Annotated in this window: 57 protein-coding genes and 1 tRNA gene (2 of these 58 cut by a window edge); 37 read left to right on the top strand and 21 right to left on the bottom strand. The window is 63.6% G+C overall.

Features of this window, described 5'->3' with window-relative positions; genetic code table 11:
* On the bottom strand, positions 1–910 hold the 5' portion of the coding sequence (locus LPW30_RS00790; RefSeq protein WP_238623999.1) for a Zn-dependent hydrolase. Its footprint begins 347 nt before the window's first position; only the first 910 of its 1,257 coding nucleotides appear in the window; it begins with the start codon at positions 908–910; its stop codon lies beyond the left edge, outside the window.
* A 92-nt stretch (positions 911–1,002) separates the two neighbouring features.
* Positions 1,003–1,533 (bottom strand): MarR family winged helix-turn-helix transcriptional regulator, encoded by a 531-nt coding sequence (locus tag LPW30_RS00785; RefSeq protein WP_025280249.1) that lies wholly within the window; start codon positions 1,531–1,533, stop codon positions 1,003–1,005.
* A 139-nt stretch (positions 1,534–1,672) separates the two neighbouring features.
* Here LPW30_RS00785 and LPW30_RS00780 point away from each other — a divergent pair, with 139 nt between their 5' ends.
* Positions 1,673–4,057 carry a sucrose synthase gene (locus tag LPW30_RS00780; protein ID WP_239679830.1) on the top strand — a complete coding sequence of 795 codons (2,385 nt, stop codon included), beginning with the start codon at positions 1,673–1,675 and terminating at the stop codon, positions 4,055–4,057.
* Positions 4,058–4,177: 120 nt separating this feature from the next.
* On the opposite strand, the gene LPW30_RS00775 is transcribed toward LPW30_RS00780, so the two are convergent.
* Together LPW30_RS00775 and LPW30_RS00770 are read right to left on the bottom strand one after the other, a co-directional pair.
* The gene (locus LPW30_RS00775) at positions 4,178–4,477 is read right to left on the bottom strand and encodes a DUF2845 domain-containing protein (RefSeq protein ID WP_025280251.1); all 300 of its coding nucleotides are present in this window, start codon (positions 4,475–4,477) and stop codon (positions 4,178–4,180) included.
* A gap of 120 nt (positions 4,478–4,597) precedes the next feature.
* Complete coding sequence (locus LPW30_RS00770) at positions 4,598–5,905, bottom strand: MFS transporter (RefSeq protein WP_025280252.1); 1,308 nt, start codon at positions 5,903–5,905, stop codon at positions 4,598–4,600.
* Between the two features lie 148 nt (positions 5,906–6,053).
* Here LPW30_RS00770 and coaBC point away from each other — a divergent pair, with 148 nt between their 5' ends.
* The 4 genes from coaBC to argB all read left to right on the top strand — a co-directional run bounded on the left by coaBC (position 6,054) and on the right by argB (position 10,195).
* On the top strand, positions 6,054–7,259 hold the full coding sequence (gene coaBC / locus LPW30_RS00765; RefSeq protein WP_239679829.1) for a bifunctional phosphopantothenoylcysteine decarboxylase/phosphopantothenate--cysteine ligase CoaBC: 1,206 nt from the start codon (positions 6,054–6,056) through the stop codon (positions 7,257–7,259).
* Positions 7,260–7,266: 7 nt separating this feature from the next.
* The gene (gene dut, locus LPW30_RS00760; RefSeq protein ID WP_025280254.1) at positions 7,267–7,722 is read left to right on the top strand and encodes a dUTP diphosphatase; all 456 of its coding nucleotides are present in this window, start codon (positions 7,267–7,269) and stop codon (positions 7,720–7,722) included.
* Between the two features lie 98 nt (positions 7,723–7,820).
* Positions 7,821–9,221, top strand: a complete 1,401-nt coding sequence (locus tag LPW30_RS00755; protein ID WP_239679828.1) for a phosphomannomutase/phosphoglucomutase — start codon at positions 7,821–7,823, stop codon at positions 9,219–9,221.
* 86 nt (positions 9,222–9,307) lie between these two features.
* On the top strand, positions 9,308–10,195 hold the full coding sequence (argB, locus tag LPW30_RS00750; protein WP_025280256.1) for an acetylglutamate kinase: 888 nt from the start codon (positions 9,308–9,310) through the stop codon (positions 10,193–10,195).
* 56 nt (positions 10,196–10,251) lie between these two features.
* Here argB and LPW30_RS00745 read toward each other — a convergent pair whose 3' ends face one another.
* Both LPW30_RS00745 and pyrE read right to left on the bottom strand, forming a co-directional pair.
* Positions 10,252–10,896: a DUF4124 domain-containing protein gene (locus LPW30_RS00745; protein ID WP_025280257.1), complete on the bottom strand. Its 645-nt coding sequence runs from the start codon at positions 10,894–10,896 to the stop codon at positions 10,252–10,254.
* 14 nt (positions 10,897–10,910) lie between these two features.
* Positions 10,911–11,558, bottom strand: coding sequence for an orotate phosphoribosyltransferase (pyrE, locus tag LPW30_RS00740; RefSeq protein ID WP_025280258.1), 648 nt, complete (start codon positions 11,556–11,558; stop codon positions 10,911–10,913).
* A 104-nt stretch (positions 11,559–11,662) separates the two neighbouring features.
* Here pyrE and LPW30_RS00735 point away from each other — a divergent pair, with 104 nt between their 5' ends.
* The 22 genes from LPW30_RS00735 to glmS all read left to right on the top strand — a co-directional run bounded on the left by LPW30_RS00735 (position 11,663) and on the right by glmS (position 35,743).
* Positions 11,663–12,442 (top strand): exodeoxyribonuclease III, encoded by a 780-nt coding sequence (locus LPW30_RS00735; protein WP_239679827.1) that lies wholly within the window; start codon positions 11,663–11,665, stop codon positions 12,440–12,442.
* 338 nt (positions 12,443–12,780) lie between these two features.
* Positions 12,781–14,769, top strand: a complete 1,989-nt coding sequence (locus LPW30_RS00730; RefSeq protein WP_238623992.1) for a BCCT family transporter — start codon at positions 12,781–12,783, stop codon at positions 14,767–14,769.
* Positions 14,770–14,920: 151 nt separating this feature from the next.
* Positions 14,921–16,195 (top strand): quaternary amine ABC transporter ATP-binding protein, encoded by a 1,275-nt coding sequence (locus tag LPW30_RS00725; RefSeq protein WP_238623991.1) that lies wholly within the window; start codon positions 14,921–14,923, stop codon positions 16,193–16,195.
* 93 nt (positions 16,196–16,288) lie between these two features.
* Positions 16,289–17,143, top strand: coding sequence for an ABC transporter permease (locus LPW30_RS00720; protein WP_025283084.1), 855 nt, complete (start codon positions 16,289–16,291; stop codon positions 17,141–17,143).
* A 74-nt stretch (positions 17,144–17,217) separates the two neighbouring features.
* Entirely contained in the window at positions 17,218–18,033 is an 816-nt protein-coding gene (locus LPW30_RS00715; RefSeq protein ID WP_026623850.1) for a glycine betaine ABC transporter substrate-binding protein, read from the top strand.
* 174 nt (positions 18,034–18,207) lie between these two features.
* Positions 18,208–19,212: a porin gene (locus LPW30_RS00710; RefSeq protein ID WP_239679826.1), complete on the top strand. Its 1,005-nt coding sequence runs from the start codon at positions 18,208–18,210 to the stop codon at positions 19,210–19,212.
* Between the two features lie 404 nt (positions 19,213–19,616).
* Positions 19,617–20,513, top strand: a complete 897-nt coding sequence (locus tag LPW30_RS00705) for a PfkB family carbohydrate kinase (RefSeq protein WP_239679825.1) — start codon at positions 19,617–19,619, stop codon at positions 20,511–20,513.
* A 397-nt stretch (positions 20,514–20,910) separates the two neighbouring features.
* Positions 20,911–22,803 (top strand): tRNA uridine-5-carboxymethylaminomethyl(34) synthesis enzyme MnmG, encoded by a 1,893-nt coding sequence (mnmG, locus tag LPW30_RS00700; RefSeq protein ID WP_239679824.1) that lies wholly within the window; start codon positions 20,911–20,913, stop codon positions 22,801–22,803.
* On the top strand, positions 22,796–23,464 hold the full coding sequence (gene rsmG / locus LPW30_RS00695) for a 16S rRNA (guanine(527)-N(7))-methyltransferase RsmG (protein WP_420797703.1): 669 nt from the start codon (positions 22,796–22,798) through the stop codon (positions 23,462–23,464). Before mnmG ends, rsmG begins: the two co-directional genes overlap by 8 nt.
* 3 nt (positions 23,465–23,467) lie before the next feature.
* Positions 23,468–24,268, top strand: a complete 801-nt coding sequence (locus LPW30_RS00690) for a ParA family protein (protein ID WP_025283078.1) — start codon at positions 23,468–23,470, stop codon at positions 24,266–24,268.
* Positions 24,269–24,354: 86 nt separating this feature from the next.
* Positions 24,355–25,218: a ParB/RepB/Spo0J family partition protein gene (locus tag LPW30_RS00685; RefSeq protein WP_238623987.1), complete on the top strand. Its 864-nt coding sequence runs from the start codon at positions 24,355–24,357 to the stop codon at positions 25,216–25,218.
* 135 nt (positions 25,219–25,353) lie between these two features.
* A complete protein-coding gene (locus tag LPW30_RS00680; protein WP_025283076.1) occupies positions 25,354–25,755 on the top strand; it encodes an ATP synthase subunit I in 402 nt (133 codons plus the stop codon).
* Between the two features lie 15 nt (positions 25,756–25,770).
* A complete protein-coding gene (gene atpB, locus LPW30_RS00675) occupies positions 25,771–26,544 on the top strand; it encodes a F0F1 ATP synthase subunit A (RefSeq protein WP_025283075.1) in 774 nt (257 codons plus the stop codon).
* A 95-nt stretch (positions 26,545–26,639) separates the two neighbouring features.
* Positions 26,640–26,909 carry a F0F1 ATP synthase subunit C gene (gene atpE, locus LPW30_RS00670; RefSeq protein WP_025283074.1) on the top strand — a complete coding sequence of 90 codons (270 nt, stop codon included), beginning with the start codon at positions 26,640–26,642 and terminating at the stop codon, positions 26,907–26,909.
* 60 nt (positions 26,910–26,969) lie between these two features.
* Positions 26,970–27,440 (top strand): F0F1 ATP synthase subunit B, encoded by a 471-nt coding sequence (locus tag LPW30_RS00665; protein ID WP_025283073.1) that lies wholly within the window; start codon positions 26,970–26,972, stop codon positions 27,438–27,440.
* Positions 27,441–27,450: 10 nt separating this feature from the next.
* Positions 27,451–27,987 (top strand): F0F1 ATP synthase subunit delta, encoded by a 537-nt coding sequence (locus tag LPW30_RS00660; protein WP_025283072.1) that lies wholly within the window; start codon positions 27,451–27,453, stop codon positions 27,985–27,987.
* A gap of 29 nt (positions 27,988–28,016) precedes the next feature.
* Positions 28,017–29,558 (top strand): F0F1 ATP synthase subunit alpha, encoded by a 1,542-nt coding sequence (gene atpA / locus LPW30_RS00655; protein WP_239679823.1) that lies wholly within the window; start codon positions 28,017–28,019, stop codon positions 29,556–29,558.
* Positions 29,559–29,572: 14 nt separating this feature from the next.
* Positions 29,573–30,433 carry a F0F1 ATP synthase subunit gamma gene (gene atpG / locus LPW30_RS00650; RefSeq protein ID WP_025283070.1) on the top strand — a complete coding sequence of 287 codons (861 nt, stop codon included), beginning with the start codon at positions 29,573–29,575 and terminating at the stop codon, positions 30,431–30,433.
* Between the two features lie 44 nt (positions 30,434–30,477).
* Positions 30,478–31,860 carry a F0F1 ATP synthase subunit beta gene (gene atpD, locus LPW30_RS00645; RefSeq protein WP_025283069.1) on the top strand — a complete coding sequence of 461 codons (1,383 nt, stop codon included), beginning with the start codon at positions 30,478–30,480 and terminating at the stop codon, positions 31,858–31,860.
* A gap of 12 nt (positions 31,861–31,872) precedes the next feature.
* The gene (locus LPW30_RS00640) at positions 31,873–32,304 is read left to right on the top strand and encodes a F0F1 ATP synthase subunit epsilon (protein ID WP_025283068.1); all 432 of its coding nucleotides are present in this window, start codon (positions 31,873–31,875) and stop codon (positions 32,302–32,304) included.
* A 175-nt stretch (positions 32,305–32,479) separates the two neighbouring features.
* Positions 32,480–33,853: a bifunctional UDP-N-acetylglucosamine diphosphorylase/glucosamine-1-phosphate N-acetyltransferase GlmU gene (gene glmU / locus LPW30_RS00635; RefSeq protein ID WP_239679822.1), complete on the top strand. Its 1,374-nt coding sequence runs from the start codon at positions 32,480–32,482 to the stop codon at positions 33,851–33,853.
* A 57-nt stretch (positions 33,854–33,910) separates the two neighbouring features.
* A complete protein-coding gene (gene glmS / locus LPW30_RS00630; protein ID WP_239679821.1) occupies positions 33,911–35,743 on the top strand; it encodes a glutamine--fructose-6-phosphate transaminase (isomerizing) in 1,833 nt (610 codons plus the stop codon).
* A gap of 90 nt (positions 35,744–35,833) precedes the next feature.
* On the opposite strand, the gene LPW30_RS00625 is transcribed toward glmS, so the two are convergent.
* From LPW30_RS00625 to LPW30_RS00600, 6 genes are all read right to left on the bottom strand, one after another.
* Complete coding sequence (locus LPW30_RS00625) at positions 35,834–36,280, bottom strand: cytochrome c (RefSeq protein ID WP_025283066.1); 447 nt, start codon at positions 36,278–36,280, stop codon at positions 35,834–35,836.
* Positions 36,281–36,398: 118 nt separating this feature from the next.
* Positions 36,399–36,848 (bottom strand): ligand-binding protein SH3, encoded by a 450-nt coding sequence (locus tag LPW30_RS00620; protein ID WP_238623984.1) that lies wholly within the window; start codon positions 36,846–36,848, stop codon positions 36,399–36,401.
* Positions 36,849–36,966: 118 nt separating this feature from the next.
* Positions 36,967–37,521 carry a DJ-1 family glyoxalase III gene (locus LPW30_RS00615; RefSeq protein ID WP_025283064.1) on the bottom strand — a complete coding sequence of 185 codons (555 nt, stop codon included), beginning with the start codon at positions 37,519–37,521 and terminating at the stop codon, positions 36,967–36,969.
* Complete coding sequence (locus LPW30_RS00610) at positions 37,461–38,270, bottom strand: divergent polysaccharide deacetylase family protein (RefSeq protein WP_025283063.1); 810 nt, start codon at positions 38,268–38,270, stop codon at positions 37,461–37,463. Before LPW30_RS00610 ends, LPW30_RS00615 begins: the two co-directional genes overlap by 61 nt.
* Before the next feature lie 25 nt (positions 38,271–38,295).
* Positions 38,296–39,597 (bottom strand): S41 family peptidase, encoded by a 1,302-nt coding sequence (locus LPW30_RS00605; RefSeq protein WP_025283062.1) that lies wholly within the window; start codon positions 39,595–39,597, stop codon positions 38,296–38,298.
* Positions 39,598–39,692: 95 nt separating this feature from the next.
* The gene (locus tag LPW30_RS00600) at positions 39,693–40,907 is read right to left on the bottom strand and encodes a murein hydrolase activator EnvC family protein (RefSeq protein ID WP_239679820.1); all 1,215 of its coding nucleotides are present in this window, start codon (positions 40,905–40,907) and stop codon (positions 39,693–39,695) included.
* A 93-nt stretch (positions 40,908–41,000) separates the two neighbouring features.
* Here LPW30_RS00600 and LPW30_RS00595 point away from each other — a divergent pair, with 93 nt between their 5' ends.
* The 5 genes from LPW30_RS00595 to LPW30_RS00575 all read left to right on the top strand — a co-directional run bounded on the left by LPW30_RS00595 (position 41,001) and on the right by LPW30_RS00575 (position 43,750).
* Entirely contained in the window at positions 41,001–41,315 is a 315-nt protein-coding gene (locus LPW30_RS00595; RefSeq protein WP_025283060.1) for an ArsR/SmtB family transcription factor, read from the top strand.
* Positions 41,316–41,391: 76 nt separating this feature from the next.
* A complete protein-coding gene (locus tag LPW30_RS00590) occupies positions 41,392–41,820 on the top strand; it encodes a rhodanese-like domain-containing protein (RefSeq protein WP_025283059.1) in 429 nt (142 codons plus the stop codon).
* Positions 41,821–41,849: 29 nt separating this feature from the next.
* Positions 41,850–42,125: a glutaredoxin 3 gene (gene grxC / locus LPW30_RS00585; RefSeq protein ID WP_338018802.1), complete on the top strand. Its 276-nt coding sequence runs from the start codon at positions 41,850–41,852 to the stop codon at positions 42,123–42,125.
* 81 nt (positions 42,126–42,206) lie between these two features.
* Positions 42,207–42,734, top strand: a complete 528-nt coding sequence (gene secB / locus LPW30_RS00580) for a protein-export chaperone SecB (protein ID WP_025283057.1) — start codon at positions 42,207–42,209, stop codon at positions 42,732–42,734.
* 14 nt (positions 42,735–42,748) lie between these two features.
* Positions 42,749–43,750, top strand: coding sequence for an NAD(P)H-dependent glycerol-3-phosphate dehydrogenase (locus LPW30_RS00575; RefSeq protein ID WP_238623981.1), 1,002 nt, complete (start codon positions 42,749–42,751; stop codon positions 43,748–43,750).
* On the opposite strand, the gene LPW30_RS00570 is transcribed toward LPW30_RS00575, so the two are convergent.
* Positions 43,747–44,211 (bottom strand): tRNA (cytidine(34)-2'-O)-methyltransferase, encoded by a 465-nt coding sequence (locus tag LPW30_RS00570; RefSeq protein ID WP_025283055.1) that lies wholly within the window; start codon positions 44,209–44,211, stop codon positions 43,747–43,749. The two genes, LPW30_RS00575 and LPW30_RS00570, sit on opposite strands and share 4 nt — an antisense overlap.
* Between LPW30_RS00570 and LPW30_RS00565 the strand changes: the two genes are divergently transcribed.
* Positions 44,210–45,157: a dihydroorotate dehydrogenase gene (locus LPW30_RS00565; protein WP_025283054.1), complete on the top strand. Its 948-nt coding sequence runs from the start codon at positions 44,210–44,212 to the stop codon at positions 45,155–45,157. The genes LPW30_RS00570 and LPW30_RS00565 overlap by 2 nt on opposite strands.
* Before the next feature lie 83 nt (positions 45,158–45,240).
* Here LPW30_RS00565 and LPW30_RS00560 read toward each other — a convergent pair.
* Positions 45,241–45,316, bottom strand: a tRNA-Thr gene (locus LPW30_RS00560).
* Between the two features lie 141 nt (positions 45,317–45,457).
* Here LPW30_RS00560 and LPW30_RS00555 point away from each other — a divergent pair.
* The 3 genes from LPW30_RS00555 (at position 45,458) to LPW30_RS00545 (ending at position 48,940) form a co-directional block, all read left to right on the top strand.
* Positions 45,458–47,515: a TonB-dependent receptor family protein gene (locus tag LPW30_RS00555; RefSeq protein ID WP_238623980.1), complete on the top strand. Its 2,058-nt coding sequence runs from the start codon at positions 45,458–45,460 to the stop codon at positions 47,513–47,515.
* A 140-nt stretch (positions 47,516–47,655) separates the two neighbouring features.
* On the top strand, positions 47,656–48,420 hold the full coding sequence (locus LPW30_RS00550; RefSeq protein WP_239679819.1) for an SDR family NAD(P)-dependent oxidoreductase: 765 nt from the start codon (positions 47,656–47,658) through the stop codon (positions 48,418–48,420).
* Between the two features lie 31 nt (positions 48,421–48,451).
* Entirely contained in the window at positions 48,452–48,940 is a 489-nt protein-coding gene (locus tag LPW30_RS00545) for a hypothetical protein (RefSeq protein ID WP_239679818.1), read from the top strand.
* Positions 48,941–48,952: 12 nt separating this feature from the next.
* Here LPW30_RS00545 and fnr read toward each other — a convergent pair whose 3' ends face one another.
* From fnr to LPW30_RS00510, 7 genes are all read right to left on the bottom strand, one after another.
* A complete protein-coding gene (fnr, locus tag LPW30_RS00540) occupies positions 48,953–49,741 on the bottom strand; it encodes a fumarate/nitrate reduction transcriptional regulator Fnr (RefSeq protein ID WP_239679817.1) in 789 nt (262 codons plus the stop codon).
* Positions 49,742–49,886: 145 nt separating this feature from the next.
* Entirely contained in the window at positions 49,887–50,294 is a 408-nt protein-coding gene (locus LPW30_RS00535) for a fluoride efflux transporter FluC (protein ID WP_239679816.1), read from the bottom strand.
* Positions 50,291–50,686, bottom strand: a complete 396-nt coding sequence (locus LPW30_RS00530; protein ID WP_239679815.1) for a fluoride efflux transporter FluC — start codon at positions 50,684–50,686, stop codon at positions 50,291–50,293. Before LPW30_RS00530 ends, LPW30_RS00535 begins: the two co-directional genes overlap by 4 nt.
* A gap of 2 nt (positions 50,687–50,688) precedes the next feature.
* Positions 50,689–51,654 carry an alpha-L-glutamate ligase-like protein gene (locus LPW30_RS00525; protein ID WP_025282758.1) on the bottom strand — a complete coding sequence of 322 codons (966 nt, stop codon included), beginning with the start codon at positions 51,652–51,654 and terminating at the stop codon, positions 50,689–50,691.
* Positions 51,651–53,180: an inactive transglutaminase family protein gene (locus LPW30_RS00520; protein WP_025282757.1), complete on the bottom strand. Its 1,530-nt coding sequence runs from the start codon at positions 53,178–53,180 to the stop codon at positions 51,651–51,653. Before LPW30_RS00520 ends, LPW30_RS00525 begins: the two co-directional genes overlap by 4 nt.
* 32 nt (positions 53,181–53,212) lie before the next feature.
* Positions 53,213–53,752: an ATP-dependent zinc protease family protein gene (locus LPW30_RS00515; protein WP_476588310.1), complete on the bottom strand. Its 540-nt coding sequence runs from the start codon at positions 53,750–53,752 to the stop codon at positions 53,213–53,215.
* A gap of 80 nt (positions 53,753–53,832) precedes the next feature.
* Complete coding sequence (locus LPW30_RS00510) at positions 53,833–54,783, bottom strand: LysR family transcriptional regulator (RefSeq protein ID WP_238623974.1); 951 nt, start codon at positions 54,781–54,783, stop codon at positions 53,833–53,835.
* 135 nt (positions 54,784–54,918) lie between these two features.
* Between LPW30_RS00510 and ppsA the strand changes: the two genes are divergently transcribed.
* Positions 54,919–55,418 carry the 5' portion of a phosphoenolpyruvate synthase gene (ppsA, locus tag LPW30_RS00505; RefSeq protein WP_239679814.1) on the top strand. It continues 1,885 nt past the right edge of the window, so the window shows 500 of its 2,385 coding nt (coding positions 1–500); the start codon lies at positions 54,919–54,921; its stop codon lies off the right edge, out of view.

Raw genomic sequence — 55,418 nt, 5'->3', positions numbered from 1 at the left:
AGGCGTCCGCCAGGTTGGTCAGGGTGTCCGGGTCCGTATCCCTCACGTCCAGGGAAAAGCTGGTGTAGCCGGGCACGGTATTGGCGGCACCGGGCTTGAGTTCCACGCGGCCGATGGTGGCGCGGCTGTGGGGGCTGCCGTGTTCTTCCAGAATGCGTTCGATCTCGCCGGCAAATTCCGCCAGCCCCTGGAAGGTGTCGTTGCGCATGTCCATGGGGGTGGTGCCGGCGTGATTGGTCTGTCCCTTGAGTTGCACATCCCACTTGAACAGGCCGGTGATGGCTTCCACCACGCCGACGCTGGTCTTGCCGCGATCCAGTACCGGGCCCTGCTCGATGTGCAGCTCCAGATAGGCGTGGATGGAGTCCCTGGGTCGGCGGGCGAACAGGGCGGCATTGGCGTCCAGCCCCCAGGCGGCCATGGCCTCGGTAAGGGTGATGCCATCCAGGTCCCGGGCCGCATGGATCATGGCCGGGGTCAGTTGACCGGCCATCGCCTGGGAACCAAACAGGCCACCGAATCGTCCTTCTTCGTCAGTGAAGTTCACCACTTCCAGGGGGTGGCGCAGGGGCAGGCCCGACTCCTTCACGGTACGCAGCACCTCCAGGCCGACGAGCACGCCCAGGGCGCCATCCAGGGGGCCTCCACCCGGTACGGTGTCCAGATGGGAGCCCATCATCACGCTGGGGCGCTGACCATCCCAGTCCAGGCGACCATGCAGATTGGCGGCGCCGTCCTCGTAGAAGTCCAGGTCCGCCTCCAGAATGCGCTCCCGAAACCACTGACGCCCGGCGAGATCCCCTTCGCTGAAGGCCATGCGGTGAATGCCGCGGTCGGCATCCCGGCCAATGGCTGAAAGGGCCTCGATGTCGTGCTGCAGGCGTTGGAAATTGATTCGGATGGGCGTCATTCAGTCCCCTCTCTGCTATGCATATGACCCTTGGATAGTACTAGGCCGGGTGGCTGCAAGGCCAGCGATGCCCCGGGTCGAGAATGGCACCGTCAATCGTCGGCGATAGGCTTGAGTGCTGCCTTTTCGTCCGGGGTTTCCATGATCTCCAGCAGATCCCCCAGACCCGCCTCCAGGGCGGCAAGGCTTTCGGCGGGCAGCGCCTGCAGGGCCCGGTTGAGTTCACCCTGGGCCGGAGCCGGGGCGTTGTCCAGCAGGCCTTGCCCTGCGGGCGTGGTGAACAGCCGGACCACCCGTTGATCGCGGCCGGCCCTGCGGCGCTCCAGCAGGCCCTTGCGTTCCAGCTTGTCCAGCATGTTGGAGGCCGTCGACACGTGTATGGAGAGTCGCTGGGACAGATCCCCCACGCTCAGGCCCGGTTCCAGTTGAACCTCCCAAAGGGCCCACAGCTGCGCGGCGCTGACGCCGCAGTCTTCCTGGATGCGCCGGGAGTGACCCTGCAACGAACGGAACAGCACCCGCAGACGCTGGATGACCGCCTGCACGCGCATCTCTTCGGCGCGACCGCCGCTGCCATGCGGTTCGGCAGGTGGGGAGTGGGCTCGTGACGGAAGGCTGGCCATGGCATGTTCTTTTTGCACAAATCCTTTTTGTACAATAGCATTAAGCTGAACGGGTCACAAACGGGCTTGCCGGTCGGCCTTGCTGCACTGGCCAGGCCACGTATCACCTGCCATCCGATGCGCATCAGGGGGACACAGCATGTTGGAAATCTTGCGGGAAAACATTACCCAACACCGGGAATTCACCTACCTGCTGCTACGTCGTTACCAGAATCTCGGGCGCGCCTTCGTGCTGCGCTCGGACCTGCAGGATGCCTTCCGGGAACTGGAGGCGGAGCATGACGCTCCACCCCCGGACACCTCGACCCTGACACAGATGGTGGAGGATGTGCAGGAGGCGGTGATCACTCCACCCTGGGTCGCCTTCTCCATGCGCCCTCGCGTGGGCCGCTGGGTCTACCTGCGCATCCATGCCGATGAACTGGCGGTGGAGCCGCTCAGCGTGAGCGAGTTTCTGGGCTCGAAGGAGCGCATGGTGGCCCCGCACCTGGAGGAAGACCGCCCCCTGGAGTTCGACATCGGAGCCTTTCAGCGCAACTTCCCCAATATGCGCGAGTCCCGATCCATCGGGCAGGGGGTGGAATTCCTCAACCGCAAGCTCTCCAGCCAGTTGTTCGACGGCCAGGGCCAGGGTTTCGACAAACTTTTCCAGTTCCTGCGGGAGCATCGCTGCAACGGCCAGCAGCTGATGATCAATGATCGGGTGCGGGATGTGGATGGCCTGCGCAGGGCCATTCGCTCCGCCGAGAAGGCGCTCGCCCGCAAGGACCGTCAGACCCCCTGGGTCGAGGTGGCCCACGCGCTGCAGGACCTGGGTCTCGAGGCTGGATGGGGCAAGGACGTGGGCCGGGTGATCGAGAGCCTGCAACTGCTCTCGGAGTTGCTTGAGGCCCCCTCGCCCAAGACCCTGGAGCACTTCCTGGCGCGTATCCCCATGATCTTCAGCATGCTGATCCTCTCGCCCCATGGATTCTTCGGGCAGTCCAATGTGCTGGGGCTGCCTGATACCGGCGGACAGGTGGTTTACATCCTGGATCAGGTGCGGGCCCTGGAGCGGGAGATGCACGACCGATTGGCCGAGCAGGGCCTGGACATTCAGCCACGCATCCTGGTGGTGACCCGCCTCATCCCCGAGGCCCGGGGCACCACCTGCGACCAGCCCGAGGAGATGATCTCCGGCACCCAGAACGCCAAGATCCTGCGCGTGCCCTTCCGGGGGCGCGATGGCGAAGTGGTGCCCCAGTGGACTTCCCGTTTCGAGATCTGGCCCTATCTGGAGCGTTTCACCAATGATGTGGAGACCCGGGTGCGCGCCGAACTGGGAGGGCGTCCCGATCTGATCGTGGGCAACTATTCCGATGGCAATCTGGTGGCCACCCTGCTGTCGGCGCGCATGCACGTCACCCAATGCAACATCGCCCATGCCCTGGAGAAGACCAAGTACCTGTACTCGGATCTCTACTGGAAGGAAAACGAGGAGCACTATCATTTTTCCTGCCAGTTCACCGCCGACCTCATCGCCATGAATGCGGCGGATTTCATCATTACCAGTACCTACCAGGAGATTGCTGGCACCGATCACGCCATCGGCCAGTACGAGAGTTATGGCTCGTTCACCATGCCGGACATGTATCGGGTGGTGAACGGGATTGATGTGTTCGATCCCCGATTCAACATCGTCTCACCGGGGGCGGATTCCGAGGTGTATTTCTCCCATCAAAAAGGTGAGCGGCGCATGAAGGGGCTGCATGAGGAGCTGCACGAGATGGTCTTCGGCGGCCCGCATCCGGAGGGGCGCGGCGTGCTGGCAGAACCGGACAAGCCCGTCATCTTCACCATGGCACGTCTGGATCGCATCAAGAACATCACCGGTCTGGTGTCCTGGTATGCGGCCAATCCGGAACTGCGCAAGCGGGCCAACCTGGTGGTGGTGGCCGGTTACACCGATGCTTCCCGTTCCTCCGATCGTGAGGAGCAGGAGCAGATCGCGCACATGCATCATCTGTTCGATGAATATGGTCTGGAGGATCAGGTGCGCTGGTTGGGGGTGCGCCTGGACAAGGTGCTCTGCGGCGAACTCTACCGCTATATCGCCGATCACCGCGGCGTGTTCGTGCAGCCGGCCCTGTTCGAGGCCTTTGGTCTGACGGTGATCGAGGCCATGGTCTCGGGGCTGCCCACGTTTGCCACCCTCTACGGGGGGCCGCTGGAGATCATCGAGCATGGCCATTCGGGTTATCACATCGACCCGAACCATGGGGACGAGGCAGCCGAAATCCTGGTGGAATTCTTTACCCGCTGCGAGAGTGATCCAGGCCACTGGAACCGCATCTCCCAGGCCGGCATGGACCGGGTGGAGGCCCGTTACACCTGGAAACTCTATGCCGAACGCATGATGACACTGTCCCGTATCTACGGGTTCTGGAAGTACGTCACCAACCTGGAGCGGGCCGAGACCCGGCGCTACCTGGAGATGTTCTACGCCCTCCAGTACCGGCCCCTGGCGGCGCGGCTGGAGCATTGATCGGGTGACGATGCCCGCCTGGAAAGTCTCATGGACTTCAGGCGGGTCCTCCATTGCCGTCCACAGCCCGCCAGGTGACGGATTGGCCCGATGGGGCGATCCGGGCCAGGCCAAGGCGCCTTAGAACCGGCTCCACTCGATCTTGAGGATCTTTCCGTCACCCACCTTGATGGTGTAGTTCAGGTCATTGTGCCTGTAGAACCAGGTCTCCGTGGTCCGCCATTCCACGCAGTCACGTCGTTCCCGACGTACGCAGGCGTCCCGGCTGCTGCGCTGGATGGGCTCGCCCATGTGTTCCAGCAGCAGCCAGGCCGGACTGCCCTCGCGGATGAGCACGCCATCGAAACGTAGGCTGGAGGCCTGGGATGTGGTGCTCACCAGGAGCACCAGCAAGAGGAGCCATCTGTACTGTTTGATCATGTGCGCTCTGGCCCTTTCATGGGGGGATTCTGTGATCATAACAGGGGGCAGCACGAGCCAGCTGCCCGGGGCGACCAGTTCGGCCGTGGGTCGCACTTTTGTGGGGATGGCCGGGGGTTATCAGTCCTCCACAATATTTTTTCCCCGAGTCTCCACCAGTAGCCACGACGCCACCGTGGCCAGCGCCGCAAAGCCGGTGAGCAGCCAAAGCCCACGCTGATAATCCCCTGCGTCATAGACCGGGGCGCCGGTGGCACTGAGCGTGCCATCCCAGCCCAGGTCCATCACCCAGCCAAACAAAGGCTGGAACAGGGCAGCGCCCAGGAACAGTCCGGTGTTCACCAGGGCGATGGCCATGCCCGAAAAGGCAGGTGGCGCCACTTCCTTGGCGTGGGCGTACGCCACCACGAAACAGCCGGCGCTCAGGCCCAGCAGGATGAACAGGGTAAGCCCCAGGGCTCCCGGTCCCCAAGGCAGTAATAACAGACCCAGGCACATGCCCAGATAGGCCAGGGCACCAGCCTGCAGCACCGGGCGGCGCCGACCCAGGCGGTCCGAGACATTGCCTGCCACCAGGCAGCCGATGGCGAAGGCTACGGTGGCCAGGGTCGTGTAAAGGGAGGCATCTCCCCGGCTGAGCCCATGAACATCCCGCAGCAGGGGGATGGCCCACAGTCCCAGCATGCCGAACAGACTGCCGGTGATGCCGAAGTCGTAGATGAAACCAGGCCACAGGCGGCGGTTGCTCACCACTGACTTGAGATCCCGTATCCAATGCTGCTGGCGCGGCGTTGCCGGCGGCAGGCCTTCCATCTCACGTACCGATGGGAAACCCATCTGTTCGGGCTTGTCACGCACCAGCCACCAGGAGAGCACGGCCAGGCCGATGGCGATCACTCCCAGGGCCACGAACAGGCTGCGCCAGTCCACCACAAGCAGCATCAAGGCGAGGGGGCCGGTGGCGGCGATGGCCCCCAGGTTGCCCAGCAGCAGGGTGAGGCCGCTGATGCTGCCGTACTTGCGTTCGCTGAACCACACGGAATTGCTCTTCATGAGGCCGACGAAGACCACCGAGACCCCCAGCCCTACCAGGAAACGGCCCACGCTGGCGGTGGCCAGCGTCTCGGCGAGCCCAAAGACGATGGAGCCGCACCCGGCCACTGCGTTGCCCAGCATCACCGCAAAACGCGAACCCAGGGTGTCTGCCAGCACACCTGCCGGCATCTGCATGGCGGTGTAGATGTAGAAATACATGGCCGAGAGGGACCCCAGCGCCGCCGCCGTCACGCCGAATGCTTCGGTGAGTTCCCCGGAAACCATGGCTGGCGCAAAGCGGTGAAAGAACACCAGCATGTAAGCTGCGATGAGCACGCTGTAGATGGTCCAGCGCACCCGTTCGAAGCGGGCGGGATCGTAGGCTTGAGGCATGGGAAGTCCTTGGTCGGAGATGTTTTCGCCGGGGCTTAAGTTACAGGGCCGACAGTGCGAGGTCACGCATGATGCCCGCCGCGCCCCCGGACCAGGACACGCCCTCCGTTCACAGGACTTGCCCTCGCCGACAAGGTAGAATCCCCCCATGCCACTCACAGAAAAGAACATCCTGCTGGGCGTCAGCGCCGGCATTGCCGCCTACAAGAGCTGCGAACTGGTGCGCCTGCTCACCGGGGCCGGGGCGCGGGTGAGGGTGGTGATGACGCCCCGGGCCACGGAATTCGTGGCGCCGCTCACCTTCCAGGCCCTGTCCGGGCACCCGGTGCGCACGGCCGTGTTCGACGCCGAGGCGGAGGCCGGGATGGACCATATCAGCCTGGCCCGCTGGGCCGACGCCATCCTGGTGGCGCCGGCCACGGCGGATGTCATGGCCCGTCTGGCCCACGGCATGGCTGATGACCTGCTGAGCACCCTGTGTCTGGCCACCGAGGCCCCTGTTTGTCTGGCCCCGGCCATGAACCGGGCCATGTGGGGCCACGTGGCCACCCGGGAAAATGCCCGCCTGCTGGCCTCACGTGGCGTACACCTCTTTGGTCCCGGCACCGGTGGGCAGGCCTGTGGTGAGATCGGGGCAGGGCGCATGCTTGAGCCCGCCGAGCTGTTGCAGTCTCTCCAGTCCCTGTTCGAGGCCCCGCGCCTTGCAGGGCGCCATGTCCTGGTCACTGCGGGCCCCACCCGGGAGCCCGTGGATCCGGTGCGCTACATCACCAACCGCAGTTCCGGGCGCATGGGCCATGCCGTGGCCGCCGCTGCCGCACTGGCCGGCGCCCGGGTCACCCTGGTGAGCGGTCCGGTAGCACTGGAAGCCCCTGCGGGGGTGGAGCGTCTGATGGTGGAGACGGCTGAACAGATGCGGGAGGCGGTGATGGCCCACTTGCCGGGTGCCGACATCTTCATCGCCACCGCCGCCGTGGCCGATTACCGCGTGGCGCAACCGGCGCAGCAAAAGATCAAGAAGCAGGGCGACACCCTGGACCTGCAACTGGTGAAGAACCCAGACATCCTCGCCCTGGTGTCAGGCTCTGCGGATCGGCCCTTCACCGTGGGTTTTGCCGCCGAGACGGATTCCCTGGAGCAGCACGCACGCGCCAAGCTCGAGAAAAAGCGCCTGGACATGATCGCCGCCAATGACGTGTCCGGCGGTCAGGGGTTCGATGTGGACGACAACGCCCTGCGGGTGTTCTGGCGCGATGGGGATTGCTCGCTGCCGCGACAATCCAAGGTGACACTGGCGCGGGCGCTGGTGCAGGTGATCGCGGATCGATTCCAGATGGCCCGTGGACAGGACTGAGCCGAACATGCAGACCATACAGATCAAGATTCTCGATGCCCGCCTGGGCCGTGATTTTCCCCTGCCCACCCCGGCCACCGAGGGTTCCGCCGGCGTGGATCTGCGCGCCTGCCTGGATGCGCCCCTGACGCTGCTTCCCGGTCAGGCTGAACTCATTCCCACGGGCATGGCCATGCACATCGCCGATCCGGGCCTGGCGGCCATGATCCTGCCCCGCTCGGGGCTGGGCCATAAACAGGGTATCGTGCTGGGCAACCTGGTGGGCTTGATCGACTCCGACTACCAGGGACCGCTGATGGTCTCCTGCTGGAACCGGGGAGAGGAGTCCTTCGTGATCTCCCCGGGGGAGCGCGTTGCCCAGATGGTGGTGGTGCCCGTGGTGCAGCCCCGTTTCCAGGTGGTGGATGAGTTCGAGGCCACGCAGCGGGGAACCGGTGGTTTCGGCTCCTCGGGCCGAATCTGAGACGACCCCATCCGCCTGTCGGCATCCATCCAGGGCCCTGCAGTTTTGAAAGGTCAGAGGTTTTAACAGGCCCAAGGTTATCTACAGGGATTACCCATATGAGTGTTCAGGTGTCGCCTTCCATCTTCCGGGCCTACGATATCCGCGGGGTGGTGGAGGCTGGCCTGGACCCTGGGGTGGCCGAGGCCGTGGGTCGCGCCTACGGGGCCGAGGCCCGCGAGCAGGGCAGCAAGCGGGTCGCCGTCGGCCGCGATGGCCGTCTCTCCAGTCCGGCACTGGAGGCTGCCCTGGTGAAAGGGCTCATGGCCACTGGTCTGGAGGTGATCCTGCTGGGATGCGTGCCCACCCCAGTGACCTATTTCGCTGCCCTGGAGCTGGCCGATGGCAACGGCGTGATGGTCACCGGGAGTCATAATCCGCCCCGTTACAACGGTTTCAAGCTCATGCTGGGGAGGCGTACCCTGCACCGGGAAACGGTGCAGCGACTGCGTCGCCGCATTGCCGAGGATCGCTTGCCCGAAGGCCCGGGTGGTCGCTGTGTCGAGGCGGAGGTGACCCAGGACTATCTGCACCGACTCTGCAACGACATTCATCTGCACCGCCCCCTGTCGGTGGCCGTGGACTGTGGCAATGGTGCCGCATCGGATATCGCTCCCGAGGTTTACCGGCGACTGGGCTGCCGCGTGGAGCCCCTGTTCTGCCGGGTGGATGGTCATTTTCCCAATCATCACCCCGACCCCTCGCGTCCGGAAAACCTGGCCCACCTGGCCGATGTGGTGCGCCGGCAGGGCCTGGATCTGGGCCTGGCCTTTGACGGTGATGGAGATCGCCTCGGCATGGTGGACGGCCAGGGGCGCATCCACTGGCCGGACCGCCTGATGATGTGCTTTGCCGACGACGTGCTGGCCCATCATCCCGGGGCTGGCGTGGTATTCGACGTGAAATGCACCCATCATCTGGCCGAGGAGGTGCGCCGCCGGGGCGGCGTGCCGGATATGTGGTGTACCGGGCACTCCCTGCTCAAGGCGCGCATGGAAGAAACCGGAGCCTTGCTGGCGGGAGAGATGAGCGGGCATGTATTCTTCCGCGATCGCTGGTTGGGTGTGGATGACGCCCTCTACGCCGGGGCCCGTCTGCTGGAATGGCTGTCGCGAGATGGTCGTCCGCCGGCGCGGGTGCTGGACGACCTGCCTCAGGGCTGTCACACCCCGGAGATCCTGGTGAGCCCCGAAGGGGTTGAGGATGCCCATGATGTATTCATGGCTCGTCTGCTGGAGGCGATGGAAGGTCAGGAAGCGCTGGAAGGCGGTACGATCACACGCATCGATGGCCTGCGAGTGGATTTTCCCGACGGTTGGGGCCTGGTGCGCGCCTCCAACACCACCCCCTGCCTCACCCTGCGCTTCGAGGGCGACACCCCCGAGGCACTGGCACGGATTCAGGCCCGTTTCCGGGCGTTGATGCACCAGGCGGATGTCACGCTCGGGTTGCCCTTCTGAGGCGGGCTGCCACCCTGTCACCCCTGTTCGTTGTATTGTCTTGATCTGTAAAAACGGAGAAATGCCCCATGTCCGAGTCCACCGCCATGGACCAAATCAGTGTGCACACCATCGCCCGGGTGCTGACCGAGGCGCTGCCGTATATCCAGCGCTTTTCCCGCAAGACCCTGGTGATCAAGTATGGCGGCAATGCCATGGTGGACGAGGAACTCAAACGGGGCTTCGCCCGGGATATCGTCCTGCTCAAGCAGGTGGGCATGAACCCGGTGGTGGTCCACGGCGGCGGGCCGCAGATCGGCAAGATGCTGGACCAGCTGGGCAAGGAGTCCCGTTTCATCGACGGCCTGCGGGTGACGGACCGGGAGACCATGGATGTGGTGCAGATGGTCCTGGGAGGGCTGGTGAACAAGGAGATCGTCAGTCTCATCAACCAGTTCGGCGGGCGCGCCGTGGGGCTGACCGGCAAGGATGGCGGGTTGATCCGCGCCAGGCGCTTGAGCCATCGGCGCGCAAAGGCGGACCCCGAGGCCTCGGAGATCATCGATCTTGGGCATGTGGGGGAGGTGGCCTCCATTGATCCGGCGGTGGTGCACATGCTGGACTCGGGGGATTTCATTCCGGTGATCGCGCCGGTGGGGGTGGGTGAGGATGGGGTGGCTTACAACATCAACGCCGACCTGGTGGCGGGCAAGATGGCCTCGGTGCTGGCCGCCGAAAAGCTGATCCTGCTCACGAACACCCCGGGGGTGCTGGATGATGCGGGCAGCCTGCTCACCGGACTGACTGCTCGGGAAGTGGACGAGCTGATCGCCTCGGGCGTGATCCATGGAGGCATGATCCCGAAAATCCAGTGTGCCCTGGATGCGGTCAAGTCGGGGGTGAAGAGTGCCCATATCATCGACGGGCGCGTCGCCCATGCGGTGATGCTGGAGTTGCTCACCGACAAGGGGGTGGGGACACTGATCCGCGGGTGATGGATCCTGGAGCGCCCGGCTCGGGCGCAGGTGGTGTCAGGTCGTATCAGCGATGCCTAGGATGCAGGGCCTTCCTGCTCCTGGCGCAATTGCCGCAGGCGTTTCAGGTCCCGATTGAATCGCTCCACCAGGGCCTCGCGTTCCTGTTGGCGGGCGACCAATTGCTCCTCATGGCGAAGGATCTGGCGTTCCAGCGAGCTCAGGCGCCGCTGCAGGTTCTCCGGTAATTCACGATCCTGGGCCTGGAGGCGCTGGGCCCGGTCACGTGCCTCCTCGTGCTGTTCCTGAAGGGATGAGAGCTTGTTGCGTACCAGGTTGATGTTGCCATCCACCATGGCCAGACGGTCATCCCGGGCGTGCAGCAATTCCCGTTCCGAGCCGAAGGACTGCAGCAGGATGCGGTCCGCGCGGGACTGCTCCGCCTCACGACGAGCGGTCTCTGCCTCCGCGGCCTGACGGGCCTGTTCCCGTTCCCGCTCCTCGGCGGTCTGGGCGCGCTCCAGTCGCTCCACCACCAGCCCCCGCCGATCCAGGACCTCGCGGTCGTAGCGGCCTGCATCGGTGGGCGGGGTGTCGCTGAAGTGCACCTGACCATCCTCGTCCACCCAGCGATACATCTGTGCCCCGGCCCCCGAGGCCATGGTCAGCAGCAAGGTGCCCGCCAGCAGTTGTGTGGGCCATCGCGCGGGGAGGTGGATCACGGCGGCACCCGTTCCTAAATCCGGATCCCGAATTCCTTTCGATAGGCTTCCACGGCATCCCGATGCCGTGCCATGTCGGGCAGTTCGCCCAGGAACTCCACCAGGTCGGAGAGGGTGGCGATGGCATGCACCTTGAGGCCAAAGTCCCGCTCCACTTCCTGAATGGCGGACAGTTCACCCTGCCCCCGTTCCTGGCGATCCAGCGCGATCAACACGCCGGCGGGCTCGGCGCCAGCGGCGCGGATGATCTCCACGGACTCGCGGATTGCAGTGCCGGCGGTAATCACGTCGTCCACGATGAGTACCCGGCCCGTGAGCGGAGAGCCCACCAAGCTGCCTCCCTCACCATGGTCCTTGGCCTCCTTGCGGTTGAAGCAATAGGGGTAATCCCGATCATGTTGCTGCGCCAGCGCGATGGCGGTGGCAGCCGCCAGGGGGATGCCCTTGTAGGCCGGGCCAAAGAGCATGTCGATCTCGGCATCAGCATCCACCAGGGTACGGGCATAGAAGGCCCCCAGTCGTGACAGGTCCCGTCCGGTACTGAACAGGCCGGCGTTGAAGAAGTAGGGGCTGACCCGCCCGGACTTGAGGGTGAACTCGCCAAAGCGCAGTACGCCCCTCTCCAGGCAGAATTGAAGGAATTCGGTGCGGAATGTGTTCATGGGCTTGAAGTTACAAGGATCCCTTGGGGTTCACAAGGCCGGCGGGCAGCCCCTGTGGTAAGTTCGTCGGCTCGACCTGAAACCCTCATCGAACCGATTCAGATATGCGCATTGTCAATTTTAACGCGAATGGTATCCGCTCCGCCGCCCGCAAGGGTTTTTTTCAGTGGCTTGAAGCCTGTGAGGCGGATGTGGTGTGCATCCAGGAGACCAAGGCACAGGTGCATCAGCTCGCGGATGAGACCTTTCATCCCCGGGGTTATCACTGCCACTACTTCGATGCGCAGAAGAAGGGCTACAGCGGCGTGGCCCTCTACACCCGCCAAGCGCCCGATGAGTTGGTGATCGGTATGGATTCGCAGGAGTTCGATTCTGAAGCGCGCTATATCGAGGCGCGTTTTGGTGGCTTGTCGGTGGCCTCCGTGTATCTGCCCTCCGGCTCCTCCGGCGAGGTCCGGCAGCAGGCCAAGTACCGGTTCATGGATGCCTTCATGGGGCGTCTGCGGGCGGCCCGTCAGGATGGTCGGGAGTACATCCTGTGCGGCGACTGGAACATCGCCCACAAGGCCATCGACTTGCGCAACTGGCGCAGTAATCAAAAGAATTCCGGGTTTCTCCCCGAGGAGCGGGCCTGGCTGGATCAGCTCTACGACGAGGTGGGCTGGGTGGACACCTTTCGTCGGGTGAATGCGCAGCCCGATGAATACACCTGGTGGTCACATCGTGGTCAGGCCTGGTCCAGGAATGTGGGCTGGCGTCTCGACTATCAGGTGGCAACCCCGGGGGTGGCGGACAGCGTGCGCGCGGCCGCCGTGCACCGGGAGGATCGCTTTTCCGATCATGCCCCGGTGATCATGGACTACGACTGGCCCGCATGCTGCTGACAGCACGCCGGGTCGCACGACTCGGGCTTTCTATGTTAATTTTCAGCATGATTTCCTGAACGTGCAGTCCTCGGCAAGGCTGGCCCGGGTGCAAGAGGTCGGTGACCTTTTCAAGACAAGAATAACTCTCGGGCAGTGGTTTGGAATCAAGCGTTGAGTGATGTCCGCTGCGGCGTGTCGTGGTCCGTCTCGTTCGTGCGAGCGGCCGATTGATGGGGTGCGGGGATATTCGAATCCCCGGTTTCGATGCCCCGGCCAGATGTGTGCGGCCAGTCCGTCGTTGAAGGTTTTTCCGGCCAGGTGGCCGGTACTCATAGCCAATGGTATCAGGAGGGTCTATGGCCGAAAGTAACGATGCCCCGACACGGGCACCCCGTTTGCAGATCAACCCGCCGGTGTTCATCGCCTCGGCGCTGATAGCCCTTGTTCTGGTGGTGTTTGCCACCACATTCACCGAACTGGCGGGGGATGTGTTCAGTGCCGTCCTGGGCTGGGTCACCGACAAGGTGGGATGGTTCTACGTCCTGGCCGTAGCCGGTTTCGTGGTGTTCATGTTCGCTGTGGCCATATCCAGTTATGGAGGAATCAAACTCGGGCCGGACCATAGTGAGCCCGACTACAGCTATCTCTCCTGGTTCGCCATGTTGTTCTCTGCGGGCATGGGTATTGGGCTGATGTTCTTTGGCGTGGCCGAGCCGGTGATGCACTACGTGTCGCCGCCCACCGGCGACCCGGAAACGGTTCAGGCCGCCCGCGACGCCATGAGCATCACCTTCTTCCATTGGGGCGTGCATGCCTGGGCCATCTATGGTGTGGTGGCGCTCTCGCTGGCTTATTTTGCCTTCCGTCAGGGATTGCCCCTGACCATCCGCTCGTCCCTGTATCCCCTGATTGGTGATCGTATCCATGGTGGCATCGGCCATACGGTGGACACCTTTGCCGTGCTGGGCACCCTGTTTGGCGTGGCCACCTCCCTGGGTTTCGGTGCCATGCAGATCAACTCCGGCCTGGAATACCTCTTCGGTGTGCCCAACGCGCCCATTGTGCAGGTGGTGCTGATTGCGGTCATCACGGCCATCGCCACGGTGTCCGTGGTGCTGGGGCTGGACGGCGGCATCCGTCGGGTCTCTGAATTCAACATCATCCTGGCTGTCGGCTTGCTGATCTTCGTGCTCGTGGCCGGGCCCACGGTCTACCTCCTGCAGACAGTGGTGCAGAACACCGGTAACTATGTCTCCAGTGTGTTCAGCATGACCTTCAACCTCTATGCCTACGAACCCACGGACTGGATCGGCGGCTGGACGCTGTTCTACTGGGGTTGGTGGATCGCCTGGGCGCCTTTCGTGGGCATGTTCATCGCTCGCGTCTCCAGGGGACGTACCATTCGCGAGTTCACCTTCGGTGTGCTGCTGGTGCCGGTGGGTTTCACCATCATGTGGATGACCTTCTTCGGCAACACGGCCCTGAACATGATCATGGAACAGGGCATCGGCGATCTGGCAGAGCAGGTGTCGGCGGATACCTCGGTGGCGCTGTTCCAGTTCTTTGAACACCTGCCGTTTTCCACCATCACGGCTTTTCTGGCCACGATACTGGTCGTGACGTTCTTCGTTACCTCCTCGGACTCCGGCTCTCTGGTGGTGGACATCCTCACCTCCGGGGGCAAGGAAGATTCCCCCACCTGGCAGCGCATCTTCTGGGCCATTCTGGAGGGCGTGATCGCCGCGGCCCTGCTATTGGCCGGGGGACTGGCAGCACTGCAAACGGCCACCATTGCCAGTGCATTGCCCTTCACCATCATCATGATCATCATGTGCTGGGGGCTGCTCAAGGCCTTGCGCATCGACCGGATGAAGAAGGTGAGCCTGCTGGAGGCCCGGGTCTCGCCCGTGGGTCCGCACGCGGCGGTGAGCTGGCAGCGGCGGTTGCGCTCCATCGTGCATCAGCCACGCCGTAACGAGGTGGTCCGCTACATCCAGGAAACGGTCAAGCCCGCGTTGAATGCGGTGGCAGAGGAACTGCGCAAGCAGAACCTGGACGCCGTGGTGGGCGAGCGTGAAGACGGTCGTTGCTGGGTGGAAGTGCGCCATGGCGAGGAGATCGATTTCTTCTACTCCGTGCGTCCCCGTGCCTACGAGCCGCCGTCCTTCGTCATGCGTGATACCCGCCCGAAACGGGCTGAGGCCCTGAAGTACTTCCGGGCCGAGGTGCACCTGAGCGAGGGTGGTCAGGACTACGACGTGGTGGGCTGGAGCCAGGAGGCCCTCATCAACGACGTGCTGGAGCACTATGAGCGGCACATGCACTTCCTCGACGCGGTGCGTTGAGGCCGCGGCATGGAACAGGCCCGGGCTGCATTGCGGCCCGGATCTGATCTGAAGCTCGCTGCGCCCCGGGCCTGAACAGGCATCGGGGCGCAGTGTTTTCATTTTTCCGAACTTTCACGGGTCCTTCGAGGGGCCCAGGCAGGACAAGACCTTGCAACCGAAAATCCAGGTAAAGAACGTCACCAAGGTGTTTGGTGACCACCCCGAACGCGCCTTGCAACTCCTGGACGAGGGCCTGGACAGAAAGGAAATCCTTCAGCGCACCGGGCAGACGGTGGGGATCCAGAACGTCTGCTTCGATGTGGCCCAGGGCGAGATCCTCGTGGTCATGGGGCTCAGTGGCTGCGGCAAGTCCACCCTGATCCGTTGCCTTAACCGTCTCATCGAGCCCACGGCCGGCGAGGTGGTGATCGACGGCGAAGACATCCTCAAGCTATCCAACGATCAGGTCCTGGAGCGACGCCGTCGCAAGTTCGGCATGGTGTTCCAGAACTTTGCCCTGTTCCCTCACCGCACCATCATGGAAAATGCCGCCTTTGGGCTGGAGATCGGCGGTACCGACAAGGAAACCCGCGACGCCAAGGCCACCGAGGCGCTGAAGCTGGTAGGTCTGGATGGCTGGGAGCAGTCCTATCCCTCGCAATTGTCCGGCGGCATGCAGCAGCGCGTGGGCCTGGCCCGGGCCCTGGCGGTGGACCCGGACATCCTGCTCATGGACGAGGCCTTCAGCGCCCTGGACCCCCTGATTCGCCGTGACATGCAGGATGAGTTGCTGGCCCTGCAGTCCCGGGTGAAAAAGACCATCGTCTTCATCACCCACGACCTGGACGAGGCCCTGCGACTGGGGGATCGCATCGTGCTCATGAAGGATGGGTATGTGGTGCAGATCGGCACCCCCGAGGACATCCTCACGTCCCCCGCCAGCCGCTACGTGGAGCGTTTCGTGGAGGATGTGGACAAGACCCAGATCCTGACCGCCGGCGCCATCATGCACGATTCCCGGATACGTGTGACGCCCAACGATGGGCCTCGCACTGCGCTGCACAAGATGGATCAGGAAAGCTTCTACAGCGTCTTTGTCACCCAGCGCGACGGCACCCTGGAGGGCTATGTCTGGGCTGAGGACGCGGCCGAGGCGGTCAAGCGCAAGGAAAAGACCCTGGAGGGCATCATCCAGCGCGACCACTACGCGGTGAAACCCGACGAGAGCATTGGCACGCTGTTCCAGATGCTGGTGGACACGCGCATTCCGCTCGCCGTGGTGGACGACAACGGCAAGTTGCTGGGCACCATCGTCAAGACGCAAGTCCTGGCCGCGCTCGCCGATGCCCAGCCCGACAAGGAGGATGCCGAAGCTGGAGATGGCGAAGGCGAAACCGAACCCACCCAGGCCCAGGAAACCGCAGAAGCCAAGGTCGGCGCCTGACGGTATGCGTCTCCGGGTGCGAGCCGATTGTGGCCTGCACCCGGGTGGCAAGGCCTGTCCCATGACCCCCGTTCAAGCCCGGATCACCATACAATGAGTCAAGATTTTCCCTTCGTAGGCAAGTTCCCGTTGTCGGATTACATCGACGACGGTCTGGACTGGCTGACCACCACCTTCTCGGGTGTCACCCGGGCCATCAGTACCGTGCTCGGCAACGGCGTGGAAGGCGTGGTGACCGCCCTCAGCTTCCCGCCCCCCTGGGTGGTCATCCTCGGTTTCGCGGCCCTCGCCTGGTACCTGGCAGGCCGGCGCGTGGGTATCGGCACGGCAGCCGGCCTGCTGTTCCTCTGGAACCTGCAGCTCTGGCAGGCCACTGTCGAGACCTTCACCCTGGTGCTGTTCGCCACCGCCGTGGCCGTGGCCATCGCCCTGCCGCTGGGCATCCTGGGGGGGCTTTCCGACCGGTTCAAGGCGGCGGTCATGCCGGTGCTGGACTTCATGCAGACCATGCCGGCCTTCGTTTACCTGATCCCGGCCATCCCGTTCTTCGGGCTGGGGCAGGTGTCCGCCATGTTCGCCACCGTCATTTTCTCCATGCCCCCGGCCATCCGCCTCACCATCCTCGGCATTCGCCAGGTACCCAAGGAACTGGTGGAGGCCTCGGACGCCTTTGGTGCCAACTGGCGCCAGAAACTGTTCAAGGTGCAGATGCCCCTGGCCGTGCCCACCATCATGGCCGGCATCAACCAGACCATCATGCTGGCACTGTCCATGGTGGTGATCGCTGCCATGATCGGCGCCGGCGGCCTGGGCGGCGAGGTGTGGCGCGCCATCCAGCGACTGCAGCCGGGCAACGGTTTCGAGGCCGGCATCGCCATCGTCATCCTGGCCATGATCCTCGACCGGGTCACCCAGAAGATCGGGCAACCCAAGAAGAAGCAGCAGTAGTCAGCCCCACAACCGGAGATACGCCGATGCATCAAGCAAGAAAAACACGGGCCGCCCACTGGGCCGGCATCATCATGATCATCGCCCTGCTGGCCCTGCCCATGGCTGCCACCGCAGGCGACAAGGGCCGCATCAGCCTGCCCTATGTGGAGTGGGCCAGCGAAGTGGCCAGCACCAACGTGGTGCGCGTGGTGCTGGAAGAGGCCGGCTACGACGTGCGCATGGTTTCGGTGAGTGCCGCCGCCATGTGGCAGTCCGTCGCCACCGGCGACCAGGACGCTTTCGTCGCCGCCTGGCTGCCCACCACCCACGGCCACTACCTGGAGCAGGTGCAGGACCGGGTCGAGGACCTGGGCCCCAACATGGAAGGCACCCGCATCGGCCTGGCCGTGCCCACCTACGTGGAAATCGATTCCATCGAGGAACTCAATGATCACCGCCGCCAGTTCGGTCGCCAGATCATCGGCATCGACCCCGGCGCCGGCATCATGAGCACCACCGAGGACGCCATCGAGGAATACGGCCTCAACCTGCGTCTGGTGGAAGGCTCCGACGCCACCATGACCGGCGTGCTGGCCAACGCCATCCGCACCAACGACTGGGTGGTGGTCACCGCCTGGACCCCCCATTGGAAGGAAGCCCGCTGGGATCTCAAGTACCTGGAAGATCCCAAGGGCATCTACGGTGGTGAGGAATACGTCCACACCATCGTCCGGGCCGGACTCAAGGACGACATGCCCGAAGCCTACGCCATCCTCAACAACTTCAACTGGACGCCTGAGAAGATGGCCGAGTTGATGGTGATGAACGAAGAGGGTGGCGATCCTTACGACAACGCCAAGCGCTGGGTCGAGCAGAACCGCGACCTGGTGGACACCTGGCTGCCGTAAGCCCCACGGGTGCCCGGCACGATACTCGGGCACCCGCTGATGCCTTGGGCCCTCATGGGACCCAAGGCATCAGCCTGGTAGTACAACACCTTTGAAACCAGCACGTTCAGCGGGTCTGAACGTGCTTATGACCAAAACCCCGCACAGACGGGAAAACGAGTGAACACACACGCCATGAACAGAAAGACCTTGATCGCCACCGCCGTCACCGCCGCCCTGGCCGTGCCGGCTTACGCCCAGGCTAATGACCTGAACATCGACTTTTACGGCTCCGCGCGCATCGCCGTGGAAAACGTCCGTCCTGACAACCAGGACGAGGATGATGGTGGCCTGGACTCCTACAGCGGTTTCCGTGACGCCTATTCCCGCATCGGCTTTAACGCCGACTACCCCCTGGCTGAAGGCCTGACCCTGATCGGCCAGCTGGAACTGCCCATCGACATCGCCAACAAGGCCGTGCAGGATCCGTGGGATCAGGAGCAGGACGTGCGCGTTGCCCAGATCGGGGTGCAGGGTGATATGGGTACGCTGCTGTATGGCCAGATGTGGATGCCCTATTACAATGCCATCTCCTTCCCGGTGGATATGTTCAGCAGCTACTACAGTGGCTTTGCGACCTTCACCACCTTCCGTGAGAAGGACAGCATTTCTTACTACAGCCCGGACATGAATGGCCTGTCCTTCGCCTTCGCCTGGAGTGAGGAAAATGGCCTGAATGGCGATGATCGTGTCCAGCTGACGGGTAGTTATGCCTTTGGCGACACCATCGTGTCCGTTGGTATGGATGACTTCCGAGGTGACGACAACACGACGCTGGCCGGGATCTCAATCGCTCATACGATGGGTGACCTGTACTTGGGAGCAAAATATGAGCGCTTCTACAGCGATGCCGATTCCGGGTATGGAGAAGACGGTGACACTGCCATGAACGTGTATGCTGGTTACACCATGGGACAAAATACGTTCAAGGTGATGGTTGCCGAGGTTAAGGAGTTTGGTGAGACCGTGGTGCATCTCGGTTACGACTACCAGTTCAATAATGACCTGAAATTCTTCGCTGAGTATTATCGTGAACAGACGACTGCTGCGATCACGGACAAGCGCGAAGGGCGCGATGTGTTCCCGGCCGAAGCTAAAGGCGGCCAGGTCTTCACCGCCGGCATGCGCTACGACTTCTAAGTCAGTCGCATCATCCGGGATGGCGCCCTCAGGGTAGGCCATGCCAAGCAGACAAAGGGGGCTCGCGAGCCCCCTTTGTCGTGTCAGGCCCAAGCGGAGCCTGTCCGTCCAAAGCAAACAGCAAGGCGCGACCCCAGGTTCACCACGATCCAGGTGCATTGGGGGCGGTCCGGCTGTGGGCGGGTGTTCGCCGCAGGGATGCGGCGATCAAGCCTACAGGGACGTATTCACGGCGTCCCGCCGGCAGCCGGACCGCCCCCAATGCGCCGACCTCACCGCCAGCTGCGGACCGCCAGCCCCCAGCGGAATCCAAGCCAGCCACCACACCCCCCAACTTTACCCCCACCCCCCCATTCACTATCCTGTCCCGACCCGCCTCCACCCGCCCACAGGCACCCCACACCATGGCCCACATCCTCGGCATCGGCGTCGCCACCCTGGACATCATCAACATCGTCGACCACTACCCCGCGGAAGACGAAGAAATGCGCGCCCTCGAACAACGCGCCTGCCCCGGCGGCAACGCCGCCAACACCCTCCACGTCCTCAAACAACTGGGCCACCACTGCGACCTGGCCACCGTCCTGGCGGAAGAGCCCGACGGCGACCGCCTCAAAAACCTCCTGACACAGCGCGGCATCGGCACCGACACCTGCCAGCGTCGCAGCGGCCGCACCCCCACCTCCTACATCACCCTCAACGCCACCAACGGCTCCCGCACCATCATCCACCACCGCGACCTGCCCGAACTGCAAGCCAGCCACGTCGCAAACCTCCCCCTGGACCGCTACGACTGGATCCACCTCCAGGCCCGCGACACCCACACCACCAGCCGCATCCTGCAAACCCTGCGCAGCCGCCAGCCCAGCCATCGCCCCATCTCCCTCGAAGTGGAAAAGGACAGAGACGGCGTCGATATGCTCTTCGGCCAACCCGACGTCATCATCTTCTCCCGACCCTTCGTCCTCGGCCGCGGCTACGACGAACCCGAAGCTTTCCTGAGGGGCATCCACAAACGCGTACCCGGCGCCATCCTCATCAGCACTTGGGGCGAAGAAGGCTCCTGGGCCTGGGCCAGCCGCGACGGCCTCTACCACGCGCCCGCCTGCCCACCCCCCCAAGTCATCGACACCCTCGGCGCCGGCGACACCTACAACGCCGGCCTCATACACACCCTCGCCAACGGCGGCACCGTCACCCAGGCCCTCTCCAACGCCACCCGCCTGGCAGGCCACAAGGTCGGCCAACGCGGCCTCGACGGCCTGGACATCAGCATCCTGCAAAGCGAAGGCGACAACTGAGACCCGACGTATCCATCCAAAACTTAGCGATTACTTACAGAGCTCCCGAAGTGCACCCAGGGGCGAGGTCACCCCCACCCAAGCCCTGCGATCACCCACGACCCACTCGGAGGGCACCCTAAGGCGAAGCCAATACAGCATCCGAGCCCCTTTGGGGAGGGTAAGGCTGTGCGCGGGTGTGCGCCGCATGGATGCGGCGCTCAAGCCTACAGGGATGTATTCACGGCGTCCCGCGAACAGCCTTACCCTCCCCAAAGGGGCGCCCCCAATGCTGAACGAAGGAAATGCCCCCCCCCATCCAAGGAAGCCAATGCCCCAGCCAAACCACCCACGATCCCCTGCACCCAACCCCTCAAACGGTTAAACTAAAGAAATATCCCAACCCCGGCCCTCAACCATGCACTACCAGGCTCAATACGACGTCATCGTCGTCGGCGGCGGACATGCCGGGACCGAGGCGGCCCTGGCGGCCACCCGCATGGGCTGCAACACCCTGCTGCTCACCCACAACATCGACACCATCGGCCAGATGAGCTGCAACCCCGCCATCGGCGGCATCGGCAAAGGCCACCTGGTCAAGGAAATCGACGCCCTCGGCGGCCTCATGGCACGAGCCGCCGACCAGGGCGGCATCCAGTTCCGCACCCTCAACAGCCGCAAGGGCCCCGCCGTGCGCGCCACCCGCGCCCAGGCCGACCGCAGCCTCTACAAGGCCGCCGTGCGCCATGGCGTCGAAAACCAGCCCAATCTGCAACTCTTCCAGCAGGCCGTGGACGACCTCATCATCGAAGGCGAACGCGTCACCGGCGTCATCACCCAGGGCGGCCTGCACTTCATGGCCCCCTCAGTGGTGCTCACCGTCGGCACCTTCCTGGCCGGTCGCATCCACGTGGGCGAGGCCAACCACGCAGGAGGCCGCGCCGGCGATCCCCCCGCCACCCGTCTGGCCCAACGCCTGCGCGAACTGGCACCGCGTGTGGGTCGTCTCAAGACCGGCACCCCGCCGCGCCTGGATGCCCGCAGCATCGACTTCAACCGAGTGAGCGAACAACCCGGCGACAACCCCACGCCCGTGTTCTCCTTCATCGGCAGCGCCGCCGAACACCCGCGTCAGATCAGCTGCCACATCACCTGGACCACCCCGCGCACCCTGGACATCATCCGCGACAACCTGCACCGCTCCCCCATGTACAGCGGCGTCATCGAAGGCATCGGGCCCCGCTATTGCCCCTCCATCGAAGACAAGGTCGTGCGCTTCGCCGACAAGGAACGCCACCAGATCTTCATCGAACCCGAAGGCCTGGATACCCACGAGATCTACCCCAACGGCATCTCCACCAGCCTGCCGTTCGACGTCCAGATCCAGGTGGTGCGCTCCATTGAAGGCTTCGAGCAGGCCCACATCATCCGGCCCGGCTACGCCATCGAATACGACTTCTTCGACCCCCGCGACCTCAAGCCCAGCCTGGAAACCCGTGCCGTGCAGGGGCTGTTCTTCGCTGGCCAGATCAACGGCACCACCGGCTACGAAGAGGCCGGAGCCCAGGGGCTCGTGGCCGGTATCAATGCCGCCCGGCGCGTGCGCGACCAGGATGCCTGGTGCCCACGCCGGGACGAAGCCTACATCGGCGTGATGATCGATGACCTCATCACCCGCGGCACCGGCGAGCCCTACCGCATGTTCACCAGTCGTGCCGAATACCGCCTCACCCTGCGCGAGGACAATGCCGACCTGCGCCTTACCCCGGCAGGTCGTGAGCTGGGCGTGGTGGATGGCGCACGCTGGGCCGCCTTTGCCGCCAAACGCGAGGCCATCGAGCGCGAGACCGCCCGGCTGGAGCGGGTCACACTCAAACCCGGTCGTGTGCCCGAAGATCAGGCGCAGGCGCTGTTCGGGGGGGCGCTGACCCGGGACTGCTCCCTGCTGGAACTGCTGCGCCGCCCCGGCGTTGGCTACGCCGAACTCACTGCCCTGGCGGACGCCGGCCCGCCAGTGCAAGACCCGCGGGTGGCCGAGCAGGTGGAGATCCAGGTGAAATACGCCGGCTACATCGAGCGCCAGAAGGACGAAGTGGCGCGTTCACGTCGCCTGGAAGACACCGCCCTGCCCGAGAATCTGGACTACCAGGCCGTGGCCGGCCTCTCCCACGAGGTGCGTCAGAAACTGGCGGAACACCGACCGGCCACCGTGGGACAGGCCTCGCGCATCCCCGGCGTGACGCCCGCTGCCGTCTCCCTGCTGCTGGTGCACCTCAAGAAACAATCCATGAGTCTCAAACGCAGTGCCTGATTCCACCCGCCTCGCCCACGATGCCGTCCATCCCTTTCCACCCCATGTGGGAGAACGCCTGGCCCGGGGGCTGGGCCAGCTGGGGCTGGATGCCGATCTGAAAACGCCCCTGCTGGCCTATGTCTCCCTGCTCACTCGCTGGAACAAGGCCTACAACCTCACCGCCGTGCGCGACCCCAGGGATATGGTCAATGTCCATCTGCTGGATTCCCTGGCCGCACTGCCCCATGCGCGCGGGCCGCGCATCCTGGATGTGGGCACGGGGCCGGGGCTGCCGGGCATTCCGCTGGCACTGACCCGGCCTGACTGGCAGTTCGTGCTGCTGGACTCAGGGATCAAGAAGACCCGATTCCTGCGTCAGGTGGTCATGGAGCTGGGTCTTGGCAATGTGGAGGTGGTCCATTCCCGAGTGGAAAACTACCGTCCGGACCAGGGCTTTGATACAGTCATCAGCCGCGCATTCTCCGCCACCGGCACGTTCACGCGTGTGGCCGGCCATCTGTGCGGCCCCGGGGGGCAGTTGCTCGCCATGAAGGGCCGCGACGCCGACAATGACCCCGAAGGGCTGCCCGCTGGCTGGTCCGTGGTGGCGACCCATTCGCTCCGGGTGCCCGGCTTGTCTGCCGTGCGGCATCTGGTCGAAATCAAAAAGGATTCCTGAGACATGGTCAGAATTATCGCCGTGGCCAACCAGAAAGGCGGTGTCGGCAAGACCACCACCAGCATCAACCTGGCTGCCTCCCTGGCGGCTGCCCGGCGGCGCGTGCTCCTGATCGACCTGGACCCGCAGGGCAATGCCACCATGGGCAGTGGTGCCGACAAGTACGACCTCTCCCACAGCGCCTGTGATGTCCTGATGAAGCGTGCATCGGCTGCCGATACCATCATGAAGATGGAGGCCGTGGGTTACAGCCTGATGCCTTCCAACAGCGACCTGACCGTGGCCGAAGTGAACCTGATGACGGCCCTGCGTCGGGAGTATCGCCTGCAGGAGGCGCTGGCCGGTGTTCAGGAGGACTACGACTTCATCATCATTGATTGCCCGCCCTCGCTGAACATGCTCACCGTCAACGCTCTGGTGGCGGCCCATGGCGTGATCATCCCCATGCAGTGCGAGTATTACGCCCTGGAAGGGCTCTCGGCCCTGGTACAGACCATCGACAGCATCCGGGAATCGGTCAATCATGAACTGCAGATCCATGGCTTGCTGCGCACCATGTTCGATCCACGCAACAACCTGTCCACCGAAGTGAGCGAACAGCTCACCCAGCACTTCGGGGACCGGGTGTATCGCACCGTGATTCCGCGCAATATTCGTCTGGCGGAGGCGCCCAGCCATGGCCTGCCGGTCATCCTGTATGATAAGTCCTCTCGCGGGGCCCTGGCCTACCTGGCCCTGGCCGGCGAGATCCTGCGTCGTGAAGGCCGGCCCACGGCCCCGGAGAATGTCCCGGGCGTGGCTTGAGTGTCTGCGCCCGCCGGGACCGGGGTGCCCGCCGCATGGGGCGTCCCATCCGCTTTGCAGCCCCTTACTTTCGGGTGAACAGCATCATGGCAAGAAGAAAATCGGGACTGGGTCGCGGCCTGGATGTATTGCTTTCCAGCGCCAGCCAGGCCGGACATGAAAGGGATGACCCTTCCGACCTGCGGCAGGTGCCGGTGGAGCAGATCCGTCGTGGCCGCTACCAGCCCCGCATGAACATCCAGCCCGAGGCGCTGGAGGAGCTGGCCAACTCCATCCGTGCCCAGGGCATGGTGCAGCCGGTGGTTGTCCGGCCGGTGGAGGAGGGATTCGAGCTGGTGGCCGGCGAGCGCCGCTGGCGGGCGGCGCAGATGGTCGGTCTGCACGAGATACCCGCCGTGGTGCGCGACATCCCGGATCGTGCGGCGGCCGCCATGGCTCTGATCGAGAACATCCAGCGGGAAGATCTCAACCCCCTGGAGGAGGCCAACGCCCTGCACCGGCTCATCGATGAGTTTGGCCTCACTCATCAGCAGGCGGCAGAGTCCGTGGGGCGCTCACGCACCAGTGTCACCAACCTGCTGCGCCTGCAGGAGCTGGAGGAGCCGGTCAAGACCCTGGTGGACGAAGGGCGTCTGGAGATGGGGCATGCCCGGGCATTGCTGTCCTTGGTGGGGCCGGTGCAGGTGGATGCCGCGCGCCGTGTGGCCGACAAGGGGTTGTCCGTGCGCGAGACCGAGCGTCTGGTGCAATCCCTGCTCAACGAGCAGGAAAAGACCCCCGACAATACCAGGCCCCCGCGTAACCCGGACGTGGAACGCCTGGAATCCGAGCTTTCCGATCGGCTCGGGGCACGGGTGAATATCCAGTACAATACCCGCGGGCGGGGCAAGCTTGTCATCCAGTACAACAGCCTGGATGAGCTGGATGGCATCCTTGGCCACATTAATTAGTGGGTCATCAAACCTCGTGTTTGTCAATTCCAGCGTTGACCGCCCGTTAGCGGACTCTTATAATGCCGCGCTGCTGTCATCGGTGCGCGGTCTTCCGGAGCGCCGAAAAAACAAGGTGAAGCACCGATTGACGACATGACCCAATATCCGCTCGCCCAGGCAAGACTCTGGAATCGGGCAACCAAGCTGATACTTGGCCTGCAGTTGCTGGTCGCTGGCCTGGGTTATCTGGGCGGCTATCTGGCGGGTGGATCGGATACGGCGTGGGCTGCCCTGGTGGGTGGCTTGATCAGCTTCATCTCGACAGCGTATTTTGCGTTCCGCGTCTTTTCCGGCCGCAGGGGGCGGCCGGCAAAAACCATCGTAAGAAGTTTCTATGCCGGGGAGACCCAGAAAATCTTCCTGACTGTGGCCCTGTTTGTGGTCGCAATCGTGTGGCTGGAGGTTGAGTTCCTGCCCATGTTTCTGACTTACATGGCCGGACTCATGGCCTTTTGGCTGGCCCTGCTGCCGGTGATGTCCGGCGCAAACGAGTAAAAGCGAGCGAACACCATGTCAATGGAATACGAGTCTGCTGGAGACTACATCAAGCACCACCTCGGGCATTTGACCCTGGGCAACCCGGAGTCGTTCTGGTCCATCCATCTGGATACCATGTTCTTCTCCCTGGCCATGGGTGGTCTGTTCCTCTTCATCTTCATGCAAGCCGCCAAATACGTCACTCAAGGCGTGCCGGGCAACCTTCAGAATCTCGTGGAGATCATTGTCGGCTTCGTGGATCAGCAGGTGAAAGACACCTTCCATGGCCGTAGCAACCTGATCGCCCCGCTGGCGCTGACGCTGTTCGTGTGGATTTTCCTCATGAATCTGCTCAAGCTGCTCCCCTACGATCTGATTCCCTATCTGGCCCACGCGGTTGGCCTTGAATACATGCGCATCAACCCCACCTCGGACATCAATGCCACCTTCGGCATGTCCCTGGCGGTGTTCGGCCTGATCATCTACTACAGCATCCATATCAAGGGCGGTGCAGGTTTCGCCAAGGAAATGCTCCTGCACCCCTTCGGTAAGTGGCTGATGCCCTTCAATCTGGTCCTCAAGGTGGTGGAAGAGATCGCCAAGCCGGTTTCTCTCTCACTGCGACTCTTCGGCAACATGTATGCTGGCGGCCTGATCTTCACCCTGATTGCCCTGCTGCCCTGGTACATCCAGTGGTCGCTGGGTCTGCCCTGGTCGCTGTTCAAGTTGCTGATCATCACCTTGCAGGCGTTCATCTTCATGGTGCTCACCATCGTGTACCTGAGCATGGCCCACGAAGATCATTGACGAACGGCACCCCGGGCCGCCTTCGACGGCTCGGGGTGGATTCACCCCAAGCTGTTCTTTGTAACCTTTGACTTTTAAACTTTCTGGAGGAAGTTATGGAACTCGCCATCGCTAACGTTCAGGGCATGACCGCCATCGCTGTGGGTCTGATTCTGGGTTTGGGTGCACTCGGTACCGCAATCGGCTTCGGTCTGCTGGGTGGTCGTTTCCTGGAAGGCGCTGCGCGTCAGCCTGAGATGGTCCCCATGCTGCAGGTGAAGATGTTCATCGTTGCCGGTCTGCTCGACGCCGTGACCATGATCGGTGTGGGTCTGGCCCTGTTCTTCACCTTTGCTAACCCCTTCCTGGGCGCGGTGACCGGTTAAAGCGCGGATGCCTTATCGCGCAGTCCACCCGATACAACCGTCTCTAGGGGAGGTAGCAACGTGAATATCAATCTCACGCTGCTCGGTCAGATGATCACCTTCGCCCTGTTGGTGTGGGTCACCATGAAGTATGTGTGGCCCCCCATCATCAAGGCGATGAAAGAGCGTCAGAAAGAGATCGCCGATGGCCTGGCGGCCGCCGAGCGCGGCAAGCATGAGCAGCAGCTTGCCGAAGACAGGGCCAAGAAGGTCCTTCAGGAAGCCAAGCAGCAGGCTGCGGAAATCGTCGCCACGGCTCAAAAGCGCGCCAACGAAATCGTTGAATCCTCCAAGGATACCGCTCGCCAGGAAGCCGACCGCATCAAGGAATCCGCTCACTCCGAGATCGAGCAGGAGGTCAATCGTGCCCGCGAAGAACTGCGCAAGCAGGTGGGTACGCTGGCGGTCACTGGTGCCGAGCGCATCCTGAAGAAGGAAGTCGACGCCAAAGCCCACAATCAGGTGATCAAAGACCTGGTGAGCCAGATCTAGGTGAGCCGCCATGTCTGAAAAAACCACGGCCGCAAGGCCCTACGCCAAGGCGGCGTTCGAGGTCGCAAAGGACGCCGGCAATCTGGCTGGCTGGTCCGATCAACTCGCTTTCATGTCCGCTGTCGCCAGCGACGCGAAGATGAGCGAGTTCCTCGATAGCCCCAAAATCACCCGCGAGACGATGGCCAAGGCCTTCCTCGAGACCTGCGAAGGCAAGGTGGATGATGGTGGACGCAACTTCCTGCGCCTCTTGGCGGAGAATGACCGTTTGCCGCTACTGCCCGAGATCGCCCGGCTCTTCGAGACCATGAAGGCGGAAGCAGAACGCAAGGTGGAAGCCACGGTGTTCTCCGCGCAGGATGTGGATGCGGATCAGAAAAAGGCGATCGCCGACGCGCTGAAAAAGCGCCTCGGGCGTGACGTGGATCTGGTCTGCCAGGTGGACGACAGCCTCATCGGCGGCGCCATCATCCGCGCGGGAGACCTGGTCATCGATGGCTCGGTCCGAGGGCGCTTGTCGCGCCTGGCCAGTAGTCTGAGCCGCTAAGAGGATTCGAGCTAAGAGGATTTCGAACTATGCAACTCAACCCGTCTGAAATCAGTGAACTGATCAGCCAGCGTATCAAAAGCTACGAATCGGCGGCCGAGGCTCGCACCGAGGGCACCGTGGTCAGTTTGTCCGATGGTATCTGCCGACTGCACGGTCTGGCCGATGTCATGCAGGGCGAAATGATCGAATTCCCCGGCGACACCTATGGCCTGGCGCTCAACCTTGAGCGTGATTCCGTGGGCGCCGTTATTCTGGGTGATTACAAGCACATCAAGGAAGGCGACACCGCCAAGTGCACCGGTCGCATCCTGGAAGTGCCGGTAGGCGAGGCCCTGCTGGGCCGTGTGGTGAACTCCCTGGGCATGCCGGTGGATGGCAAGGGCAGCATTGAATCCGATGGGACGGCTCCCATCGAGAAGATTGCCCCGGGCGTGATCGAACGCCAGTCCGTGGATCAGCCGGTGCAGACCGGTCTGAAGGCTGTGGATGCCATGGTGCCAGTGGGTCGTGGTCAGCGTGAGCTGATCATCGGCGACCGCCAGACCGGCAAGACCGCCGTGGCCGTGGATGCCATCATCAACCAGAAAGGCAGCGGCATTAAGTGCATCTACGTGGCAGTGGGGCAGAAGGCCTCTTCCATTGCCAGCGTGGTGCGCAAGCTGGAAGAGCATGGCGCGATGGAGCACACCATCATCGTCGCGGCCACCGCTTCTGAATCCGCCGCCATGCAGTACATTGCCCCTTACGCCGGTTGCGCCATGGGCGAGTACTTCCGTGACCGGGGTGAAGATGCCCTGATCATCTATGATGACCTCACCAAGCAGGCCTGGGCCTATCGTCAGGTGTCCCTGCTGCTGCGTCGTCCGCCGGGTCGTGAAGCCTACCCCGGTGACGTGTTCTACCTGCACTCCCGCCTGCTGGAGCGCTCTTCCCGCGTGAATGCGGAATACGTGGAGAAGTTCACCAACGGCAAGGTGAAGGGCAAGACCGGTTCGCTGACCGCCCTGCCCATCATCGAGACCCAGGCCGGTGACGTGTCTGCCTTTGTGCCGACCAACGTGATCTCCATCACCGACGGCCAGATCTTCCTGGAAACGGACCTGTTCAATGCAGGTATCCGACCGGCCATCAACGCGGGTCTGTCGGTGTCTCGTGTGGGGGGTTCGGCGCAGACCAAGATCATCAAGAAGCTGGGTGGCGGTGTGCGTCTGGCACTGGCTCAGTATCGTGAGCTGGCAGCCTTCTCGCAGTTTGCTTCCGACCTGGACGAAGCCACCCGCAAGCAGTTGGAACGCGGCCAGCGCGTCATGGAGCTCATGAAGCAGAAGCAGTACGCGCCGCTGTCCATCGGTGAGATGGCCTTCTCGCTGTTCGCCGCCGAGGAAGGCTACCTGGACGACGTGGAAGACAAGAAGGTCGTGGACTTTGAACACGCCCTGCACGATTACCTGCGCTCGAGCCAGAAGGAACTCCTGGACAATATCAACGAGACGGGTGATTTCGGCGACGACATCAAGTCCGGCATGAAGGCCGCTCTTGATGACTTCAAGGCAAATCACAGCTGGTAATCGGGGGCTGACTTATGGCAGGCGCAAAAGAGATCCGCGGCCAGATCAAGAGTATCAAGAATACTCAGAAGATCACCAAAGCCATGGAGATGGTGGCCGCCAGCAAAATGCGCAGGGCGCAGGATCGCATGCTGGAAACCCGCCCCTACGCGGAAAAGATCCGGCAGGTGATCGGCCATGTGGCCATGGCCAACGCGGAATACCGGCATCCGTATCTGGAAGAGCGGGACGTCAAGCGTGTGGGCATCATTGTGGTGTCCACCGACCGGGGGCTGTGCGGCGGTCTGAACATCAACCTGTTCAAGAAGACCGTGCAGCAGATGCGCGAGTGGCGGGAACAGGACGTGGAGATCGATTTGTGCCTGATCGGCAGCAAGGCCCTCGGGTTCTTCCGTCGCATGGGTGGCAATGTGGTGGCCAATACGGCCAACCTGGGCGACAAGCCCCGTCTCAACGACCTGATCGGCACCATCAAGGTGATGCTCGAGGCCTATGACGAGGGTCGGATCGACCGGCTGCTGCTGGTGGAAAACGAGTTCGTGAACACCATGAGCCAGAAGCCCAAGGTCACGACCCTGCTGCCCATCGAGCCCGCTGGCGAGGACCAACTCAAGCATCACTGGGACTACATCTACGAGCCGGATACCGTGCCCGTGCTGGACACCCTGCTGACCCGTTACATCGAGTCCGTAATCTACCAGGCGGTGGTCGAAAACGTGGCCTGTGAAATGGCAGCCCGGATGGTGGCAATGAAGTCGGCCACCGACAACGCCGGGGATCTCATTGATGAACTGCAGCTGGTGTACAACAAGGCACGCCAGGCAGCCATCACCCAGGAGATCTCCGAGATCGTCGGCGGCGCCGCTGCGGTTTGAGGCCGACCCCGGTTCAAGATTCGAAAGACTAGAGGATTATCAACATGAGTGCTGGAAACATCGTTGAAATTATCGGCGCGGTGGTGGACGTAGAGTTCCCCCGTGACGCCGTGCCCAAGATCTACGATGCCCTCATGGTGGAAGAGGTCGGCCTCACCCTGGAAGTTCAGCAGCAGCTGGGTGACGGTGTGGTGCGGACCATCGCCATGGGTACAACGGACGGCCTGCGCCGTGGCATCAATGTCTCCAACACCGGCAAGGCCATCACCGTGCCGGTGGGCAAGGGCACCCTGGGCCGGATCATGGACGTGCTGGGCAAGCCGGTGGACAACGCCGGCGACGTGAAGGCGGAAGACTCCTGGTCCATCCACCGTGCGGCACCCAGCTACGAAGAACAGGCCGGTTCCACCGACCTGCTGGAGACCGGCATCAAGGTGATCGACCTGCTTTGCCCGTTCGCCAAGGGCGGCAAGGTGGGCCTGTTCGGCGGTGCCGGCGTGGGCAAGACCGTGAACATGATGGAGCTGATCCGTAACATCGCCATCGAACACTCCGGTTACTCCGTGTTCGCCGGTGTGGGGGAGCGTACCCGTGAGGGGAACGACTTCTACCATGAGATGAAGGACTCCAACGTGCTGGACAAGGTGGCCCTGGTCTATGGCCAGATGAACGAGCCCCCGGGCAACCGTCTGCGCGTCGCGCTGACCGGCCTGACCATGGCGGAATACTTCCGTGACGAAGGCCGTGACGTGCTGATGTTCATCGACAACATCTACCGTTACACCCTGGCCGGTACCGAGGTGTCCGCACTGCTGGGTCGTATGCCCTCCGCAGTGGGTTACCAGCCGACCCTGGCTGAGGAAATGGGTGTTCTTCAGGAGCGTATCACCTCCACCAAGAAGGGCTCCATCACCTCCATCCAGGCCGTTTACGTGCCTGCGGATGACTTGACCGATCCCTCTCCGGCCACCACCTTTGCTCACCTGGACGCCACGGTGGTGCTGTCCCGTCAGATTGCCGAGCTGGGCATCTACCCGGCGGTGGATCCCCTGGACTCCACCAGTCGTCAGCTGGACCCGCTGATCATCGGTCAGGAGCACTACGATACGGCCCGTGCCGTGCAGAACACCCTGCAGCGCTATAAGGAACTCAAGGACATCATTGCCATCCTGGGTATGGATGAGCTGTCCGAGGAAGACAAGCAGGTGGTGTCCCGGGCTCGCAAGATCCAGCGCTTCCTGTCCCAGCCCTTCTTTGTGGCGGAAGTGTTCACCGGCTCGCCCGGCAAGTACGTGTCCCTCAAGGACACGATCAATGGCTTCCAGGCCATCGTCGACGGCGAGTACGATCACCTCCCGGAGCAGGCCTTCTACATGGTGGGCAGCATCGAAGAGGCCGTCGAGAAGGCGGAGAAGCTCAACAAGTAAGCGGGGGCAACCATGTCCATGACGTTTCACGTCGATATTGTGAGTGCGGAGGAGTCCATCTACTCCGGAACAGCTCACATGCTGGTGGCGCCGGCAGAACATGGCGAGGTGGGTGTCATGCCTCGTCACTCCCAGTACATCTCGCTGCTCAAGCCGGGCGAGATCCGGGTGAAGGTGTCGGACTCCGGTGAGGAGCACAACATCTTCATTTCCGGTGGTGTGCTGGAGGTTCAGCCCCACGTGGTGACCGTGTTGGCGGATACTGCCATCCGGGCCAAGGATCTGGACGAGGCGGAGGCCCTGGAGGCCAAGCAGCGTGCCGAGGATGCACTGGCCAACCGCAAGGCAGACTTCGACTATGCCAAGGCTCAGTCGGAGCTGATTGAGGCGGCTGCACGCCTGCGCATGATCCAGAAGCTGCGTAACAGCAGTAACAAGCAGTAAGGCCGGGCGGGGCAGGTTCCCGTTCGCGACAAAGGCCCTTCGCCTTCGGGAGAGGGGCCTTTTGTCGTTCTGGCGCCCCGGATGGCGGTCTTCGGGCCCTGGCGGTTCCCCCGTCTCCGTTCATTCCGGTAGACTTTCCCCACCTTATTGGAACATGTACCGGGAAGGCCCCCAGGTGAGCACCCCAACCACTGTCATCATCCTCGCCGCCGGCCAGGGCACGCGCATGCGCTCTGCCCTGCCCAAGGTACTGCACCCTCTGGCTGGGCAGCCCTTGCTGGCGCATGTCATCCAGACCGCCCAGGCGCTGACGCCCGAGCGGATTGTTGTCGTCTACGGTCATGGGGGCGATCAGGTTCGCCTGGCCCTGGCGGATGCCCCGGTCACCTGGGTGGAGCAGACCGAGCAACTGGGCACGGGGCATGCGGTGGCCCAGGCCCTGCCTGAGGCCGGGCAGGACGACCGTGTTCTTGTCCTCTATGGGGATGTGCCCCTGGTGGCTCAGGAGAGCCTGGCTCGGCTTCTGCGGGCCCTGGATGACCATGAACTGGCCGTACAGGCCATGATGCTGGAAGACCCCACCGGTTACGGACGCATCCTGCGCGACGCCAAGGGGCAACCGGCACGCATTGTTGAACAAAAGGACGCCACTGCCGATGAGCTGACCATCCGCGAGGTGAACACGGGCTTCATGGCGGCCTATCGCCGCCGTCTGGAAGACTGGCTGGGCCGGGTGGACCGTAACAATGCCCAGGGCGAATATTACCTGACCGATTGCATTTCACTGGCGGCCGGGGATGGCGTGCGGGTGGCTGCGGTGGTGGCCGATGATCCCGAGCAGTTCCAGGGCGTCAACGATCGGGTGCAACTGGCGGCCCTGGAGCGTGCCTATCAGCGTCGCCAGGCCGAAATCCTGATGCGGGGGGGTGTCTCGGTGCGTGATCCGGCGCGTCTGGATATCCGGGGCACCCTCTCTACCGGGCAGGATGTGACCCTGGACGTCAACGTGATCCTGGAAGGCGATGTCACCCTGGGCGAGGGTGTCCAGGTGGGCGCCCATTGCGTGCTGCGCAACGTCAGCGTGGGGCCGGGCACGATCATTCAGTCCCATTGCATCCTGGAGGACGCCACCATCGGGGCGGATGCCAGGATCGGCCCCTTTGCCCGCATCCGGCCCGGCACGGAACTGGCGGCCGGCGTGCACGTGGGGAATTTTGTCGAGATCAAGAAAAGCCGGGTGGGCGAGGGGTCCAAGGTGAACCACCTGAGCTACGTGGGCGATAGCCAGGTGGGCCGGGGCGTTAACGTGGGCGCCGGGACCATCACCTGCAACTATGATGGTGCGAACAAGCATCTCACCGTGATCGGCGATGGGGCCTTCATCGGCTCCAATACGGCCCTGGTGGCTCCGGTCACGGTGGGCGAGGGTGCCACCATCGGTGCCGGTTCCACCATCAACGCCGATGCCCCGGCGGGACAGCTGACCCTGACCCGCGCGCCGTTGGAAACGAGAACGGATTGGCAGCGACCGACGAAGAAAGGCGGTTGAGGGAGGTGGAGTGCCATATCGGCCCTCACCCTGATGACATAAACAAAAGGATTCACCATGTGCGGAATCATCGGCGCCATCGCCCAACGTGATGTCCAACCCATCCTCATCGAAGGCCTCAGGCGCCTGGAATACCGAGGCTACGACTCCGCCGGCATGGTCGTCATGGACCCTGAGGGTGGCCTGCAGCGGGAACGCTCCGTGGGCAAGGTGGAAGCCCTGGCGCAACGGGTGGCTGGCAGTGGCCTGAGCGGCACCCTGGGCATCGCACACACCCGCTGGGCGACCCATGGGGGGCCCACCGAGCGCAACGCCCATCCCCATCTAAGCGGGGAGCGCATCGCTGTGGTCCACAACGGCATCATCGAGAACTACCAGGCCCTGCGGGACGACCTCAAGGCTCGGGGCTTTGAATTCACCTCCGACACCGACACCGAAGTCATCGCCCACCAGATCATGGACTACTGCCAGCAGGGTCACGATCTCCTGGAGGCGGTGCGGCGGGCCACGGCGCATTTCAGTGGCGCCTATGCCCTGGGTGTGATCAGCCGCGACGAACCCGATCGCCTGATCGCCGTGCGCGAAGGCAGCCCATTGATCATCGGACTGGGCATCGGCGAGCATTTCATCGCCTCGGACATCCAGGCCATGTTGCCGGTGACGCAACGCTTCGTGTACCTGGAGAACGGCGACATCGCCGAGCTGCGACGGGATGGCCATCGGGTTCTGGACGCGCAGGGCCATGCCGTGGAGCGGCCAGTCACGGAGAGTTCGCTCACGGCCGGTGCCGCCGACCGGGGCCGCTTCCGTCACTTCATGCTCAAGGAAATCCACGAACAGCCACGCGCTGTGGCCGAGACCCTGGAAGGTCGCCTCGCCCCCGATGGGGTGCTGGAGGGCATCATGGGGCCGGGTTCCGAGGAGATCCTGGCGCAGGTGAAGTCGGTGCAGATCCTCGCCTGCGGCACCAGCTACCATGCTGGCCTGGTGGCCAGTTACTGGATCGAGGGCTTGCTGGGCCTGCCCTGCCGGGTCGAGGTGGCCAGTGAGTTCCGCTACCGGCGCCACGCCGTGCTACCCGACTGCCTGCTGGTGACCATCTCCCAGTCCGGCGAGACCGCCGATTCCCTGGCGGCCCTGCGACAGGCCCGCGAGGATGATTATCTGGGTTCCCTGGCCATCTGCAATGTGCCGGAGAGTTCACTGGTGCGTGAATCCGACATGGTCCTCATGACCCATGCCGGCCCGGAGATCGGCGTGGCCTCCACCAAGGCCTTCACCACCCAGCTGGTGGCCCTGTTCCTGCTGGTGCTCTCCCTGGGGCGCCATCATGGTCTGGCACCCGCCCGGGCCCAGTCATTCGTCGAGCAACTGCGCGCCCTGCCGGCCGCCCTGGAAAAGGTGCTGGCCCTGGACACGCCCATCGAGCGCCTGGCCATGGGCCTGGCCGACAAGCACCACGCCCTGTTCCTGGGCCGTGGCTGCCATTACCCCATTGCCCTGGAAGGCGCCCTCAAGCTCAAGGAGATCTCCTACATCCACGCCGAGGCCTATCCCGCCGGCGAGCTCAAGCACGGCCCTCTGGCCCTGGTGGACGCCGACATGCCCGTGGTGGTGGTGGCACCCAACAATCACCTGCTGGAAAAGCTCAAGTCCAACCTGGAAGAGGTCCGTGCCCGAGGCGGACACCTGATGGTCTTCACCGACGATGTGGCCGCCCTGGGCAGCGACGACTCCATCCAGAGCCTGGCCGTCCCCCCCGTGGACGACTGGCTCTCCGCCATCATCCACACCGTACCCCTGCAGCTGCTCTCCTACCACACCGCCATCCTCAAGGGCACCGACGTGGATCAGCCGCGCAACCTGGCCAAATCGGTGACGGTGGAGTAGGGGGCAGACGGATCCGGGCGGCTTGTGCTCACGGTCCGGTTGGGCTTTATGGTGGGGCCCCTGACCTGGCCGCCACCGGACTTGCCGGCCTCAGCGGGTGCGAAACGACATGTGACAGCCCACGCAGGTGGATGTGAGTTCATGCAGTGCCCTGAGGGCCTTCGGCATGTCCTCTTCCTGGGCGACCTGAGCAAATTCGCTAGCCGTTTCATGCATCGTGAACGCCATCTGGCGCATGCCCGCCGGCATGAAGCGACCGGGCCCCATGCCCTGGGTGATTTCCCGGTGCTTGCCCATGGTGCTTACGCCCATCGTCTGCTCCGCAAAGTCACCGGCTTCGGCGATCTCGCCCCGTGACAGATGATCCAGGATTCGCTGATAGGCGATCAGGTGTTCCTGCATCTCCTGTCGTAGTAACTCACGCTGCAATTCCGGCATCTCCACCATCTGGCGGTGATCCGGTGGGGGGGCGGGTGGCTGGGCCTGTGCGGGAAGGACGCACAGGCCCATGAGGATGACGAGCATCGAAAGGCGCATGCCAGAGAGACCATGTGTGGGGACGTGCTCCCACGATAGCCCCCGCTACGCTGCGCTGCAAGATGGTGCCCGCCGCCGAGCGGTGAGCGCCCCTGCTCAGAGGGACAAGGGGAGCGATTCAGGCCGCATGCTGCGACTTTGCCTCCTGGGCGACCCGGGCCTCTTCCGGGGTGTATGCCGCGCCCGACCACAGCACCTCGTAGGCGATCTCTTCGTTGCCGTTTTCGCACAGGTCCAGCACTTCCTGGAAGAGGGGCTGGAAGGTTTCGCTGCGATGGGAGCGCTCGTGGTCCTCGAAGGTGTTCCAGAAGGTGATGATCAGCGCCTCCTTGCCCTTGAGCGGGCTTTCCACCGCCTGACCCACCGTGGACCCTTCATTGGACACATTGCCGCTGTTCAGAGCCACGAACCCACCCACGAAGCCGGTTTCTGAGTGGTAGGTCTTCACGTTTTCACAGAGTACTGCCACGCGCTCCTCCAGATCGTCCACGGTGTACTGCGGCTTGAGGATCACCCGGTTGACCGTGACCACGCCATCCATCGGAAAGTTGGGAATCAGACCACTCATCGCATGCCTCCTCCAAAATGGAAATCAAGCTGATCCGGGGTGCATCAGCAGTTCCTAATGTAGAAGACTGAGCATTCTTGTCAAGTATTACCCTTCCAAAGGCAGGGATGCCGCGCCCCTATTCAGGCCGACACAGCGGTCCCTCCACCTCACGACGCTTGTCGGCACCCGCCAGCAGTTCGATCAGCGTCAGGGCGAAGTCCATGGCCGTTCCCGGTCCTTGCGAGGTGGCGATGTTGCCATCCACGACCACCGGTTGCTCGGCGAACCGGGTGTCGGGCAGGTCCAGGGTCTTCACCACTGAGGGATGACCGGTGGCGTTGCGGCCCTTGAGCAAGCCGGCGCTGCCGAGCACCTTGGGCGCAGCGCAGATGGCGCCCACGAGGCGACCTTCATCGTGCAGACGGTGCAAGAGAGCATGGATGCGGGGATCGGCATCCAGACGGTTGGCACCCGGCAGACCACCGGGCAGGACGACCAGATCAAAGGGGTCGTCCAGGACCTCGTCCAGGAGCACGTCGGGCTTGAGAACCACCCCTCGGGAGCAGGTGACCGTGCCCGGTTCCAGCCCGGCGACCACCACCTGAAAGTCGGCCCGGCGCAGCAGATCGATCAGGGTGACGGCTTCGACTTCTTCGCTTCCGTGGGTGATGGGGATAAGGACGCGTGCCATTGTTTCACCTCCTGCTTGCGTATGAGGTAATCGCTGACGGTGACCAGGCGGATACCCTGAGCCTTCAGTTCGGGCAGCATCGCCTCCAGCACCTCCAGCGTTGCCGGGTAGGGGTGTCCAATGCCCAACGCATGGCCGCGCATGCGTGCCAATTGACCCAGCAGCTTCACCTGATTGCGAACGAAATCGGCGTCGTGGGGCTGGGCGTCCAGGAAGACATCCCGCTGGGTGCTGGGCAGGCCTGCCCAGGTGGAGATATGACGCACGAGCGTCTCTGCGTGGGTGCGGCTGTCCACGAAATACAGTGCTGGATCGGTGTCGCTCACTTCGGCCATCACCCAGGCCAGATGGTGGGGCTCGCGGGAGAGACGACTGCCCATGTGATTATTCACGCCCCGCACATGCGGGACGCTGGCCAGGGCGAGTCGAACCGTGTCGCGTGTTTCGTATTCATTCATGTGCCGCAAGATGGCCCCGGGGCCGGGATCGTGCCCGTTGTCGGCCTCCATGGGCAGGTGCAGCATCACCTCGTGGCCATGCTCATGGGCCCAGATGGCTGCGTTGTGCGCCTGGGGGGTGTGGGGCAGCACGGCCACCGTGATGGGGCCGGGAAGCGCGGCGGTACGACGCGCTTCCCGCGGGTCATTGCCCAGGTCGTCGATGATGATCGCGATCACTGGCCTGGGGTCATCCCCGGCCACCGCCTCCGCGACCGTCAACGTCAGGGCCCAAAGCAGCAGGCCCAACATGCTCGCCCCGGCCAGGCGCGTCACTTCAGCGGCGCGCCTGGAGGATGTCCAGCCCCTTGAGCATGTTCAGGGCCTCATAGAGCTGGTAGTCCCGCTGTGCCAGGGATTCGCGGGCCTCGACACGGTCCTCATCATCGGCGTCACGGTCCGCACCCCGCAGATGACGATTCAACTGAGCCTCCGTGATCGGTCGTACGGTCGGCTCGCCGGATTCCGCCAGGGTGATCTGCTCCAGCTTGATGTCCGGTTCGATGCCATCAGCCTGGATGGAGCGGCCCGACGGAGTGTAGTAACGCGCCGTGGTCAGCTTGAGCGCCTGGCCCTTCTCCAGGGGCAGGATGGTCTGCACCGAGCCCTTGCCGAAGGTGGAGGAGCCCATGATGATGGCCCGCTCATGGTCCTGCAGGGCACCGGCAACGATTTCCGATGCCGATGCCGAACCTGCGTTCACCAGCACCACCATGGGGGCGCCATTGAGCACGTCTCCCGGGGAGGCGGTGTAGCGGAACTGGGAGTCCTTGACGCGGCCTTCGGTGTAGACGATCAGGCCGTCGTTCAGGAAGGCGTCGGATACGCCCACGGCACCGTTGAGGATGCCGCCCGGGTTGTTGCGCAGGTCCAGCACCAGGCCCTTGAGGCCGCCACTTTCCTTTTGCAGCTTGCGCGCCTCTTCCACCAGCATCTGTGCGGTGCGGGACTGGAAGGTGGTTACCCGCAGGTAGCCGAAACCGGGTTCCAGCATCTCGCTGCGCACACTCTGCACACGGATGGTGTCCCGGGTGATCTCCACCTCGAACGGGGCCTCGCGGCCTTCGCGGACCACGGTCAGGGTGATGTCGCTGCCCCGGGGGCCGCGCATCTTGTTGACGGCCTCATTGAGGGTCATCCCTTTCACCGGGGTGTCGTCCAGACGGATGATCAGGTCCCCGGCCTGCATGCCGGCACGGCTCGCGGGGGTGCCGTCGATGGGGGAAATGACCTTGACGAAGCCATCCTCCATGCCCACTTCCAGGCCCAGTCCGCCGAATTCGCCTTGAGTGCCGATTTGAAGCTCGGAGAATTCATCGGAGCTGAGGAAGGTGGAATGGGGGTCCAGCCCGGACAACATGCCCCGGATCGCATTTTGCAGCAGATCCGAGTCCTCCACCTCGTCCACATAATTGCGCTTGATGCGCATGTACACATCCGTGAATGCCCGCAGATCCTCCAGGGGGACGGCCTGTGCGGCTTCCTTTCTGTCGGCGACCACGCCGAACGAGACGCTGAGCATCACGCCCAGAATCAGGCCCATCAGCAGGCCTGCGCCCACGCGGGTTTGGGTTTTCATATACTTTTACTCCACTGCAGTCCCGCCACGCGAGGAATCCGCGATATGTCGGGCTAGGGCCTCAATCGGCCAGACGGTTTGTTTGGCATGCGCCGTTACCGAGAGCCTACCATTCGCTCGTTAGAGTCGCACCATCGTGCGGGGTTCACGGGTTGGCCGTCGTGGCGTATCTCAAAATACACGCCAGGGGCCTCATCCGTGCCGCTGTCACCGGCACGGGCGATGATGTCGCCTTTTCGCACCCAGTCGCCCGCAGACTTGTGCAGGCTTTCGTTATGGCCGTACAGGGTCATGTAGCCGTCACCGTGGTCCACGATCAACAGCATGCCGAACCCGCGCATCCAGTCGGCGAAGGCCACCCGCCCATGATGCACGGCCTTGACCGCATCCCCCCGGTCAGCCGCGATCACCACGCCACGCCAGCGCTGGCCGGTGCCGCTGGCTCGGGCCGTGCCGAAGCTATGCCGGATCTCGCCGCGGACGGGGTAGGGCAGTTGGCCGCGATGATCGGCGAAGGCTTCGTCCATCAGGGATTCGTCGGGGATGTCGCTCAATGCTTCATCCAGGGACTGGAGCAATTCCTCCAGGGCCTGTTGGTCACTTTCCAGTTGGGTGAGGGTGTGGCCGGCGGCGTCGATGTCCGCCTGCAGCGCGGCGAGGGCCTCGGATCGCTCCTCCCGGCGGCTTTCCAGTTCGGTTTGCAGGCGTTGCCGGGCCGACCGCTGCCGGGCCTGCTCCACCCTGACCTGGTCCAGGGCCTGCCGGGTGCGCGCCAGATCGGCCAGGGCCTCACGGGCCTCACGGATACGCTCGCCACGGGCCTCGTTGAAGTGACGATAGTAGGTGAGCATGCGCTCCAGCCGGGCCGGATCCTCCTGATTGAGGATGAGCTTGAGCTGATCCTGCTGCCCGGCCTGATGGGCGCGCCGCAATTGCAGGGCGAGAGCCTCACGATGGCTTTCCAGGCGCGCTTCCTCTTCCCGGGCGCGGGTCTCCAGGGTGCGCAGGCGCGCCCGGGTTTTCTCCAGATCGGCCTCGCTTTCGGCCAGATCCCGCGACGCACGGCTGACAGCGCGCTCGGTCTCCCGCAGTTGCGCCTCCAGGGCGCCCCGTTGGCCACGGGCCTTTTCCAGTTCATCCCGAACCTCTTCGATCTCCCGCTGCACTTCCTGAAGGCGCTCGCGGGCCTGCTCCCAGTCGGTCTGGTTGGCATCGGCAGCAGGGGGCAGGGCCAGCAGGAGGGTGAGTGTGGTCGCCCCGAACAGGCCTCTTGACCGCCTGCCCATTGAAATATTTTTGATAAAGATCATAATTGGATTAACCACTACTAATATACGAGATATCCGATGCCGCCGGTTCCAGTTGCCAACAATGCCGCCGAGCCCGTGAACAGGGCAGGGCCCATGCCATCCGATCGTTCTGACCTCATGGACAAGGAAGAGGATATCGAGCGCGCCTCGCGTTCGCTCAAGGCCATGGCACATCCGTTGCGCCTCAAGATCCTCTGCGTGCTCGGAGACCGCGAGGTGAGTGTGCAGGAGATCGTGGATCATGTGGGTACGTCCCAGAGCAATATCTCACAGCATCTGGCCATCCTGAGGGACAAGGGTATTCTCTCGGCCCGCAAGGACGCCAATCGGGTGTATTACCGGGTGGGTGATGGCCGCACCCTGCGCCTGATCGGGATGATGCAGGAGGTCTTCTGCCGGTCTGCCTGAGCCTCCTGGCTTGCCCGCTGGGCCCCAAGGGGGCAGAATGCGGGCCTCCCAATGATTGACCCAGCCCGAGCGATTCATGGACCAGTACCTGGAGTTTGTTGCCAACCACCCCCTGTTGTTCGGCCTGCTGGCCGCCGTCATCGGCGCCCTGGGCTACATCGAGTTTTCCCGCCTCACCCAGAAATTCCAGGCGATGGGGCCGCAGGAGGCGGTACGCGCCATGAACCAGGACGACTCCATGGTGCTGGATGTGCGCGAAGAGGCGGAGGCACGCAAGACCGGCAAGATCTCCGGCGCTCGCCATATCCCCCTTACCAAACTCAAGGATCGCCTGAGCGAGATTGCCAAGCACAAGGACAAGACCGTCATCGTCTACTGCGAGAGCGGCACCCGCTCCGGTCAGGCCTGCAACACCCTGGTGAAGAATGGCTTCGAGAAGGTCATCAATCTGCGCGGTGGTGTGCTGGGCTGGCAATCCGAAGGTCTTCCCCTGAGCAAACGCTGAGCGTGATGCGACAGTGAGAGAGGCGCCCGTTGACTGACTCCTCCCCCAAGCCGATGACCGTGGTCATGTATGGCACCGGCTGGTGTGCCTTCTGCATGATGGCGCGCCGCCTGCTGCGCGGCAAGGGCGTGGAGTTTCAGGAGATACGCGTGGATGACGACCCCGAACAGCGCCGTATGATGGAGGAGCGCTCCGGGCGCCATACCGTTCCGCAGGTCTTTGCCGGCGAGGATCACCTGGGCGGTTATACCGATCTGGTGGAACTGGACCAACGGGGCGAACTGGACGAACGCCTCGGTCTCTAAGGGCCGCCCTGTCATCGTTGCACCCTGGGGGGGCGCACCCTATCATGCTCCTCAAATCATTCACTTGCCCGCGGAGTTATCATGTCGGAAAACCAGTCACCGAATGCAGGCGCCGACGGCGCCGCTCAGGGTCAGCCGCAGCAGGAGTTCGGGCTGCAGAAGATCTACACCAAGGACATCTCCTTTGAAGCGCCGGGCACGCCGGGCGTGTTCACCCGCGAGTGGAAGCCGGAGACCAATGTGCAACTGAACTCCCAGGCACGCGCCCTGGACGAGAAGGGTGTGCACGAGGTGGAGCTGACCCTGACGGTGACCACCAAGTCCCAGGGCGAGACGGCTTACCTGGTGGAGGTCAAGCAGGCGGGTGTGTTCATGGTTCGCGGTATTCCCGACGAACAAAAAGGGCCGCTGCTCTCTTCCTACTGCCCCAACATCCTCTTCCCGTTTGCCCGTGAGGTGATCTCCGATCTGGTCACCCGTGGTGGCTTCCCGCAGTTGCTCCTGGCGCCGGTGAATTTTGATGCGCTCTACGCCCAGAAGATGCGCGGTCAGCAACAGGCTGCCGCCGCGGGTGGGAATGGCGATGCGGGTATCGTCACGCAGAACTGATCCGGGCTGACCCCATGAGCAACGTGCGGAATGTGGCAGTGGTGGGCGCCGGCTCCTGGGGAACGGCCCTGGCCCTGCATCTGGCTCGCAAAGGGCTCCATGTGGGGCTGTGGGGTCGCGATGGCGACCACGTCAGATCCATGCAGGCAGAGGGTCGCAATGCCCGCTATCTACCGGATGTTCCCTTCCCCGAGACCCTGAAGGCCACATCGGACCTGGAAGGCCTGGTGGATCGGGCTGACCGGGTGCTCCTGGCCGTGCCCAGCAGCGGGTTTGGTCCGGTGCTCCAGCGCATCGCTCCGCGTCTGGGTTCGGGCGGCCTGATCTGGGCCACCAAGGGGCTGGATCTGGATACTACCCGCTGGCTGCATGAGCTGGTGCTGGAGGAACTGGGGACGGATCGACCCTGGGGCGTGGCCTCCGGGCCCTCCTTTGCTGGTGAACTGGCGCGGGGCCTGCCTACGGCGCTCACCCTGGCGTCGCCCGATTCGGACTTTGCCGAGGACGCCATGGCCTGGCTGGCCGGTGGCACGCTGCGCGTGTACACCAGCGACGACGTGGTGGGGGTGCAACTGGGCGGGGCCTTCAAGAACGTGCTGGCCATCGCCGCCGGGGTATCCGATGGCCTGGGCTTCGGGGCCAACGCCCGCGCCGCCCTGATCACCCGGGGGCTGGCGGAACTGATGCGCCTTGGGGCCGCCACCGGCGCCCGCACCGAAACCCTCATGGGTCTGTCCGGTCTGGGAGATCTGGTGCTCACCTGTACCGACAATCAATCCCGCAATCGCCGCCTGGGCATGGCGCTGGGGCAGGGACAGAGCCTGGAGGAGGCCATTGCCGCCATCGGTCAGGCGGTGGAAGGGGTGAGCACGGCCCGCATCGCCGTCGCCAAGGCCTCTGCCCTGGGTGTGGACATGCCGATCTGCGGTCAGGTGGCGCGGGTATTGTTCGAGCAACTGCCCCCCACCGTGGCGGTGGAGGAACTGCTCAGCCGGGATCCCAAACCGGAATTCTAGGCACCGCCCGCGTAGCCGCATTGCCGCCAGGCCTCGTACACCACCAGGGCCACCGAGTTGGACAGGTTGAGGCTGCGACTGTCCGGCACCATGGGTATTCTCAAACGCCGCTCTGCCGGCAACCCGGCCAGCACCGTCTCCGGCAGGCCCCGGGTCTCCGGGCCGAATAGCAGTGCATCACCCGCCTCGAAGTGTGTGTCGCCCAGGGGCTGTTGCCCACGGGTGGTCACGGCAAACAACCGCCGGGGGGCGACAGCTTCCGAGAACGCCCCCAGGCTGTCATACTCCGACACCGACGCAAGATCCCGATAGTCCAGGCCGGCACGGCGCAGCCGTGTGTCATCCAGGGTGAACCCCAGGGGATGGATCAGGTGCAGGCGGCAGCCCGTGTTGGCCGCCAGGCGCATGACGTTGCCGGTGTTGGGCGGGATTTCCGGTTGATACAGGACGATGTGAAACATGCCAGTCGATACCCATCACAAACAGGCCCTTGCCATCGATTTCTGCGGCCTGCCGTTTGCCTCGCCCCTGGTGCTGCTCTCGGGCTGCGTCGGTTTTGGCGAGGAGTATACCCGGGTGGCGGGTTTCTCCAATCGCCAGGTGGGGGCGGTGTGCCTCAAGGGCACCACGGGCGACGCCCGCCTGGGCAATCCGCCGCATCGCGTCTACGAGACGCCGGATGGCATGCTCAACGCCATCGGCCTGCAGAACCCCGGGGTGGACCATGTGGTGGACGAGATCCTGCCGAACCTGGACTTCGACGAGACCCGCTTCATCGCCAATGTGTCCGGCTCCACCATCGAGGAATACATCCGCGTCACCCAGCGCTTCGAGGACTCCCCGGTGGATGCCATCGAGATCAACATCTCCTGCCCCAACGTGAAGGAGGGGGGGGTGGCCTTTGGCAACGATCCGGACATGTCGGCCCGGGTGGTGGAAGCCTGCCGCAAGGTGACGCAAAAGCCGCTGATCACCAAGCTCTCGCCCAATCAGACGGACATCGCCGGCAATGCCAGGCGCTGCATCGAGGCGGGTACCGATGGCCTTTCGGCCATCAACACCCTGATGGGCATGGCGATTGATACCGAGCGCCGTCGCACGGTGATCGGCAACAACCAGGGTGGGTTGTCAGGGCCGGCGGTCAAGCCAGTGGCCCTGCTGCGGGTGCATCAGGTCTATCAGGTGGCTCGTCCGCACGGCATCCCCATTATCGGTCAGGGCGGGGTGGCCAGTACCGACGATGCCATCCAGTTCCTGCTGGCCGGGGCCACGGCGGTGGGTGTGGGCACGGGGCTGTTCTACGACCCCCTGCTATGCGGCAAGATCAACCACGGTATCAGCGATTATCTCAAGCGCCATGGCATGAGCCATGTCTCGGAGCTCACCGGGGCCCTGGAGCTGAACTGAGGCGATTCCATGCACGGCACCCGTGACCACAGAGACAATCAGCACAATGAAAAAAGGGCGGCCCCATGGGCCGCCCTTTGCGTTGGTGCCGGAGAGAGGAGTCGAACCCCCGACCTTGGCATTACGAATGCCCTGCTCTACCAACTGAGCTACTCCGGCGTGTCTGGAGCGGTGCTGGGACGATGATTCCGTGTCTCCCTCTCCGACAGCCCGCGAAGGGTACAACAACCAGCCGAAGGACTCAAGAATCCACCGCATCCGGATGCGTATCGGAGCCGGATGCTCATTGGAGGTGTCGCCATGATCCCTGCCGCTCTCGCGATCCCCCTGGTGTTGCTGGCGGCCAGCAAGGCCGTGTCCGCCCAGGAGACCGCAGCCGACACGGCTGTGCGCCTGGAACCCGTCCAGGTGAGTGCCCCCCGTCTCGAGCGGGACTGGCTGGGCAGTCCCGCCGCCATCGGTTTGCTGGAGCCCGAGGACGTGGGCATGGGCCGACAGGGGCTGCAACTGGACGAATACCTGAATCGCATCCCCGGCCTGCAGATGCAGAACCGCTACAACTTCGCCCAGGATATCCGCCTGTCCATCCGGGGCTTTGGCGCCCGTGCCCCCTTCGGGGTACGGGGGCTGCACATCCGCGTGGATGGTATCCCCGAAACACTCCCGGATGGCCAGTCCCAGGTGGATGCCATTGATCTGGAGTCCCTGCATCGGGCCGAGGTGATCCGCGGCCCCAGTTCCACCCAGTACGGCAACGCCGCCGGCGGGGTGGTGGATCTCCACACCCAGCGGGGCAGGGATCTGCAGGGCGTGCAGGCCAAGGTGGATGCCGGCAGCCACGGGTTGCGCCGCCTGGGCATCAAGGCGGGAGACCGGGCGGGACCCTGGGAGTACAGCATCAGTGGTTGGGATCTGCGCTATGACGGTTATCGGGATCACAGCCGGGTGGAGAAGCGACTGCTCAATGCCAAGCTGGGCTATGAGTTTGACGATGGCGCCGAGCTGCAGACCGTGTTGCGGGTGCTGGACGCCCCGGACACCCAGGACCCGGGCGCCCTGACCCGGGACGAGGTACGGGAAGATCGGCGACAGGCCCGGGAGGCCTCCCTGCTTCGGGATGGCGGGCAGTCGGCCGAACAGCAGACACTGGGCATCACTTACACCCGCCCCCTGGGTGCGGACGACGAGCTGGAGCTGCGCGGCTTTGTCAGCCAACGGGATTTTCACAACAGACTGCCCTTCAAGGGGGGTGGGCAGGTGCGTTATCAGCGGGATCACCAGGGCCTCGGCGCCCGTTATGCCCGTGAAACCGCGGCGGGCGGTATCCCCGTCCTTTATGCCGTCGGCATGGACCTGGCTGAGCAGCGCGATGATCGGCAACGCTTCAACAATCTGGAGGGGGGGATACGGGGGGCGCAGCAATTCGATCAGCTGGAGCGCGCCCGGTCGCTGGGCATCTTCACCCAGGCCAGTCTGGAACTCACGGATCGCCTGAACCTGGTCCTGGGTGGGCGACACGACCGCCTGCGCATGTCCGTGGATGATCGGTTCAGTGACCCCGGGGAGGACCGTTCCGGCCGCCGTGATTTCCGTGAATGGAGTTATCGCGCGGGACTGGGCTATACATGGGCCCCCGGTCATCAGCTCTACGCCCAGTTGGGCACCTCGTTCGAAAGCCCCACCTTCACCGAATTTGCCAATCCCGATGGCGGCACGGGCCTCAATCCGGATCTGGAGCCGGAGCGGGCCCGCAGCCTGGAACTGGGCGCCAAGGGGTTCTGGGGGGATACCGGTCGTTACGAACTGGCGGTGTTCACCATGCAGGTGCGTGACGAGATCGTGAATTACCAGTCGGATAGCGAGCGTGACTATTACGAGAACTCCGGGCGCTCCAGACGCCACGGCCTGGAAGCCGGCGCTTCCTGGCACCCTGTGGAGCCCCTGCGCCTGACCCTGGCCTACACTCTGTCCCATTATCGGTTCCGGGAGTTTCGCGATGAGTCGGGCGAGGATTTCTCTGGCAAGGCCTTCCCCGGCGTGCCGCGTCAGCAGCTGTTCGCCGAACTGGACTGGCAGGGCCCCGAGGGGCGATTCGTCACCGTGGACATGCTCGCCGTGGATCGCCTTTACGCGGATAACGCCAACACCGAGCGGGTGTCCGGGCACGTGTTGACGAATCTACGCCTGGGGCGGGCCTGGGAAACGGGTAACACCCGGGTCGTGCCCTATCTGTCCGTCAACAATCTGTTCGATCAGGACTACCAGAGCAACATTCGCATCAACGCCCTGGGCGGCCGCTATTACGAGCCCGGCCCCGGCCGGGAATATGGTGTCGGGCTGAGCGTGCAGTGGCGCTGATACGGAGGGCGGGCCCCATCCCGGGCGCGGCATGGTCTCGACAGGGGCCGGGCAGGCGTGTACAGATGGGCGTGTGACATCGGGTAACCCTCGGGTTGTTCGGTCGGTTGCGTGAGCCACAGAGACAGGAGGGTGTGAACATGAAACCATTCGATAACAAGGTCGTGGTCATCACCGGTGCGGCAGGCGGTATTGGCGAGGCCACCGCACGGATGCTGCATGCCCAGGGTGCGCGGTTGCTGCTGACGGATCGGGAGCCTGACGGGGTGGAGCGCCTCGCGGCGGAACTGGGCGAGGGGGTCGCCGCCATGACGGTGGACGTGAGTCGCGAAGCCGATAACCAGGCCATGATCCAGGAGGCCGAAAAACGTTTTGGTGCCGTGAACGCGGTGTTTCTCAACGCCGGGATCGAGGGGCAGGTCGGGCCGATGGAAAGCCTGGACCAGGCAGCCTGGGACAAGGTGTTTGCGGTCAACGTGCACGGCGTGCGCATGGGTATCCTGGCGGCACTGCCGGCACTGCGCCGCGCGGGGGGTGGGTCCATCCTCATCACCGCCAGTGTGGCCGGCGTGCGCGGCGCAGCGGGCCTCTCCCCCTATGTCTCCAGCAAGCACGCGGTGATGGGCATGATGCGCACCGCCGCCGCCGAGCTGGGGCCTGAGGGCATTCGCGTGAACACCGTCAATCCCGGCCCCGTGGACAACCGCATGATGCGCTCCATCGAGGACCAGGCCAATCCCGGTCACGGTGATGAGGTCAAGGCCGGCTTCGTGGAGCGCATGCCCCTGGGAAGGTATGTCACCAATGAAGAGGTGGCCGGTGTGGCAGCCCTGCTGCTGTCCGAGGCCTCCAGCGGTGTGACGGGCACCCACTATCTGGTAGACGCCGGGCTCACGGCCCATTGATCCGCCGATTCATATCCCCGGAAGAGTGACCATGTCGGAAAAATCCCGTTTTCTGCCCCATGCCGAACGCCTGGTCTGGTTCGGTTTCATGCTGTTCCTGCTGATCACCGCGATGATCTACATCCATCGGGGGATCGGTCTGGAGCGGGATGTGCAGCAGGCTCACCAGGAAATCCTGGCGCTTCAGATGCGCCTGAATGAGGTTACGTCGGGTCGGGTGGCGCAGCCCGCCGCTGTGGGGCTCACCCAGGGGCAGGAGCGGCGTCTGCGCCGGCTGGGGCTGAATCAGCCCCGGGAGGATCTGCTGAACGACCTGGCTCAGCAACCCGAATTGATCGATCATGAGCCGGTGCTGGGCGGGACCCTGTTCTTTGTGCCCGACGAAACCCACGTCCTCAATGACCGCTGGGTGCTGGCCACCTTCGAGGACGGTCACATCAGGGGCCAGATGCTGCTGGAATACGAGGTGGCCTTCGGCACCATCGACTGGCGCGTCCTGGACTCCGTGCTGGATCGTTAGTCGGCGCTTTCCTCAGCCACCTGCCGAGACTTCGGGGCGCTGCTCGCACGCGGCGGTGCACTGTGCCTGCTGTCCATGCAGCCCCGCCACGCGCCGCAGGCCCTCGATGTCGTGCAGGGTGATCAGCTTGCGGCGCACGGTGATCAGGTCCTGACTCTGGAAGCGGCTGAACATCCGGCTGACCGTTTCCACCGCCAGTCCCAGATAGTTGCCGATATCGTTACGGGACATGGTCAGATTGAATTCATGCCGGGAGAAGCCGCGGCGCCCGAAGCGGTCGGAGAGGTTGAGCAGAAAGGCCGCCAGGCGGGCATCGGAGGCGCGCTTGCCCAGCAGGGTCATGAGCTGCTCATCGCTTTGCAGTTCGCGGCTCATGATCCTGAGCAGTTGATGCTGCAGCCCCGGGGTACGTCCCGCCAGGGCCTCCAGACCATCGAAGGGAATCTCGCAGACACTGGAGGTTTCCAGGGACAGTGCCGTGCAGGGGTGTACCCCATCGCCGATGGCGTCCAGCCCCAGCAGTTCGCCCGGCAGGTGGAAGCCGGTGATCTGTTCCTCGCCATCATCGGTGAGCACGAAGGTCTTCACCGATCCACAGCGGACAGCATACAGGCAGCCCAGCTGGTCTCCTGCCTGATAGAGCAGATCGCCGCGATGCACCGGGCGCTTGCGGCTGATGATGCCCTCCAGCAGTTCCAGGTCCTCCAGGGGGACCCCCAGCGGCAGGCATAGATCACCCAGACTGCAGGCCTTGCAGGCCTGTTTGAGATTCTTGATGTTCATGACATTGCTCGGGGTCATGGCTGCACTCGTCAAGTGGGTTAGACCGCCTGTCCGGAAAATCCCGGCAACCGGGTTGAAGATACTTGAGTTTAGCACTGGGGTACAAGCCTGCCAGGGGAACTCCATTCACCTGTCGGATTCACCTGTCAGCGGTTTCGGAGCACTAGCCAGGGTTGCGCGGGCGAGAGGCGTTGTAACGGGTGGCCAGGCCATGGCCCAGCCAGGCGGCTGCCAGGGCAGCGATCAGGTGCAGGCCCAGGACAACGGCCGCAGAGGTTAACCCGTTCGCGTGGGCCCAATCCAGGGTTTCAACGCTGAGCATGGAAAAGGTCGTGAATCCCCCCAGGAATCCCGTGACCACCGCCTGGTAGACGGTGGGGCTCACCTTGAGGCGTCCCTGGGGCCCGGTGAGGGTGGCGAAGGCGCCGATGAGCAGGCAGCCCAGCAGGTTCACGGCCAGCGTGGCGACAGGGTGCGCCAGACCCAGGCCGCCCACCACGGCGATGCCCACCAGGTAACGGCTCAGTCCGCCCAGGGCGGTGCCAGCGGCGATGGCCAGATGCAGTCTCATGGGAGGGGCGCCACGAGCATCGTCAGTTGATATCCCAGCCAGGCTGCCCCCAGGCAAGCCGTGCCCGAGGCCAGAAGATTGCCTGCGGCCCTGACGGGCTTCCCCTCTCTTGCCAGGTTGAGGGTCTGCAGGGCGAAGGACGATACGGTGGTATAGCTTCCCAGAAAACCCAGCATCAGCAGGGCAAACAGGCCCGGCGAGGTCGGGTGGTCGGAGGGCCACAGGGCGATGAGCACCCCGGCAGCCAGGGCACCGCTGACATTGACCACCAGCGTGCCCCAGGGGAATGCCGTGCCGGCGAGCTGGGTGACCCATGCGCCCACCTGGAACCGCGCCACGCCGCCCGCGGCGCTGCCCAGGAGAACCCCCATCAGGGTCTCAGCGGTGATCATGCCTAAGCCGCGGGCTTGGCTGCACTCGAGAAGCACTCCTGTGCCAGCGCCGCGCGACGCTGCGGGCTGAGCCCCTCCCTGTGAAGTGATTCGATCAGGCGCACCCGCTCACCCAGTCCCGAACCATTGGCCAGTTGTACTGCCAGGCCCGGGCGAGCATTGAGTTCCAGCATCAGCGGCCCCCGCTCCCGATCCAGCACCACGTCCACCCCCAGATAGCCCAGGCCGGTGATCTCGAAGCACCGTGCCGCCATTTCCAGCAAGGCGTCCCAGCCGGGGATCTGCAGGCCCTGTATGGGGGCGCCGGTGTCCGGGTGCACGTCGACGATGCGGTTATGCCACACCCCCTTTCCAGTGCGCCCCGTACCCAAGTTGACACCCACGCCTACCGCTCCCTGATGCAGATTGGCCTTGCCATCGGAATCACGGGTGGGCAGGCGCACCATGGCCATGATGGGGTATCCCTTGTAGACGACGGTTCGGATGTCCGGTACGCCCTGATGGCTGACCTTCTCGAACAGGGGGTCGAATTTCACCCGGTATTCCACCATGGCCTTGTCCGGCTGGCCGCCCAGGCTGTGCATGCCGCTGAGCACATTGGATACATGGTGACCTACACCCTCCAGATCCACCATGCGGCCGCTGGATTTGCGAAAGCTGTCCCGCATGCGCCCGGTGATCACCAGGATGCCGTTGCCCCCGGCTCCATGGGCGGGCTTGATGACGAAGTCATCACTGCGCGCCACAATGCGGGGCAGGTGACGGATGTCGTGGTTGGTTTCGATCACCCCATAAAGCTCAGGCACGGCCATGCCCGCCTCCAGGGCCAGTTGCTTGGTGCGCAGCTTGTCGTCCACCAGAGGGTAGAGTGGGCGGGGGTTGTGTTCAGCGATCAGGTCGGCATTGCGCTGGTTCATGCCCACCACGCCCTTGCGTCGGAGTTCACGCGGGGAGATGAACCACTTCATGATGCCTTTTCTCCCTTGAAAGCCTTGAAACGTACCAGTTCACTGAGCCGGTAGCCGGTATAGCGGCCCAGCAGCAGGGTGACTGCCAGGGCGATCAGCAGCAACTCCGGGAATACGAAGAACAGGTGATCGATCGTGGGGTTGATCATCAGCAGATAGGCGGCAGCCGCCACCGCCAGGCTGCCAATACCCTGGCGGATGGCGTCCGATGGGCCGTGCTCCTCCCAGACGATGGACATGCGCTCAATGGTCATGGCCAGGATCACCATGGGGAACAGGGCCACCGACAGCCCGTGTTCAATGCCCAGGTTGTGGCTGAGGATGCTCAGGGTGAGCATCAGCATGATCACCACGATCACCACCGAGGCCAATCGGGGTACCAGCAGCAGCTTGAGTCGGTCCAGGTAGAATCGGATGGCGAGCCCCAGGGATACGATCAGTGTGAACAGGATGATGCCGCCCAGAAGCTCGGTCTCCCGAAAGGAGAGGGCGATGAGCACGGGCATGAAGGTGCCAAAGGTCTGGATGCCCACGATGTTGCGCAGAAGCACGATGATCATGGCGCCCAGGGGGACCAGCAGCAGCACCCGGTACATGTTCTGGGTCTGCACCGGCAGGTTGAACAGTGAAAAGTCCATCAGCCAGGAATCCATGACCTGGGCCCGCTGCTGAGCCACGTCGATGGCGTCCATGTAGTTCTGGGTCACCGCGAAGCTGATCTGCGGGTTGCGCGCCCGGTTCAGTCTCACCGGGTCCTCGTCCCCGTACCACCACACCATGAAGTTCTCCGGATACCCCACGCTGCCGTCATGGATGTTGATGGGTACCCACTCTCGGGTGTTGTGCACCTCAAGCCAGGTTTGCAACTGCAGGTCCCGGGACCTCTCTGTCAGGGGGATGCCATGAGCCATGCGCGCCGGGATGCGCGCTCCGGCCAGCAGGTCGATGGCGGTTCGAACCTTGGCACGGTCGCTGTCCGAGCTGGATACGAACAGGCTGATGTTCTCGTCGGGCTCCTGCTTCAGGTCACGCACCAGCACCGTGGCAAAACTGGTGATGTCGGCTGACCGGGCGCGTACCCGCGTGATCACTTCCTCGGCCGCCGAGGCGTAGGGCTCCTCCCATTGCGGCGGGCTGACAGGCCCTGGGTAGGGATCCTCGCCGCGTCGGTCCCGGTCCAGCCGATAAACGGTGGTCCGATAATAGAGCACCTGCCGCCCACTGGGCTGGCGGGTGGTCCACACCGCCTCCCGGTTCTCACCCACGAGCCCGGTGGTGAGGCCATAGCCCCGGGAAATGAAGTTCTCGTCCAGGATGGCCAGCCCCCTGGGCTGATCCGGGATGAACACCCGCGCCGTCACCGCGCCCCCCGTGGGTTCGAAACCAACCCGTGCCTCCACGATCCAGTTGCTGGTGGTCTGGGCTGGCGTCAGCGGGAATCCCAGGTTGAAGGCCTTGTGGTAGAACATCGTCAGGCTCATGGCAACCAGGGCCATGATCAGCAGGGGCAGGTGAAATCGCTTCATGCGGTGTCCTTGGGGTGGCGCGTGGGACTGAATCAGTCGAGATCGCAGTCCGGGGCCTGCAGGTACTTGTCCCTGGAATCCAGCAGGATGGCACCTGCCATGTGGTTGCGACCCACCAGCAGTTGATAGCTCAATGCCGTGCGGTCAATCAGGCTGACCTCCTCCTTGCGGTAAACATCCCCCATGCAAAGGCCCATCTCGACCACTGGACGCCGCTGATGGTTGCCACTGTGGCGGATGATGCGCACATGCCGGGTGATCTCCCTTTCCAGGCGGATCATGTTGCTCTCATCGTTCGGGTCGATCATGTCAAAGGCGATCCATTCCTTGCCGTCACGCTCGAAGGTCTCCTTGTTCAGGGCGTTCAGGGAACTGGTGGTGGCGCCGGTGTCCATCTTTGCCTCCAGTACGATCCCTTCCGGCATCAGGGCGACATTTTCCACCCAGCCCAGAATGCGCATCTGTTCCGGGTGCTCCGTTTGCTGCGCATTTTCGGGTCCATCCGCTTCATCTGCACCGACCACGGGCGCAAGCATTGCGCCGACCAGCGCGCTCATTACCAGCCACTTCATTCCGATCTCCAGTTTTTTTCGGTATTACTTCACAATTTTAGGGGGTCGCCCGCCCCAGGAACGTTGACGAACACCCCATTTCAGGTCTCCGGTCCTGCCTCTTGGGTCTGCTGCTGGCCGATATAGGCCTGTTCCATGAAGTGGATGAACCGTTTGGCCTGAGGGGAGAGGTGTCGGCCCAGGCGCTGCACCACGCCGTAGCTGCGGGCGGGGAAGTAGTGATCCAGCGTGATGGCGGCCAGGGGCTCCTCACCGGTGAGGCAGACATCCGTCACGATGGAGATGCCGAGACCGAGTTCCACATATTTCTTGATGACTTCCCAGCCCCCGGCCTCCAGGGATACGTGGTAATCCACGTTATGCTGGCGAAACACCAGGTCCACCATGCGCCAGGTGGACAGATGCCGTGGCGGCAGGATCAGCCCGAAGGGACTGATGTCTTCCAGGCTGATCGGGCCGGTCTTCCGGGCCAGGGGGTGGTCCAGCGGGGCGATGAGCTTGGGATGATAATCCACGATGGGGTGGTAGGTGATGCCATCGGGCACCTCGAGCATGGAACCCACCGCGAAATCCACTTCATCCCGATGCAGCATGGCCAATCCGTCGCGCCCGGTCACGTTATGCAGCTTGATGCGGATATGAGGGTGCACCTCGGCAAAGCGCCGCAGCGGGTCGGGCAGCACGTACAGGATGGTGGATTCCCCCGCCGCCACGTTCAGTTCCCCCGACTCCAGGCGACCGAATCGCGCCGCAAAGGTCTCGTGCAGCTTGTCCACGCCTTCCACCAGCGGATCGGCCAGCTTGTACAAGGCCTCCCCCTCGGGCGTGAGTTTGATGTGCGGGCCACGGCGCTCAAATAAAATGGTGTCGAATTCCCGCTCCAGTGCCTGTATCTGCAGCGAAACGGCCGGCTGGCTGAGAAAAAGCGACTCCGCTGCCATGGAGATGCTGCCCAGTCGGGCGGCCCGGCAGAAGGCCCGCAGCTGCTTGAGGCGGTTCTGTTTGTAGTAGAGGTTGGGCACCGAGCCCATGATCTTCTCCTCATCAATGTTACTATTAAGAAACACAAGGCTGATTCATGGGGCAATAGCTTGGCTGAATACTCGTCTTCAAGCTACGGTCCCGGCTACAATTACATTCCAACGTAAGAGGCAAAGGGCAGGACCATGGATAAGTATGTGATCTGGTTCCAAGATCTGGGCATGAACGACGTTCCCGATGTGGGAGGGAAGAACGCATCCCTGGGGGAGATGATTCGCGGCCTGTCCGAAGCCGGCGTGCGTGTTCCCGGCGGCTTTGCCACCACCTCCTATGCGTTCCGGGAGTTTCTGCGTCACGAAGGCCTGGCGGACCGCATCAACAATGAGCTGGCCAACCTGGATGTGGACGACATCAACGCCCTGCGCGAGGCGGGTGCCAAGATCCGCCAGTGGGTGGTGGAAACCCCCTTCCCACCGGCCCTGAACGAGGCCATCACCGAGGCCTGGAAGCGCATGATGGAAGAGGCGGCCGGGGACGAATTCACCGTGGCCGTGCGTTCTTCGGCCACCGCCGAAGACCTTCCGGATGCATCGTTTGCCGGGCAGCAGGAAACCTTCCTGAACATCCACGGCCTGGACAGCGTGCTGCACCACATCCATGAGGTGTTTGCTTCCCTTTACAACGA

Origin of the sequence: Ectothiorhodospira variabilis (genome assembly GCF_022227625.1) — a bacterium.
GTDB classification, from domain to species: domain Bacteria; phylum Pseudomonadota; class Gammaproteobacteria; order Ectothiorhodospirales; family Ectothiorhodospiraceae; genus Ectothiorhodospira; species Ectothiorhodospira haloalkaliphila.
The sequence above is the reverse complement of the archived record's forward strand: the minus strand, read 5'-3'. Positions and strand labels throughout refer to the sequence as shown.

What these genes read in the sequence shown, in the direction of transcription:
- LPW30_RS00680 (WP_025283076.1), top strand. Translation starts at nt 25,354, where the DNA reads ATGACCCAATATCCGCTCGCCCAGGCAAGACTCTGGAATCGGGCAACC.
- LPW30_RS00565 (WP_025283054.1), top strand. Translation starts at nt 44,210, where the DNA reads ATGCCAGTCGATACCCATCACAAACAGGCCCTTGCCATCGATTTCTGC.
- mnmG (WP_239679824.1), top strand. Translation starts at nt 20,911, where the DNA reads ATGCACTACCAGGCTCAATACGACGTCATCGTCGTCGGCGGCGGACAT.
- LPW30_RS00770 (WP_025280252.1), bottom strand. Translation starts at nt 5,905, where the DNA reads ATGCCTCAAGCCTACGATCCCGCCCGCTTCGAACGGGTGCGCTGGACC.
- LPW30_RS00610 (WP_025283063.1), bottom strand. Translation starts at nt 38,270, where the DNA reads ATGTTGGGCCTGCTGCTTTGGGCCCTGACGTTGACGGTCGCGGAGGCG.
- LPW30_RS00730 (WP_238623992.1), top strand. Translation starts at nt 12,781, where the DNA reads ATGGCCGAAAGTAACGATGCCCCGACACGGGCACCCCGTTTGCAGATC.
- LPW30_RS00570 (WP_025283055.1), bottom strand. Translation starts at nt 44,211, where the DNA reads ATGTTTCACATCGTCCTGTATCAACCGGAAATCCCGCCCAACACCGGC.
- LPW30_RS00780 (WP_239679830.1), top strand. Translation starts at nt 1,673, where the DNA reads ATGTTGGAAATCTTGCGGGAAAACATTACCCAACACCGGGAATTCACC.
- atpD (WP_025283069.1), top strand. Translation starts at nt 30,478, where the DNA reads ATGAGTGCTGGAAACATCGTTGAAATTATCGGCGCGGTGGTGGACGTA.
- glmS (WP_239679821.1), top strand. Translation starts at nt 33,911, where the DNA reads ATGTGCGGAATCATCGGCGCCATCGCCCAACGTGATGTCCAACCCATC.
- coaBC (WP_239679829.1), top strand. Translation starts at nt 6,054, where the DNA reads ATGCCACTCACAGAAAAGAACATCCTGCTGGGCGTCAGCGCCGGCATT.
- dut (WP_025280254.1), top strand. Translation starts at nt 7,267, where the DNA reads ATGCAGACCATACAGATCAAGATTCTCGATGCCCGCCTGGGCCGTGAT.
- LPW30_RS00545 (WP_239679818.1), top strand. Translation starts at nt 48,452, where the DNA reads ATGTCGGAAAAATCCCGTTTTCTGCCCCATGCCGAACGCCTGGTCTGG.
- LPW30_RS00715 (WP_026623850.1), top strand. Translation starts at nt 17,218, where the DNA reads ATGATCATCGCCCTGCTGGCCCTGCCCATGGCTGCCACCGCAGGCGAC.
- LPW30_RS00785 (WP_025280249.1), bottom strand. Translation starts at nt 1,533, where the DNA reads ATGGCCAGCCTTCCGTCACGAGCCCACTCCCCACCTGCCGAACCGCAT.
- LPW30_RS00640 (WP_025283068.1), top strand. Translation starts at nt 31,873, where the DNA reads ATGTCCATGACGTTTCACGTCGATATTGTGAGTGCGGAGGAGTCCATC.
- argB (WP_025280256.1), top strand. Translation starts at nt 9,308, where the DNA reads ATGGACCAAATCAGTGTGCACACCATCGCCCGGGTGCTGACCGAGGCG.
- LPW30_RS00525 (WP_025282758.1), bottom strand. Translation starts at nt 51,654, where the DNA reads ATGAAGTGGTTCATCTCCCCGCGTGAACTCCGACGCAAGGGCGTGGTG.
- atpA (WP_239679823.1), top strand. Translation starts at nt 28,017, where the DNA reads ATGCAACTCAACCCGTCTGAAATCAGTGAACTGATCAGCCAGCGTATC.
- LPW30_RS00685 (WP_238623987.1), top strand. Translation starts at nt 24,355, where the DNA reads ATGGCAAGAAGAAAATCGGGACTGGGTCGCGGCCTGGATGTATTGCTT.
- LPW30_RS00625 (WP_025283066.1), bottom strand. Translation starts at nt 36,280, where the DNA reads ATGCGCCTTTCGATGCTCGTCATCCTCATGGGCCTGTGCGTCCTTCCC.
- fnr (WP_239679817.1), bottom strand. Translation starts at nt 49,741, where the DNA reads ATGACCCCGAGCAATGTCATGAACATCAAGAATCTCAAACAGGCCTGC.
- LPW30_RS00605 (WP_025283062.1), bottom strand. Translation starts at nt 39,597, where the DNA reads ATGAAAACCCAAACCCGCGTGGGCGCAGGCCTGCTGATGGGCCTGATT.
- atpB (WP_025283075.1), top strand. Translation starts at nt 25,771, where the DNA reads ATGTCAATGGAATACGAGTCTGCTGGAGACTACATCAAGCACCACCTC.
- LPW30_RS00550 (WP_239679819.1), top strand. Translation starts at nt 47,656, where the DNA reads ATGAAACCATTCGATAACAAGGTCGTGGTCATCACCGGTGCGGCAGGC.
- LPW30_RS00600 (WP_239679820.1), bottom strand. Translation starts at nt 40,907, where the DNA reads ATGATCTTTATCAAAAATATTTCAATGGGCAGGCGGTCAAGAGGCCTG.
- LPW30_RS00705 (WP_239679825.1), top strand. Translation starts at nt 19,617, where the DNA reads ATGGCCCACATCCTCGGCATCGGCGTCGCCACCCTGGACATCATCAAC.
- LPW30_RS00775 (WP_025280251.1), bottom strand. Translation starts at nt 4,477, where the DNA reads ATGATCAAACAGTACAGATGGCTCCTCTTGCTGGTGCTCCTGGTGAGC.
- LPW30_RS00555 (WP_238623980.1), top strand. Translation starts at nt 45,458, where the DNA reads ATGATCCCTGCCGCTCTCGCGATCCCCCTGGTGTTGCTGGCGGCCAGC.
- atpE (WP_025283074.1), top strand. Translation starts at nt 26,640, where the DNA reads ATGGAACTCGCCATCGCTAACGTTCAGGGCATGACCGCCATCGCTGTG.
- LPW30_RS00755 (WP_239679828.1), top strand. Translation starts at nt 7,821, where the DNA reads ATGAGTGTTCAGGTGTCGCCTTCCATCTTCCGGGCCTACGATATCCGC.
- LPW30_RS00690 (WP_025283078.1), top strand. Translation starts at nt 23,468, where the DNA reads ATGGTCAGAATTATCGCCGTGGCCAACCAGAAAGGCGGTGTCGGCAAG.
- LPW30_RS00735 (WP_239679827.1), top strand. Translation starts at nt 11,663, where the DNA reads ATGCGCATTGTCAATTTTAACGCGAATGGTATCCGCTCCGCCGCCCGC.
- LPW30_RS00620 (WP_238623984.1), bottom strand. Translation starts at nt 36,848, where the DNA reads ATGAGTGGTCTGATTCCCAACTTTCCGATGGATGGCGTGGTCACGGTC.
- LPW30_RS00575 (WP_238623981.1), top strand. Translation starts at nt 42,749, where the DNA reads ATGAGCAACGTGCGGAATGTGGCAGTGGTGGGCGCCGGCTCCTGGGGA.
- atpG (WP_025283070.1), top strand. Translation starts at nt 29,573, where the DNA reads ATGGCAGGCGCAAAAGAGATCCGCGGCCAGATCAAGAGTATCAAGAAT.
- LPW30_RS00710 (WP_239679826.1), top strand. Translation starts at nt 18,208, where the DNA reads ATGAACAGAAAGACCTTGATCGCCACCGCCGTCACCGCCGCCCTGGCC.
- LPW30_RS00595 (WP_025283060.1), top strand. Translation starts at nt 41,001, where the DNA reads ATGCCATCCGATCGTTCTGACCTCATGGACAAGGAAGAGGATATCGAG.
- LPW30_RS00660 (WP_025283072.1), top strand. Translation starts at nt 27,451, where the DNA reads ATGTCTGAAAAAACCACGGCCGCAAGGCCCTACGCCAAGGCGGCGTTC.
- secB (WP_025283057.1), top strand. Translation starts at nt 42,207, where the DNA reads ATGTCGGAAAACCAGTCACCGAATGCAGGCGCCGACGGCGCCGCTCAG.
- pyrE (WP_025280258.1), bottom strand. Translation starts at nt 11,558, where the DNA reads ATGAACACATTCCGCACCGAATTCCTTCAATTCTGCCTGGAGAGGGGC.
- LPW30_RS00510 (WP_238623974.1), bottom strand. Translation starts at nt 54,783, where the DNA reads ATGGGCTCGGTGCCCAACCTCTACTACAAACAGAACCGCCTCAAGCAG.
- LPW30_RS00720 (WP_025283084.1), top strand. Translation starts at nt 16,289, where the DNA reads ATGAGTCAAGATTTTCCCTTCGTAGGCAAGTTCCCGTTGTCGGATTAC.
- LPW30_RS00615 (WP_025283064.1), bottom strand. Translation starts at nt 37,521, where the DNA reads ATGGCACGCGTCCTTATCCCCATCACCCACGGAAGCGAAGAAGTCGAA.
- LPW30_RS00530 (WP_239679815.1), bottom strand. Translation starts at nt 50,686, where the DNA reads ATGATCACCGCTGAGACCCTGATGGGGGTTCTCCTGGGCAGCGCCGCG.
- LPW30_RS00520 (WP_025282757.1), bottom strand. Translation starts at nt 53,180, where the DNA reads ATGAAGCGATTTCACCTGCCCCTGCTGATCATGGCCCTGGTTGCCATG.
- LPW30_RS00535 (WP_239679816.1), bottom strand. Translation starts at nt 50,294, where the DNA reads ATGAGACTGCATCTGGCCATCGCCGCTGGCACCGCCCTGGGCGGACTG.
- LPW30_RS00515 (WP_476588310.1), bottom strand. Translation starts at nt 53,752, where the DNA reads ATGAAGTGGCTGGTAATGAGCGCGCTGGTCGGCGCAATGCTTGCGCCC.
- LPW30_RS00590 (WP_025283059.1), top strand. Translation starts at nt 41,392, where the DNA reads ATGGACCAGTACCTGGAGTTTGTTGCCAACCACCCCCTGTTGTTCGGC.